The sequence below is a fragment of the Lentzea aerocolonigenes genome, assembly GCF_000974445.1.
GTDB lineage: Bacteria > Actinomycetota > Actinomycetes > Mycobacteriales > Pseudonocardiaceae > Lentzea > Lentzea aerocolonigenes.
Genome location: NZ_BBOJ01000023.1, coordinates 111,867 through 164,169 on the forward strand (window position 1 = coordinate 111,867; position 52,303 = coordinate 164,169).

Genomic DNA, 52,303 nt, shown 5'->3' on the forward strand with positions numbered 1-52,303 from the left:
GCCCGGCGGCTGGATCCGCGGGGCGGGCACGTCCAGCGACTTCGGGTCCGGTGGAGCGTGGAACGTCAGGTCCGCGCCCGGCAACACCGCCCGGACCCGGTCGGCCAGCGCACGGCGTTCCTCGGGGGTGACGGCGTCCTCGACGTTGCCCCAGCCCCACCACGACCTCGTTGCCATGCCGAGCAACATAAGCGAAACGCTGTCGTTCTGGAATGACCTGAGTACAACTACTCGCGCGCCCACGCTCCCCGCAGCGCTACCGTCGGGGCCATGAAGTCCTGGGGGACAGCACTTCTGCTGCTGGTGATGACCGCACTCGGCTGGGCCATGTACGCCGTGACGAGACCCGACGGCAACAGCGCCACCGACGAGAAGGCCCGCCAGGTCGCGGACCGCATCGCCTACCCGGTCGGCGCGGACGGCAACGCGTACGCCCGCTCCGCGCTGGTCGGCAACACCGACCCGAAGTACTTCGCGGTCATCGGCATCACGGACAGCCCGGCGAACGACCCGGAGAAGGTCCGCGTGACCCTGCTGTTCCGCGTGTACGACCCCGGCACGTCGGAGGACCCGCCGTCCTTCCGGTTCTGGGAGCGGAACCCGGTGACCGCCTGCTACCGCGCCGACTTCACCTACTACGGCGTCACGAAGGGCGGTCCCGACCGCATCCGCTGTCCCCAGGACGCCAGGCCGATCACCCCGCCACCCGTCCAGCTCAAGGGCGTCCCGACCACGTACCCCGAAGCCTTCAAGACGATCCTCGGAGAGCTGCCGCCCACCACCACGAAGGACGACGTGCTCGCCGCGTTGCGCGCGAAGCTGCCGCCGATGCCGGTCGACGAGCGAACCAAGCTGCCGTGGGCCGAGCCGCGCCTCGACGCCGTCGTCGAGAACGGCGCGATCGGCATCGTCGCCAGCGGCGGCGGTTCGTGCCTCACCGGCGTGCGGCTCGCCGACGGAACCGTCGCGGCGTGGTACCCGCCGCGCGTGCAGACCCAGCCCGGCGAGTACGGCTGCTCCGGTCAGAGCGCGCTGCAGCTGTACGGCACGCCGCCACCGAAGTAGCGCCTTCGATACAGGCGCTAGCCAGCGCCGAAGCACACGAACCCGACGGCGGCCGCGTAGGCCGCGTCGTCGGTGGCCGCCCGTTGCACGGCGGCAAGAGCCTCGGCGGGCGCCATCCCGGCGGCCAGCTTCTGGTGCAGCTCCACCATCACCGGCGCCGTGCCGTCCGTCGGCACCGGCACGACAGGTGCGATCAACGTCCGAGTCCCCAAGCCCAGCAACGCGGCCGTGAACCCCATCAGCTCATCGCCGGGACGCACCGCGGACTGCCCGGTGTCACAAGCTGACAGCACCACCCGCGTGGGAGGCTGCCGCAACCGCTCGATGTCGTAGACGGTCAGCGGGCCGTCCGCCAGTTCCAGGGCGCTGAACAGCGGGTTGTCGACGCGGAACGAGCCGTGCGCGGCGATGTGCGCGAGAGCGGCACCGTCCATTGCGGACGCCACCGCGCTCACGGTCGCCTCCGCGTCGACGAGCACGCGGCCCGGCACGTGTCTGCTGATGGCCTTGATCTCGGCGGGCGCCGCGGCCATCCGCGGTCCGGCGGCGAGCACCGCCTCGCCCGGCGCGTCGGGGACCGACGTGGCGCGCAGCCAGACGGACGCGGACGGGGCGACGGTCACCTGGCGGTCCAGCACCGCCCACGGCAAACCGTTCAGCGCGCCCGTCGGCACCACGACCAACGGACGCCCGTCGACCCGCGCGGCCAACGGCGCCAGCAAACGTTGCGCCAGAAGCGAAGCGGCGTGCGCGGCGGAAGATCGCGCCACGGCGAGGTTCGGCAGCTGCGGTGGCAGCGTCACCAGGCGGTGCAGGGCGAAGCGCAGCAACCGGATCTCGCGGACCACGCCCTCCACCGGGCCGAGCGAGTGCAGAGAAGAGCGGCCGCCGGCCAGCACGACCGCCATCAGCACGCCGTCGTACTCGACGAACTCGATCAGCGCGGCACTTCCCAGGGCAGCGAACAGCGACCCGACCGACGGCGGTTTGAACACCGCTCCCCCGCCGGACATCTGCCGGGTGAGGTCGCGGACGCGTTGCTCGGCGCGGACCAGCTTGCCGCGCAGCGCACCGGCTGGTTTCCCTGCCAGCACTGCGGATTCCACGTCCGCGGCCACCGCGCGCAACGATGCCAGGGCGTCTTCGAGGCGCGGATCGTCGGGCGGTGACACGGACTTCATCCGCAACGCGCCCGCTCGCCAGCTCTCGGTCCACGACAGCACGCGAGCGGCGTTCCCGGACGCGACGGCGAGCCGCAGCCCCTCCAGCGCGAGGGCCTGGCCTTGCACACCGGTCGACGCCCGCAGCTCGGCCGCACCCAGCGACACCCGGTACTCGTCCAGCAGCGAGATGCCGCGACGCAGCGCCGACGAGGTGCCGCGAACGTCACCGGAAAGCTTGCGCCGCAACGCCTCCGCGTACCAGCCGCGCACGCGCAGCCCGGCCGGTCCGCGCAGCCTCGCGGCGGCCGCGAGACCGAACTCCTCAACGGCACGAGCGCGGTGACCGAGGTCGGCGGCGACCAGACCGGCGTCGATGCGGGCCTCCAGCGCGGGCAGCCGCCAGTCCATCGCGTCCAGTTCCGCGGCGACCCGCGACAGCGCCAGCCGCAACGGCCGGGTGCGGTCGCCGCGCAGCACGGCGGCGTGCAGTTCGAGGTACCGCGCACCGGCCGCCCACAGCAGGCGCTGCTCGCGGCGGAACCGGCGCCGCGCCTCGGCCGCGAAGCCCTGCGCCGCGGCGGGATCGTCGTCCAGCAGCGCGATCCTGGCGCGGAAGTACAGCGCCTCGGACACGCCCAGCGGGTTCTTCAGCGCCTTCAGCTCGGTGATCGCCCGGTCGGCCGCGGCGCGCGCCTCGTCCAGCAGTGGCACCGAGACGAGCAGCTCCAGCCGGTTCACCAGCAGCACCGGGCGCATCACGTCGAGCCGGCGGTGGACCTCCTCCGCCTTGTCGAACAACGTCAGCGCGGCGGGCACGTCACCACCGCGGGTCGCCATGATGCCGGCGTTCCAGTGCACGTCGGCGACCCCGAGCTCCTGGCCGAGCTCCCCGAGCAGGGACGCGGCCAGCGAGAAGTCCGCCGAAGCCTCACGCATGTTGCCCACGTACGCGCGCACGAGGCCGCGGTTGTTCAGAGCGCGCGCCTCGACCAGTTGGTCGCCAACGCGGCGAGCACCGGCGATGGCCGCGGTGTAGTCGCGCTCCGCGTCGTCGTGGCGGGTCAGGTAGTGGAAGACGACACCGCGTTGCATCAGGGCGGCGACCGCGTCGGCACCGGTCAGCTCCGGCATCGCGTCGTCCAGAGCCTTCAGCGCGGCCCGGTGCTTGCCCGTGTAGACGAGCACCCACGCGAGACTCATCTGCGCCAGAGCGGACAACCGGGGCAACCCGGCGGCGGAGGCGATCCTGATCGACCGGCGCAGGTGCCGCGCCGCGCCGGGGAAGTCGTGCATCTCCCGCAACGCGAGGCCGATCGCGCGTTCGGCGATCGACCATTCCGCCCGATCTTCCGTCGTGCGGAGCACCGCGCGGGCCATCTCCACGGCCGCACGCGGGTTGCGCTGCCTGGCCTCCAGCGCGTCCTCCGCAGAAAAGTCCGTCACGGCATCACTTTATCGGCTGTGGTAGCTTGATCAAGCTCGGTCGGGGTGCCCGTCAACGCTGCTTTAGTGAGGCCGTGGTGTCGAAAACGCCAGAAAGCGCGGAGCTTTACCAAAGAGCTTTTCTGCAGCTCATCGCCGAGGACAAGAACATCAGCTTCCACGCCGAACGCGGGCGTGAATTCCTTTATCGACCCGGCCAGCTGCTCGTCGCCGTCGAGGATCAACAACGGGTCGTCGAAAAGCTCCGGGAAAACAACATCATCGCGCGACCCGGCGAGGGTTTGGCCGGACTGGCGCGATTGACGTTGCCGAACAACGCGGAGGACATTCCGCGGATTGTTCGCCTGTTGCGCGACCAGCGGAACTGGCCGAACCAGCGGATGCCGCTGGTCCAGCCGCACCACGTGATCGTCGGCCACGGCGGCCTCATCATGGGCAACCCCGGCGACCGGCCCTACCCCGCCGAGCCGCTCCCCGCGCCCAAGGCGGACGGGAGCCTGCGGGACATCAGGGTCGGCATCATCGACACCGGCATCTCCTCCGGCGCCGACAGCGACCACTCCGGCTGGTTCGCCGAGCGCTACGCCAAGGAGGCCGACGACGTCGACCCCGCCTACAGCAGCGGCGACTTCTTCGCGTTGCAGGGCGGCCACGGCACGTTCGTCGCGGGTGTCATCCAGAACGCCGCACCCGGCGTCACGTTCGACCCGGAGATCGCGCTCGACCACAACGGCTTCGGCGACGAGGAACGGCTCTGCCGCAAGATCACCGAGCTGGGCCAGAAGAAGATCAGCGTGCTGAACCTGTCGCTGGGCTGCTTCACCGAGGACGACGTGGCGTCCGAGCCGTTGCGGCGCACGATCGAGGCGCTGCCGGACGACATCGTCGTGGTCGCCTCGGCCGGCAACCAGGGCACGCAGCGGCCGAGCTGGCCCGCCGCGCTGTGCGGGGTCACCGCCGTCGCCGCGGCCGAGCAGAAGCGGGACGGTTCCCTCGTGCCCGCGTTCTACTCGAACTGGGGCCACTGGGTCGACGCGTGCGCGATCGGCAACCGGGCGTCGACGTACCTCAAGGGCGAGTGGCAGCTGCCGGGCGAGGCCTCCGCGACGCCGTTCGCGCTGTGGGCGTACTGGTACGGCACCTCGTTCGCCGCTCCCCTGGTCACCGGACGGATCGCCGCCACGATGGCCGCTGACGGCATCACCGCAGCTCAGGCGCGTGACAAACTGTTGAGCGGCGCGGAGTTCGCACCCGGCTACGGAGTTTTTGTCAAATAGTTGTATCTGGGAGGCAACCCCGGCCTCCGCCAGTTGTGACCGCAAGGAGTCGACGTGAGCTCAGCCTCCCCGATCGCCGCGCTCGTGAGCGCGGCGGCCGAGGGCGACCAGTCGGCGTGGAACGAGATCGTGGACCGTTACACGCCCCTGGTGGTGTCGGTGATCTACAAGCACCGGCTGCGCCCGGCGGACGCCGCCGACGTGAACCAGACGCTGTGGCTGCGGCTCGTGGAGCAGATCGGACGCCTGCGGGAGCCGGAGGCGTTGCCGGGCTGGATCATGACGACCACCCGCAACGAGTGCCTGCGCGTGCTGCGCGTGCAGCAGCGGACGCACCTGTACGACCCGCTGTCCGAGTCCGACGCGCTGGAGTCGAAGCAGGTGGACGCGGACGTGGAGGCGGACCTGTTGGCCGTGGAGCGGCGGCAGGCGTTGCGGGACGGGTTCGCGGAGCTCACCGACCAGTGCAAACGGTTGCTGACGAAGCTGATGACCGATCCGCCGCCGAGCTACCAGGTCGTGAGCGAAGAGCTCGCGATGCCGGTCGGCAGCATCGGCCCGACGCGGATCCGCTGCCTGGAGAAGTTGCGGAAAACCCCTGCGCTCTCAGCGTTCCTGGGATCGCCGGCGACGAGAGGAGGTGTGCTGGGTGCGGCACGACTGGGACAGTGACGAGGTACTGCTCGACGCCTTGCGCGACGCGTTGAGCACACCTTCCGAAGAAGTACCGCCGGAGTTCGTCGAGGCCGCGAAGGCCGCGTTCACCTGGCGGAACATCGACGAGGAGCTGCTGCTGATCACGTCGTACGACTCCGTGCTGGACGACACGCTGTTCGCCCGTGCGCGGTCGACGGCGACGGCGCGGCAGCTCGTGTTCGACGCGGACGGCGTGATGCTGCAGGTCGAGGTGTCGGCCGCGGGGATCACCGGCCAGCTGATGCCCGCGTCCGGAACGGTGACGCTGGTGACCCCGGACGGGGACCACGAAACCGCGGCCGTCGACGAACTGGGCACGTTCGTGATGGGCGCGGCACCGCGTGGACCGGTCAAGTTCCGGTTCACCGGCGGTTGCACCGATTGGTTCATCCTCTGAGCACCATTCGAGTGATGGTGCAATTCATTCGTTCGGCCCACATCTGCGGCCAGTAGGGTTGTCGACGCTCAGAATTCGCATCTCGAGAGGTGTGCGGCTGTGGTCGATCGAGTCAGCTGGGTTCCGGAAGGCGTCAACGTCGACGTTCCGAGTTCCGCCCGGATCTACGACTACCTGCTGGGCGGCGGACACAACTTCGAAGCGGACCGCGAGACGGCAGAGGCATTGATCAGGGTGCTGCCGGTGCGGGACATGGCGCGCCGCAACCGCGCCTACCTCCGGCGCGTCGTCCTGGAACTGGTGGCTCTCGGCGTCCGGCAGTTCCTCGACCTCGGGTCGGGCATTCCGACGGTCGGCAACGTGCACGAGGTGGCGCACGAGGTCGCACCCGACTCGAAGGTCGTGTACGTCGACTTCGAACCGGTCGCGATCACGCACGCCGAGCTGATGCTGGCGGACGAGCCGAACGTGACGGCGGTGCTGGCCGACCTGCGCGAGCCGGAGAAGGTCGTGGCGCAGGCCAGGGAGATCCTCGACTTCTCGCAGCCGATCGGGCTTCTCGTCGTCGGAGTCCTTCAGTTCATCCCGGATTCGGACGATCCATGGGGTGTGCTGTCCCGATACGCGGATTCGCTCTCGTCCGGTTCGTACCTGGCGCTGTCGCACTTCACCGCCGACAGCATGCCCGCGGCCATGGCGGCCGGCAGGGAGATCTTCGCGCGCACCGCCGAGCCGATCACCCCGCGCACGCGCGCCCGGGTGACGGACATGCTGGCGGGCCTGGAGATCGTGGAGCCCGGCATCGTGTTCACGCCCGAGTGGCGGCCGGAGACGCCGGAGGACGTCGGCACGGACCCGTCGAAGGCCAACATCTACGCCGCGGTCGGCCGCAAACCCTGATGGCCACCTCGCCCCTCGCACAGCGGTGGGCGGCCGTTCTGATCGAGAGCGCGTACTCGCCGATGTCGCGGCGGAAGCTGACGCAGCACCTCGAGGAACACGCCGTCCGGCTGCGTGCTGGGCAGGACGCCCACGTCGTCGGGCAGTGGTTGGTGCGCAAGCGTTTCACCGGCCCGGACTCGTTGCGGCGCACACTGGAGGTGCTGTCCGGGCAGTTCCCGGCCGAGGTGCTCGGCGCGCTGGCGTCCGGTTACGTGCGGGCGACGCGCGACCAGTTGTTCACCGAGCAGGAGAAGGTCAAGAACTCGCTGCTGAAGACCGTCGAGGACGCGCAGCGCGACCTGCACGACAGCGAGGCCCGGTTCGCCCAGGTCTTCGCGACGACGGCGGTGGGCATCGCGATCTTCGACCTGCAGGGCTGTGTCGTCGAGGCGAACGAGGCCCTGGCGGGCATCCTCGGCCACGAGGAGATGCCCAAGGAGCTGTTCGCCGACGCCGACGCGGTGGCGCTGGCCTCGGCGTGCGCGCGGATGATCGCGTCCTCTGTGGACACCGACCGGCGCGAGTGGGAGCTGACGCGCAACAACGGCGACTCCGTGTGGGCGAACGTCGTGCTGTCCGTGCTGCGCGGGTCGGACGGCCTGCCGAAGTTCCACGTCGCCCTGATCGAGGACGTGACCGAGCAGCGGATGCTCCAGGAGTGGCTGCGGCACCAGTCGCTGACCGACCTGCTGACCGGGCTGCCGAACCGCGCGTCGTTCACGGACAAGCTGGAGTCGGCGCTCGCGACCGGCGAGCCGCACACGCTGGGCTACCTGGACGTGGACAGCCTGACGATCGTCAACGACGGCCTCGGGTACGTGGCGGGCGACGCCGTGCTGGTCGAGGTCGCGCGCCGGCTGCGGGTCGTGCTGCCGGACGCGGTGGTGGCGCGGGTCGGCGGCGACGAGTTCGTGGTGCTGATCCGCGGCACACCGGACGTCGCGGCGCTGGCGGCGATGATCGACGACGAGCTGTCGGAACCGGTGTACCTGGAGGGCGCGGGCGTCGCGGTGTCGACGTCGATCGGTTTCGTGCACGCGCAGGGCCCCGGCGCGGACCCGACCGCGGTGCTGCGGCGGGCGCACTCGACGTTGCGGCGGGCGGAGAAGGGCGGCAAGAGGCAGTGGGCGATCTACGACCACGAGGCGGACCTCGCCGACCGGGAGAGGTTCGCCCGCATCGCGGCGATGCCCGGTGCCTTCGAGAACGGCGAGATCTCCGTGGAGTACTCGCCGGTGTCGTGGGTCTCGGGCTCGACGGCGTTCCTGGAGGCCTCGCTGCGGTGGGGCGCTTCCCGGCACGACGCGGTGGTGGCCTACGCGGACACGCTGGGCCTGGCGGCTCGCGTCGGGCAGATGGTGCTGACCGACGCCTGCTCCCGCGGCGAGCCGGTGCTGGTGCGGCTGTCCAGGGACCAGTCGCGGCACCCCGACCTGGCAACGCACGTGCGCACCACGTTGCGGGCCGCGGACTTCCCCGCCTCGTCGCTGTTCCTGGCGCTGGACGTGCGCTCGATGCCGGACGGCGAGGAGAACCTGGAGGTCCTGCACGACATGGGCGTCCACGTCCTGCTGCACGAGTTCGGCGGCGGGTTCGGCGGTCTGTCCACTGTGGATCGCAGTCCGGTGTGGGGCGTCCGGCTCGCACGGCCGCCGTCGGAACGGCTGGCACGGCGGGGAATGGCGCTGCTGGTGCCGCTGCTGCGGTCGGCCGGCGTGCACGTGATCGGCGGGCCGGGCGATCCGGACGAGCTCGAGGCTCTGGGCGTGGACCTGACGGTGGGCCTCCCGCCGTAGCACGGGAGACCCACCGGTGTCACATCAGGCAGCGTCCTCGACCGAGGTGAGGTCGGCCTTGGCGGTGCCGGCGAAGTTCCGCTCGACACGGGACTTCTCCGCCGCGTTCGGGTTCGGGTTGGTGCACGGGACACCGCCGGTGGAGCCCGACATCAGGCTGGAGCACGGCCCCGGCTTGATGTCCGGCAGACCCAGGATGTGCCCGATCTCGTGGGCGGCGATGCGGATCTTGTTGTAGCCCTGGTCGACCGCCTGCTTGCCCATCCAGATCTTGCCGTTGCCGAGCGTGGTCGGCTGAGCCCGCGGCCAGCCGGGGTCGGACACGATGGTGAAGTTCGCACGCGTCCCCGCGGCGGCCTTCTTGATCTGGACGTTCTTCACGCTGGCGTTCCAGACCTTCACGGCCTCCGTGATGTCCGACTCGTACAGAGCCGCACCCGTGGAGTCGTAGGTGATGGTGCGAGCTGCTTGTGCGGTGCCCACGACGCCGAGAGACAGGGCGGCGGCGCTGGCCAGCACAGCAATTGTTTTGCGCAGGAACACAGGAATCTCCTCGCAATGCAGGGTAATTGCTCCCCGACTGTATCGGCGCGGCGTTGGCGCACAAGAAGAGTCAAGTGTCAAAAGCACGGCGCGGTTCAGTGCGTTCGTAGGTGTTCCCGGGGTCGCGGGGGCGGTGCACGCCTTGCGGCTAGCGGAAACACGACCTACTAGTGATGTTCTCGCCGCGCGGCGCCACGAACAGGTGGCCGCCAGTCGGAGGAATAACTGTTGACGCCCTCCGGATCTGATGGACCGAAGGGCGTCAACGAGTGCAGCGAATCAGGCGAACGAAGGCTGGCGCAGCGCGTGCTCCACCAGCGCGATGAGGATCTGCTTCGTCGACTGCCGGTTCCGCGCGTCGCAAGGAATTATCGGCACCGAAGACGGAATCGTCAGCGCGTCCCGCACCTCCTCGGCCCGGTGGTGCATCAGGCCGTCGAAGCAGTTCACCGCGATCACGTACGGCAGGTCGCGGTCCTCGAAGAAGTCGATGGGCGCGAACGCCTCGTCGATCCGGCGCGTGTCGACCAGGACGACGGCACCGATCGCACCGCGGACCAGGTCGTCCCACATGAACCAGAACCGGTGCTGTCCCGGTGTGCCGAACAGGTACAGGATCAGGTCCTTGTCCAGCGACACGCGACCGAAGTCCATGGCCACCGTCGTGGTTACCTTGTCTGGCACCGCGGACAGGTCGTCGACTCCGACCGATGCCTGGGTCATCACGGCCTCGGTGGTCAGCGGGGTGATCTCGGAGACCGAGCCGACGAACGTCGTCTTGCCGACACCGAACCCGCCCGCGACGACGATCTTCGCCGACATCGCGTTCAGGTCGACCCCAGGTGACCCCGGACGACCCGGAGCACCGTTGCTCATGGGAACTTCTCTCTACTCAGGCTCTCATGGAAACGTGCAGCTGGGCACGGATCTCCGGCGTGAGCTGAAGACCGACCCGCTCCACCAGCCGGGTCATCGCGTAACCGATGAGGCCGATGTCGCAGTTGGGTGCGGCGAGCACGGCGAGGCAGGACCCGTCGCTGATGGACATCAGGAAAAGATAGCCCCGTTCCATCTCGACGACGGTCTGTTTCACCTCACCCGCCTCGAAACAGCGCGCCGCGCCGAGGTTCAGCGAGACCAGACCCGAGGACACGGCGGCGAGCTGTTCGGCGCGGTCGTGCGGCAGGCGGTCCGACGAAGCGAGCAGCAGGCCGTCCGCCGAGACGACGATCGCGTGCGCGACACCGGCGACCCTGCTGACGAAGTCCTCGACCAGCCAGCTGAAGTTGTCCAGTTCCTCAGTCGCGGTGGTCACTGGTGTTCCCTTTCTGCGATCACGGGGATGCCTCCGACGGCCGAGTCGAAGAGCGACTCACGGCCCATCTGGACACCCTTCTGGTACGTGGCGAACCGCTGACGCAACCGGTCCGCGGACCGGCCGGGGGTGCTCACGGTCGCCAGCTGCGGTGCCGGTGACGACGGTTTCGGCAGTGAACCCGGTACCAGGCGCGCCTTGGGGACGCGCTTGGGCAGGCCGTTCTCCGTCGTCTGCGCGGTGTCGCCGGTGCCGAGGGCGCCGGCGGCACGCCAGCCCTCGTCCGCCGTTCCCCAGTCCGACTCGGCGAAGTCGGCGACCGCGCGTGGCACCGCCGTTGGTGCCTCGGTCTTCACGGTGGGCTCCGCCGACCGCTGCCGCTTGGGCAGACCGTTCACGGTGGCGGGTTCCGCGTCTTCTTCCTCGGCACGTTCCGGCTCCGCTGACGGAACGTCCTTCGTGGATGGTGCCCTGACGGGTTCGGCGACCGCGGGGGTCTGGAACCACCGCGACAGCGCGTCGGAAGAGATCTCCGGCTCGTCGACGATCGCCGGGAAGATCTCGGTGGCGGGCTCGGCGGGGCGCTCGATCGGCGGCTCGTAGGAGTAACCGTCCTCAGCGGACTCCTCGGTCGCCTCGATCCGCGCGGTGAACAGGCCGTCCGCCGACGTCTGCTCGATGCGGTGCCTGCCGGACGGTTCGTCCGCGGTGGCCGGTGCCGGCACGACGACCGGGTGTTCCGGCGTCCACTTCGGAACACCGGCGAGGCCCTCGGCGGTCGACTCGGTGGTGGTGGGCGCCGCGACCGGCGGCAGCGGCAGTGCGGGCACCGCGCCCTTGTGCAGCAACGAGATCGGCAGCACGACCTGGGCGGTGACACCGCCCTCGATGTCGTCGTTGTTCGCGAGCGTCACGCGGATCTCGTGGCGCTTCGCCAGCTGGCCGACCACGTACAGGCCCATCTCGCGGGCGACCGAGACGTCGACCTCCGGCGGCTCGGCGAGCTTCGCGTTGGCCTCGACGACGTCGTTCTCCTGCATGCCGACGCCGCGGTCGTGGATGCGGATCGCGATCTCGCCCTTGCGGGTCTCGATCGTGCGCACGGTGACCTTGGTGGTCGGCTTGGAGAAGGCGGTCGCGTTGTCGAGCAGCTCGGCGACGAGGTGCGCGAGGTCGTTGACCACGCGGCCCTGCACCATCAGGTCCGGCGTCGGCGCGATCTGGACCCGCGCGTACTTCTCGACCTCGGACACCGCGGCGCCGAGCACCTCGGCGATCGCGACCGGGCGGGTGACGCGGCGGTTGACCGTGGTACCGGAGAGCACCAGCAGGTTCTCGCTGTTGCGGCGCATCTGCGTCGCGAGGTGGTCGAGCTCGAACAGCGACGCCAGGTGGTCGGGGTCCTGCTCGTTCTGCTCCAGCCGGTCGATCACGCTGATCTGGCGTTCCACCAACGCCTGCGAGCGCCGCGACAGGTTGATGAACATGTCGTTGACGTTCGCGCGCAGGGCCACCTGCTCGACGGCGAGGCGGACGGCTTCGCGTTGCACGAGGTCGAACGCCCGCGCGACCTGACCGACCTCCTCGGTCGTGTGGATCGGCACCGGGACGATCGCCTCTTCCGCGGCCCGCTCCGGCTCGCGGTGCGAACGAATGCGGCGAATCGCTTCCGGCAGCTGGTTGCGGGCGACGTCGAGGGCGCTGCGGCGGAGGAGGCGCAGCGGCCGCAGCATCGACTGCGCGACCATCGCCATCAGACCGAACGCGATCAGCAGCGAGATCGCGACCAGTGCGGCGTCACGCCACGCGGCCCCGCGGGCCTCACTCGCGAGACGCGTGGTCGTCGAGTCGGCCTGGCCCTCCAGGTCGGTCGCGACCTCGCGAACCAGGTTCGCGGTGTCCTCACCGATCTTGAGCACGTCGGCGTCCGTGATGGACACCGGCTTGCCGTCGGCGTCCTGCGCGAGCGCGAGCTTGATCAGCCGGTTGCGGCCGTCCACCGACGAACCGGACACGACGTCCTGGAACTTCTGCCGGTTCTGCGGCGAGGCCACGTCGTTGAACTCGTTGAAGGCCGCGTCGAGCCGGGACTGCGCGGCCCGCAGGTCGTCCGCGGCACCGGGCGCGAAGCCCTTGCGCAGCGCGGTGGAGGTCAGGATCGAGTTCTGCTGGCCGATCTGCTCCTGCGCGCTGTACAGCGCCTGCGCGGCGGCGGCCAACGGCACGATCTGCGCCTCGCTCAGGCTGGAGATCGCGGCGCGGTGCACCTGGCCGAGCGAGGCGATGATCTGGTTGTACGCACCGACCACGGCGAGGTCGGGGTACTTCGTGCTCAGCAACGTGACGCGCAGGCTCGCCAGACCTTCGAGCGACTGCAGCGACTTCGTGAACGCTTCCTGCAGCGGCCCGCTCAGGACCGTGCTCGTCGCATCCCGGTATTTGCCCAGTTCCGTGTCAGTGGCACCGGTGCGGGCGGCGTGCTCGGGGCACGCGTTCTGCCTTCCGGCGGCAACACACTGCACGGCCCAGTCGCGCTCGACCTGGAGCGCGTTCTCCACCTTCGCAGCCTGGTGGCTCACGGCAAGTTCACGCTGGACGGTGCCGAACAGCTCCACGTCGTCGAGCTGAGTGTTCAGGCGCAGGCCCGCGAGAGTCGCGGTGCTCAGAGCCGGAACTAGCAACACCACCGCGAGCTTGCTCCGCAACCGCCAGTTGCGTAGGCGGAACCGGTCGATGCCTCGCTGGTCCTCACGACCGCGCACCGTCAACACTCCCCGCCCCGTTTAATAGCAGCAAACCTGGTGGATCTTGGAGTAAAACACCCGGTTCTCATACCGCCGTTTGGACGACAAAACAGCTGGTTCGAGAATCAACAACTTTGAAGTGGGCGGCTAAACGGCCCCAAAGCGATAATTCATCTGGTGGAAACGTTGAGCGCGGGTGATCGCGATCACGACTCGATCACAGTCACCCGCGCTGTTCGTCAACTTCCGGAGGGCTGGACGAGCATCGGCTTGACGTCGAGGTCCTTGTCCAGCAGCTGGTACTGCCGCATCAGCTGCACGACGCGCTGCAGACGGGTCGCGTCGAGCGTGGTCGGGAACGCACCGAAGTGGACGAGACCTGCGGTTTCCTTGTCGACCTTGGCGTAGTCGACGAGCAGCGGCTCGACCGTGGGACGGTCGGCGGCAGCGGCCTGGCCCTTGGCGATCGCGCGCTGGAAGGCGGCCACCGTCCTGGGGTTGTTCTTGGCGAAGTCGCCACTGGTCGCGTAGCCGGCGATCGGGATGTTGTCCGTCGGGCCGGACGCCGCGTCGAGGATCTTGATCTGACCGGCGGCGCGCTGGGCGCGGGTGATGAACGGCTCGACCATGAAGGCCGCGTCAACGGTCTTGTTCTGGACCGCCGCCTGCATGTCCGGGAACGGCATCTCCTTGAACGTCACCGACTTCGGGTCGACGTTGGCCGCCTCGAGGGTCGCCTTGGCGGTCAGCTCGGCGATGTTCCGGAACGTGTTGATCGCAATGGTCTTGCCCGCCAGGTCCTTGGCGCTCTTGATCGCGGAGTCACCGGCGGCCAAGATCAGGAACATGTCGGGTTTCGCCTGGTAGCCATCGGCGATGAGCTTGATGCCGTCGACCGCCTTCGCCGCGTCCTTCGACTGGGCGGCGAAGAACGAGACCCAGTTGCCGAACGTCATGTCCAGCTCTTTGTTGATCAGGCCGGGGATCGCCTGAGCACCACCCTGGATCGTCTTGAGCTCGACCTCGAGCCCCTCTTCCTTGAAAAAGCCCTGCTTGATCGCCACGTGGACCGAGGCCACGTCGAGGATCGGCAGAACCCCCAGGGTGATCTTCGCCTTCTCGACCGGGCCGTTGTTGGTGGCGGGAGCCGGCGTTTCCTTGCCGCCGAGCAGTCCACAACTCGCCACGGTGGCGAGCATCGTGGCAAGGGCGATGCCACGGACGGCCATACGGCGGACTCTTCGAGTCATCGGGAGCACTCTCCTGTCGGAGCGGTGTCGTCGTTGCGGGGAAAAGTCGCGACGGTCAACCACTCAGAGTAGTGATACTGCTCCAAAAGACCCCAGTTGACCGACACTAGCAGGTTCCAGTCCACTACCTGCGGTGAGCATCTAAGCACAGCAGGTCTAGGGCTAGGAGAACCCAGTTGAAGCGCGCTGTGACCGTCGTCGGCGCTGGGCCGGCCGGTCTGACCTTGGCAAACCTGATCCAGCAGTCAGGTATCGACTGCGTCGTCCTCGAAAAAGCTAGTCGCACCCATGTGGAAACCCGGCCACGGGCGGGAGTCTTGGAACACCGCTCCGTAACCATGTTGGAGTCACTCGGCCTGGCGGATCGTTTGCTGATGGAAGCAGACCGTCACGGAACGTGTGAATTCCGCGTGAGCGGCCAGGCGTTCCAGGTCGAGTACAGCAACCTCTACGGAGGCCGCCAGCACTACGTCTACCCGCAGCAGGAAGTGGTCAAGGACCTCATCGCGGCATTCGTGGACGCGGGTGGTGACATCCGGTTCTCGGTCAGCGACGTGGAGTTGGGGGACATCACCTCGTCGACGCCGTCCGTGGCCTGGACCAGCGCAGACGGCGTACGTGAAAAGGTTTCATGTGACTTCGTGGCAGGATGTGACGGCTTTCACGGGGTTTGCCGTCCGTCCATTCCAGACGGAGTGCTGTCGGAATTCGCACATCACCACGGAATCGAATGGCTGACAATTCTCGCGGAAGCCCCTCCGTCGACTAAAGCCACCATTTACGCGCTGCACGAGGACGGTTTCGCCGGACACATGTTGCGGTCCCCCACAATTTCCCGCTTCTACTTGCAGGTGCCGGTCGGAACAAAAGCGTCGGATTGGTCCGACGAACAGGTGTGGGAAGCACTGCACAAACGTTTCGCACTGCACGACTCCTCGTGGACGCTGACCGAGGGGAAGATCATCGAAAAGCGCGTGCTCGACATGCGCAGCCACGTGGTGGAACCGATGTCGTACGGCCGGCTGTACCTGCTGGGTGACGCAGCCCACATCATCACCCCGGTCGGCGCCAAGGGCATGAACCTCGCGCTGAACGACGCCGCGACGTTCGGACGTGCACTGATGGACTTCTACGCCACCGGATCGGAGACCGGTCTCAAGACCTACTCGGAGGACTGCCTGCGCCGGGTCTGGCGGGCACAGGAATTTTCACAGTGGATGGTGAACATGATCCACACCGACGTGAGCTCTCCCTTCTTCGGACGGTTGGCTCAGGCACGGCTGGAGCACCTGGCCGAGTCGCCTGCCTACCGCGCGTCCTTCGCCGAGAACTACGTCGGTCCCTAATGGGTGACGCGAGCCCCTAGGGAGTTCGCCTCGCCGCGCACTAGGGCTCTCACCCGATGCCGGGGGATGTCGATCTTGACTACGGTCGGCCCGACATCCCCCGAACACATCACAGGAGTGCGAGTTTCATGATCCAGCAGGGCACTGAGCAGGCAACGCCGCAGGTCACGCAGCCGACCACCCCGCAGGCCGCGCCCCAGCCTGCTGCTCCCGCACCCCAGCAGGCCGCCCCGCAGGAGTCCCAGCCGGCCACGCTGCACGACTTCACCCTCGACCTGCTGACCGACCCGGCCGCCCGCGAGGCGTTCCAGCTCGACCCCGAGGGCGTCCTGCACTCGTGCGGCCTGAGCGACATCACCCCGGCCGACGTCCAGGAGATCCTGCCGCTGGTGCTCGACGCCGCGTCCGTCGCGCACGTCGACGCCGTCGGCCAGGTCCTCGGCACGGCCGGTGACCTGGGTGTCGTCGACCAGCTCACGGCCATCGCGGGCAACGCCGCGGGCGTCACCTCGATCGCGGACGCCGTGGCCCTTCCGTCCGTGGTCGACGACTTCTCCGGCCTCGGCGACGTGTCGAACACCCTCGACTCGACCGTGCTGGGCACCGGCGCCCTCTCCTCCGTGACGGGCCTGGTCCACGGCACCGACGTCCTCTCCACCGCGACCGGCCTGGTGCAGGGCACCGGCGCCGTCGACACCGTCACCGGCCTGGTCAGCGGCACGGGCGCCGTCTCCACGGTGAACGGTCTGGTCAACGGCACGGGCGTCGTGAACACCGCGACCGGTCTCGTGCACGGCACCGACGCCGTCAACACGGTGACGGGCCTCGTCCACGGCACGGACGCCGTCAACACCGTCACCGGCCTGGTCGACGGCACCGACGCCGTCTCCACCGCGACCGGCCTGGTGCACGGCGTCGGCGCCGTCGACTCCGTGACCGGCCTCGTGCACGGCACCGACGTGGTCAACACGGTGACCGGCGTCGCCGACGTCCACAACGTGTCCGACGTGCTGGTCAAGGACCTCGACGTCGACACCCTGGTCAAGGACGTCGCCGACACCGACACCCTCGTCAAGGACGTCGTGGACACCGACGTCCTGGTCAAGGACACCGTCGACGTGACCCACAACGCCGTCCACAACGTCGGCCAGGTCGGCGACGTCCACAGCGACCTCGGCCAGGTCGTCGGCGACGTCAAGATCGGTGACATCGACGTCCTCGACCACGTCGGCAACGGCAATGTCCTGGACGTTCTGCACCACTGAGCCACACCCCTTCACCAGCCCCGGGCCGTGCCAGGTCCGGGGCTGGTGTGCGTTCGGGCAGGTTTTCGGTGAATCCCCGCTCCCCTAACGGGTGACCAGAGCCCCCTAGGGATCTCGTTTCGTCACGATCTGGGGCCAACTCCCGATGCCGGGGGAAGCCGTTCATCCATACGGTTCAGCCCAACACCTCCGATCCACCTACAGGAGCTCGAGTTCCATGGCCACCCAGATCACGCTGCACGCCTTCACCCTCACCCTGCTGGGCGACCTGGACGCCCGCGCCGAGTTCCAGGCCGACCCAGAGGGCTGCCTGGAGGCCGCCGGTCTGGGCGACATCTCGGTGGCCGAGGTCCACGAGATCCTGCCGCTGGTGCTCGACAGCGCGTCCGTCGTGAACGTCGACGCGCTCGACAAGGTCCTCGTCGAGGCGGGCGACCTGACCGCCGCCGACAGCCTCAAGCTCGTCACGGGCCACGTCGAGGGCGTCACGGGGGTAGCTGACGCCGGCGCCGCCCCTTCCGCGATCACCGCGCTGGTCACGGACTTCGGCGGGGTCGGCGACGTGTCGCACAGCCTCGACGCCACCGTTCTGACCGCCGGTGACGTCGTCTCGGACGTCTCCGGCCACAGCGCCGCCGCCGTCACGGAGGTGGCGGGCGTCGCGGACGTGCACGGCGTCACCGACGTGCTGGTGAAGGACATCGCCACCGACGTCGTCGTCAAGGAGGTCTCGGACTCCGACGTGGTGGTGAAGCACGCCATCGACTCCGTGGACGTCGACGTGAAGGACGTCGCGGACCTGAGCCACAACGTGGTGCACGACGTCGCGCAGGTCGGCGACGTGCACCACGAGGTCGGTCAGGTCGTCGGCGACATCAACGTCGGCGACATCCACGTGCTCGACGGCGGTGTCGGCAACAACAACGACGTCGACATCCACTTCTGACCTGTTCGCGGGGGAACAGGCAGCGGGCGCCTGCGGCTCTGCCCCCGAGCCGGGGCGCCCGCTTCTCCCTCCGCGTTTCGCGAGGCTTTCGTCAGGCGCGGTCGTAGAGCGCGGCCAGTCCCCGCTGCATCGCCTCACGGACGCGCCGCAGGTCCACCGGCGACCCGCGCTCCCCGCGTTCGCCGACAGCGCCCCACACGTCCGCGGGTGCGACCCCGGCGGGCAGGTCGAGGTACCAGGCGAAGCCGCGCGGTCGTGGCGGCGCACCGGCCTCCACGAGGTAGGAGTTGACGAACGTGTCGACGACGTCCTGGTCCGGGTGCATCGGCGCGGGCGTGCGCACGACGCGGCGCGGGCCGGCGACCCACGCCAGGAGGAGCTGATAGCCGTTGTCGGGCAAGGCGAGCAGTCGCCTGCCCTCCAGCAGCACGACCCCGTCCGACACCTCGACGGGTTCCGCGTCGACGACGAGGAACAGGTTCCAGCCGGTCACTCCGTCAGGACGAGACGGTCTCGCTGAGGGACTCGCGCTCGGCCTCTGCCCACTTCTCCACGTCCATCGAGGGCTTGCCGACGTTGAGCAGCCGCGCCACCTTCGAGCGCAGCGCCACGAACCCCTCGTCGGTCCGCGTGGTCACCTGGTCGCGCTCGGCGGGCAGCGGCACCTCCAGGTCGGCCACCAGGCGAGCGGGAGAGCCGCTCAGGACCAGGATCCGGTCGCCCAGGTACACCGACTCGTCGATGTCGTGCGTGACCACGAGAACGGTCGTGTCGTGCTCACGACGCACACGTAGCAACAGGTCCTCCAGCTCGAACCGCGTCTGCGCGTCGACCGAGGCGAACGGCTCGTCCATCAACAACAACGAAGGCCGGTACGCCAGAGCGCGCGCGATCGCCACGCGCTGCTGCATGCCGCCGGAGAGCTGCCACGGCCGCTTGCGCGCCGCCCCGGACAAACCGACCCACTCCAGCGCCTCGGCGGCGCGGACGCGGCGTTCGGCGCGCGGCAGGGAGCGCAGCGGGAACTCCACGTTGCCCTGCACCGTGAGCCACGGGAACAGCGAGCGCGAGTAGTCCTGGAAGACCACGGCGAGGTGCGAGCCCTTCAGGGACACGTCACCGCGGGAGGGTTCGATCAGTCCGGAGATCGTGCGCAGCAATGTGGACTTGCCGCAGCCCGACGGGCCCACCACGCACACCAGCTCGCCGGCGCGCACGGTGAACGACAGGCCGCCGATGGCCTCGTAGTCGCCGTAGGTGTGGCCCAGGTCGGCCACCTCAAGCATGTTGCTCATCCCGACTCCTCGGTTGCCACGCCAACGCTCTGCGTTCCACCGCCAGAAGTGCGGTGTTGAGTCCGTAGCCGAGCACGCCCAGAAGGACGATCCCGGCCCACATGCGCGTGTAGTCGAACTCGCGCTGTGCCTGCATGAGTTGCGAGCCGATGCCGTTGTCCGTGCCCACGAGCTCGGAGATGACCATCAGCACCAGTGAGAGCGAGAGGGAGACCCGCAGCCCGGCGAAGATCTTCGGCGAGGCCGCGGGCAGCACGACACCGAGAACCCACTGCCAGCGCGGGATCCGGAAGACCGCGGAAGTGTCCACTTTGGTCACGTCGACCGAGCGGGCACCGTCCACGCTGTTCAGCAGCACCGGCCAGATGACGCCGAAGACGATCGTGGCGAGCTGCATCGACGTGCCCGCCTTGAACAGCAACAGGAACACCGGCACCAGCGCCGGCGGCGGGATGGAGCGCAGGAACACGAGCAACGGGCCCGCGTACTCCATCGCCCGGTCCGAGCGGCCGAGCAGCAGCCCCAGCGAGACGCCGAGCACCGAAGCGATCACCCAGCCGGACAGCAGCCGCACGACCGACGGCACGACGTGGCCGGTGAAGTTCTCCGGTTCGAGGACCCACCAGTCCCAGGCCGCCGACACGATCTTCGACGGCGGCGGGAAGAACGGGTCGTCGGCGAACCAGCCGAGCAACTGCCAAACGGCAACGAGACCGGCGAACACGGTCCACCGTTGAAGGAACTTGGTCACCAGGCCACCCAACGCCGGCGGACGCGCTCGAGACCGTTGTTGAGCAGGACGCCGATCGCGCCCGCGACCACGGTGCCGACCAGCACCTGGTCCATCCGTCCAGGCCCGCTGCGGGCCTCCATGATGAAGTAGCCGAGGCCGATCTGGCTGCCCGCCATGAGCTCCACGCTCACCATCACGATCAACGCCGTCGTGGCCGCGAGCCGGATTCCGGTGAGGACGAACGGCAGCGCGCTGGGCAGGGCCACCAGGAACAGCACACCGAGCCGTCCGGTGCCGAAAACCCTTGCCGTGTCAACGAGCAGGGGGTCCAGTTCGTCCAGCGCGTAGATGGTGTTGAAGAGGATCGGCCACAGTGCCGCGTACACGGCGAGCGTGATCTTGGTTTCCGGCCCGAAGCCGAGCATCACCAGCGCGAGCGGAATCAGTGCCACAGAAGGGATCGGGCGCAGGAACTCGACCACCGCACGCGTCGCGTGCCGCACGGCGGGGACGCTGCCGAGCACGAGTCCACTCGGCACCGCGATCGCGATGGCGATCACGATGGCGATCAGCAGTGCCAGCACGGTTGCCACGACATGACCGATGAACTCGGGTGAGGTCAGTTGCGTGACCAGCTCACCGAACACGACGGACGGTGGTGGAAGCGCGTGTGCGGGTATGAGAGGGGAGCGTCCTAAGAGCTCCCACAGCACGAGAAACCCGGCGATGCCGAGAAGTCCCCTTGTGAACGCACGCACTCGGTCACCCTAGAGAGTGGATCTCGCGTTCACAATGCGTGCTTGCACAACTCCGCGTTGTTTCCCACACATCGCGGCGTTTCAGCAGACGTCCACGCGCTCCACTTCGCCGAAGCTCTTCACCCATTCGGAGTCCGTGAGCCGCGCGCCGTCTTTTTCACACATCCTCTTGATGATGCGGGCGCTGTCGAGGACGTACGGCAGCAGCTCGGGAGCCTGGCTCCCGCTGCGCACGAGGAAGTCGTCGTGCTGGGGCCGGTACACCGCCCGCGTCGAGTTGCCGTGACCCACGACGTACACGAGCCGGTCGGAAGGACGGCCGCTCGTGTAGAGCCGCTGCACCTCGAAGACGTTGTCGCGCACCACGGCCACGCGGTCGTCGGAGGCGAACGTGACACGGGCCCCCGACCGCAACGTCGTCTCGAGGCGAGCACGCAGCAACGGCGCCTCGCCGGGAACCCGCTGCCACACGTCGACGACCGACTCGGGCGAGCGCTCGACGGCGAGCCACCTGCCGTCGGCGCTGTAGGTGATGCCGCGCACGTAGCCGTGCTGGACCAGCGACAACGCGCTGCGCTCGACGGTGCCGCCGATGCGCCAGAACTCGATCGTCGTCACGCCGGCCGCCCGGTCCCAGACCGCGGTGGCGAGCTCGCGGCCGTCCTGGCTGAGCGAGACGGTCTCGGGGTTGTGCACCGGCATCGGCAGCTCACGAGGGTGCCGCGGGTCGCTGAGGTCGAACAGCTCGGCGTGCTCGGACTCGTCCGGCGTCGGCAGCCCGGCGTCCACCGCCGCACCGACCTTGCCGACGATCCGCGACCCGTCCGGGCTGAGGTCGAGCGTCCGGAACCGGTTGGGCAACGACTTGAGGTAGGTGACGTCCTTCGCGCCGTCGACGGCCCAGAGGTGCTCCTGGCCGGCGTTGTCCCTGGTGACGGCGCGGCGGTCGGACAGCTTCACGACCCGGTGGCGGTCGGCGAACCTCTTGCCGGGCTCGGCGCGGTCCTCGTCGAGGTTCCACATCCGGTCGGTGCCGTCCTGGTCGGTCACGGCGGCCAGCTCACCGCGCGGGGCCACCACGACGTCCGCGTCGTCCCCCGGTGTGCCGGTGAAGGGGATGCCGCGCGTCATCGCGTTCGCGAGCCGCAGCACCTTCTCGGCCTCCGCCGACGGGTAGACCTTGTAGCCGACCAGCGCGTACTTGTCCGCGTACGGCCGGCGCTGCTCCATCAGCGCCTCGGACTCGGAGATCGCCTTGCCGCCGAGCTCCCTGTCGGTCAGCGCGCTGATCTTGCGTTCGTTGGAGAGCGCGTAGACGACGGTGCCGGGCACCAGCGCGATCAGCACGGCCATCACCGCGATCAACGCCGTCGAGCGGCGCGTCTCGCGCTTGGTGCTCAGTGCGACGAAGCTGCGTTCCTGTGCCGTCAGGAACGCGCCGAGCTCCTTCGCCTTGCGCAGCCGCGCGCCCCGGTAGAGCGCCTGTGGGTCGCGGTCGCTCGCCTCCCACAGCTCCATCGCCGTGACGAGCTGCTGGTGGGTGCTGAGGTTGTCGCGCTCCTCCTCGATCCACGTGGCGAGCTCGGGCCAGCGCAGCACCGCGTCGTGGGTGAGCTCGACGCCGTCCTCGGTGAGCGTGACCAGCCTGGCCTTGGCGAGCAGGTCGAGCAGGTGGCCGTCGGTGACCGGCCTGCGGCTGCCGCGGTGCACGATTCCGTTGCGCTGCAACGAGATCAGCCGCAGGAAGACCTGCCTGGCGGCTCTGCGGTCGTCCTCGCCGAGGGTGTCGAAGAAGGACTGCGCGGCCTGGGCGGCGACGTGCTCGAGACCGCCGGACTCCTCGAACCCGGCGAGCGACAGCGTCATGCCGCGCTTGCGCCGCCACGTCTCCACGAGTGCCAGCTGCACCAGCGGCAACGCGTGCTGGTTCGCGGCGTCGGCGACCAGCCGCGCGATCACGGCGGTCTCGACCGCGGCGCCGATCCTGGCGGCGGGCTCGGTGATCGCGCGGCGCAGCTGGTCCGCGCTCATCGGCTCGACGGTGATCTCGGTGCCGCGCAGGCCCTTGTCGTGGCAGCGCCGCCGGTGGTCCGCGCGGACCGCGAGCACGACACGGGGGCAGCGGGTGATCGCGGCGATGAAGTCGTCCGCGTCGAGAGCCTGCTCGACGTCGTCGACGAGGAGGACGAGGTCCGGGCGGTGCTGGCGGATCCTCAGCCGGAGGTGGTCGGGGTCCTGCCGGAACTCCTCCGCGAGCTGGTCCGCCGTCGTGTTCTCGAAGATCCCGGCGAGCGCCTCGGCCAGTGCTTCGAGCGGCTTCGCCCCGGGAGTGACCACCACGGCGTCGTCGAGGGCGGGCAGGAGACCGGCCTGCAGCAGGGACGTCCTGCCGGACCCGGACGCGCCGCAGACGAGGGTGAGCTGGTTCGCCTTGACCGACTCGACAACCTGCTCGACGAGGCACTCACGTCCGAAGAAGCTCTTCGCGTCGTGCTCGGTGAACGCTGCGGCACCTGGGTACGGTGCGTTAGGCTGCAATGGCAGAGCGTGCTCGGCCGCGAGCTCACGCCAGCGCTTGGTCCACGGTGCGGGGTCCGCCTCGCACGCCTTGACGAACGCCAGGGTCAGCGCCAGCGACGGCAGCTTCCGGCCGCCGGCCGCGTCGGACAACGCGGTCGGCGAGTAGTTCGCCCGCCGAGCCAGTTCGCGGTAACTCGGTTTGCCTGCCTGGTCACGCAGTCTGCGCAGGTCACCGGCGAACCGCAGCAACGCGGTGTCCTCCGGCCCCAGCGGTCGTTCCCCTCGTGGCATGCCGCCTCCTGGCGGGATTGTCCACCAGAGGTTTGCCCGCCGTCTAACGACCCGCTAATCCCTCACCAGCCCCACGCGCGCCTGGTGATCGCCCCACTCCACTCAGTCACGACACGGTGGAGTGAACTCCAGATCGCCGAAGTACCGCGCCCACTCCTCGCGGTTCATCCGCGGGTACGCCTGCTCGCAGATCCGGACGGCCGGGTCGCGCGGATCCGCGTTCCACAGCCTCACCGACCGGTCCGCGCCACCCGTCACGACCTCGTCACCCTTGGGGGTGAGCCCGACCGCCGCGACCGGACCGGTGTGGCCGCGCAGCAACGCCTGCTCGACCGGTTCGCCCTGACCGCTCAGCTGCCACAGCCGCACCAGGCCGTCGTCGGTGGCCACCGCGACGCTGCCGGCGCCGAGCCAGGCCGAGGTGATCTCGCCGCCGCCGGACGGGATCTCGGCGCGCCGCACGGGGTTGCGCGGATCGGTGGTGTCCCACAGGTGGGCGGCGGTGCCCGCGGTGGTCATGAGGAGGTGGTCGCCGGAGAACTGGGCGCCGCCCGCGAACTCCTTGGTCAGCGACAGGAGCTTGGCGTCGCGCGGGTCCGTCACGTCGACGAGGTGCACGGCCCTGCCGGTGGTGACGGCGGCGAGCACCTGGCCGTCCGGGCGGAAAGCCATGCCCGCCAACGGTCCCAGGCCCAGCTGCGTCGAGAGGAGGAGTCTCGGGCGTTCCTGGCGGAGGTCCGTCCAGAAGCTCAGGGCACCGTCGTTGCCGGTCGTGACCAGAGTCGTGCCCTGCCAGGCGATCGCGGTGGCACGCGCGGGCAGCACGGCCAGTTCGCGGGGTTTGCCGAGGGAGACGTCGACGACGTGAACGGTGCCGTCCGCACCGGCTGAGGCGACCATTCCGCCGCTCGAGTCCGTGGTCAGGGCCGTGACGGCGCCGTCGTGCTTCGCGGCTTCGTGGGACGTGCGCGGCGACGGCAGGTCGTCGAGCCCGGTCACCACGACCGTGCCGTCGCGGTGGCCGGTGACGACCTGTTGCAGCGTCGGGCCGACGACCACTGCCGTGACCTCGGACTGGGCTTCGCGCAGCACCTGCGACGGCACGTCCTCCTGACGCAAAGCGTTGCGCGCCTGGGAAAGCGGCACGAGCCGGTAGGCGGCCAGCGCGATCTGCTGGGCGAGCGCGGGGTTCGCGGGACGCAGGGCGTTCGCCTCGCCCACGGCCTTCAGAACGGCGGCGGTCGTGCGTTGCTCGTCGGCGGTCCTGCCCGCCTGCAGGGCGAAGACGGTCGTGCTGGCGGCGACGACCACGAGCGCAGCCAGCGCGGCGAGCAGCTGGCGTTGACGCCGGGTCCGTCTTCGCGCGCTCGCCGACACCTCCTCCTCGGCGGCCCGGCTCGCGGCGAGGAACGCCCGTTCCCGGGAGTTGAGCGGCAGCCCGGCGGGAACGTTCGCGAGCCTCCGTCCGCGCAGCAGCGCGCCCGCGTCCCGGTCGAGCGACTCCCATGTCTGCGTGGCGTGCGTGATCTCGCGCTGCGCCTTGATGTTCTCGCGATCTTCCTCGACCCACTCGTGGAACTCCGGCCAGCCGCGGATCAACGCCTCGTGCGCGAGCTCGACACCGTCCCGGTCGACCACGACGAGCCGTGCCGCGGCCAGCGCCAGCAGCACGTCCTCGTCGGCTTCGAGCTCGCCGCCGTGCACGCGGCGTTTCGTGCCCTCCTCGGTCACGAGCCGCAGCAGGATCCGTTTCGCCTGCGCCTGCTGCCGCGAGGAGAACCCGTTGTAGACCTCCTGCGCGGTGCGGGCCACGGCGTGGTCGAGGCCACCGATCTCCTCGTAGGCGGCGAGGGTCAGCGTCATGCCGCGACGGTGCTGCCAGGTCTCGGCGAGCGCGTGCGACAGCAACGGCAGCACCGCGGCCTGCCCCACCGCGTCGGCCATCAGCCGCGCCAGCAACGCCGTCTCGACCTTTGCGCCCGCCACCGCGGCGGGCTCGGTGATGGCGAGGCGCAACTCGTCCGGCGTCATCGCACCGACCATGACCTGGCTGTTCCGCAGAACCTCCACCAGCTCCGGGTACTGCGCGCAATGGCCGTAGTAGTCGGCACGCACGCCGATGACGACCTTGCCGCACCCGGTGAGCGCCGCGATGAGCCACGCGCGGAGCTCCTCGTCACGGCACAACGTGAAGAGCTCCTCGAACTGGTCCACCACCACGAGCGACCGGTGCCTGCGGCCGAGTTCTTCCGGATCGCCGAGCCGGTCGGCGAGCTCGACCGCATCCTCACCGGTGAGCCGCGCGAGCGCGACCGCGCACTCCTCCCGCGGATTCGCGCCCGGCGTGAACAGCAGAACGGGTTCCTTGCTGCGGGCGATGAGACCCGCCCGCAGCAACGACGACTTGCCGGCCCCGGACGGCCCGAACACCCCGGTGAAGCGGTTCTTCGTCGTCAGCAGCTCGGCCGTCAACCGCTCGCGCCCGAAGAACTTCGGCGCGTCGACGGGCTGGAACATGGCCAGGCCGACGTACGGACTGTCGTCGGCCGCGCGCGGTTCGGACCCGGCGACCTCACGCCAACGCCGCGCCCACTCCTCCGGATCAGCGTCACAAGCCTTGGCGTAGGCCTTCGTGACAGCGAGACTCGGCAGCTTCCGCCCACCGGCCGCCTCCGACAGCGCGGCCGCCGAGTAGTGCGCCCGCCGGCTCAGCTCCCGGTAGGTGGGGCTGCCCGCACGCTCCCGCAGCCGGCGCAGATCCGCCGCGAACCGCAGGAGACCGCTCTCGCCCTCGTCGAGAGGGCGTTCCCGTCTCGGCATCCCGCCATTGTTCAGAGAACTTTGTTCAGCGGCCAACACATGACCGTGAACAACCCGTTCGCTCTAGCGTTGAAGTGGCGTGTCCGCCGCCCCTCGTCGGCCTGTTCCGTGTCCAGACGGGCGCATCGCGGCACCGCCCCCACGCCCGCATGTCGGGCACATGGGGGCGTGGGGGCGGTGCCGCGAGGTGCCCTGCTGGGCGCGGAACAGACCTGGCGAGGGGCGGCGGACACGCCACTCCAGGGGAAGACCCGGTGCTCGCGCCCCGAACCGGCGCCGGTGTGGCCGTGGGTGGCCGCCTCCAGGTGCCACCCACGGCTCAATCTCAGCACATCGGTACGGGCTTGACGCCCGGGAAGTGCCTCGCCCAGTCCTCGTCGGACAGTTTCGGCTCGCCGAAACACAGATCCCGCACGACTTGCCCGATGTCCGTGCGCAACGGCCAGACCGCGTCATCGGTCACCGCGACGAACTCCCGGTCCTCCGGCCAGTGGTCGAAGGCCGTGACGTTCTCCGGGAAGTTGTCGAACGAGGCGAGCGACACGGGTTCGTGCCGGTCCTTGAGGCCCCACACCTGCGCGGATCGGTCCGTGCCGATCAGCACCTGGCTGCTGTCGGCGGCGAACACGGCGGAGAGGCTCGTGCGGGGCGGCACCGGGAACTCGGCCCAGTCGACCGGATGCGCGGGGTCCGAGACGTCCCACACCCGCGCGACGCCCGTCATGTTGTCGATCAACAGGAAGAGCCTGTTGTCCGGGCTGAAGTAGACGTTGCTTCCCTGCACCTGGATCGTGCTCGCGTGGATGGGCGTTCCTCCGTCGAACCTCCAGAACTCCACCGTCGGCGGGCCGAACCGCGCCACCGCGAGAATTTTGCCGTCCGGCGTGAAGCCCGTGCTCAGCACCTGTTGACGGCCCGGCACCCCGGCCTCGCTCAGCCCACCGGAACCGTCGTACGTCCAGACCGTCGCCAGGCCGGGCCGGTTGGCGACGATCGCGACGAACCTGGTGAGGGCGCTGTCCGCGGCGAGGTTCACGGGACTCTTGGAGATCAGGGCGAGCTTGCGCGGCAGGGCGGGATCGGTGACGTCCAGCAGCACCGCGCCTTCCTCGGTGAGGACGACCAGGCGACGGTCGTCGTCGCTGACCGCGAGCACTCTCCCGTCGAGGCGCAGGCGCGGCACCACGTCGCGGGCACGAAGGTCCCACAGGTTCGTGGTCGACCCCTCACCGGAACCCGTGAAGAACCTGCCACCGCTCGTCTTCTTCACCGGTGAGGCCGAGATCTCCCGCGGGAACCGGTCCCTGCGGAAGGAGGCGTCGATGCTGAGCAGGTGGTCGCGGGTCGAGTCGCCCGCCGCGACCCGGTAGGCGGCGAGGGCCAGCCGGATCGCCTGGCCGCTGTCGGTCGGCAGCAGCGCGAGCCGGCGGGCCTCGGCCGCCGCCGCCCCCGCCACCGCGAGATCTCGCTGCCTCGACACCTCACCCGCCCTGTCCATCGCGAACACGACGGTGCCGGCGAGCAGCAGCACCAGCACGGACAGCACGCTCACCACGACCCTGGTCCGGCGAGCGCGACGGCGGCCGTCGGCCTGGCTGGCGGTGAGGAAGGCGCGTTCGGGCTCGGTCAGCGAGTCCGGGTCCAACTCCGCCGCCTGCGCGAGCCGCACGCCCTTGTAGAGGAGGTCGCGATCGCCGCCCCACTCCGCCGCCGCCTCGGTGAGCTGGTGGTGGACGCGCAGCGCGTCGCGGTCCTGGGCGATCCAGTCGCGCAGGCGCGGCCAGGAGCGGATCAACGCCTCGTGCGTGAGCTCGGCGTGCTGCTCGGTGAGCGTGACCAGCCGGGCGTTCGCGAGGTGTTCCAGCACCTCGGCGTCCAGGCCGGCACGGGTCGCGCGGCGTCTGGTGTCCTCCGTGCCTTCACCCAGTGCGATCAGGCGCAGGAAGATCCGGCGTGCGGTCTGCCGCTGCTCTTCGGTGAGCCCGGAGTACACGGCCTCGGCGGTGCGGGCGATGGCGTGCTCGACGCCGCCCGCCTCCTCGTAGCCGACCAGCGTCAGGGTCATCCCCCGGCGGCGGTGCCAGGTCTCCACCAGCGCGTGCTGCACCAGCGGGAGCACGGCGGCCTGGCCGGCCACGTCGGCGACGAGGCGGGTGACCAGGGCGGTTTCGACGGTCGCGCCGACGAGCTGGGCCGGTTCGACGATCGCGCGGCGGAGTTCGTCAGCGGTCATGGGGCCCACGAGGAGCTGTGCGCCTTCGAGGGCCTCGACGAGTTCCGGGTGGCGGCCGACGTGACCGTAGAAGTCGGCACGCACGCCGATCACCACGTGCGGGGCGCCGACCAGTGCCTGGACGAACCAGTCGCGTTGCTCGGGGCCGCAGAGGGTGAAGATCTCCTCGAACTGGTCGATGACCAGCACGAGGTCGTGCTGCCGCGCGAGCAGGCCCAGCGCGGCCGGGTCGGTGAGCTCGGAGCTCAGCACCACGGCGGAGTCACCGGTCACCTGAGCGATGCGGACGGCGCACTCGTCGAGCGGCTGGACGCCTGGTGTGAAGATCAGGGCGTTGTCCAGGTGCGGCAGCAGTCCGGCCCGCAGCAGCGAGGACTTGCCGGAACCGCTCGCGCCGAAGACGCCGACGAACGGGCGTGCGCCGACGAGTTCGACCAGCTTCGCGGTGAGCTTCTCGCGGCCGAAGAACCGGTCGGCGTCTTCTTTCTGGAACGCCTGCAACCCCACGTAGGGCGCTTCACCGGTCGGGTCGGGCGGGGCCGCGATGGCGCGCCAGCGCTGTTCCCACTCCTGCTCGTCGCCGTCGCACGCCTTGACGTAGGCGAGGGTGACGGCGAGCGACGGCAGTTTCTTGCCACCCGCGGCGTCGGAGAGCGTGGCGGCCGAGTAATGCGCGCGTGAAGCGAGCGCGCGGTAAGACGGTTTGCCCGCCTTGTCCCTGAGTTTGCGGAGGTCTGCGGCGAAACTGCCGAGTTCGGTGTCTTCGCTGTCCAGCGGACGTTCGGTGCGTGGCATGTCGGTCTCCCCCTGTGACCGATTGTCTACACCGTGTTGTTCAATGCGCATGCTCGACCCCTTACAACGTCATCGCCGTAGCGTTCTCGTTGCAAGGTGAACGGGGGTTCACCGCAGGTCTCCCCTCCGGATCCTGGGGGCCGGAGGGGCGAGCGGGTTCACATCCTGATCAGAGACCGACGAGCTTGTAAAGGCCGCCGACTTCCTGGCGGTTCAGGACGCGCATCGAGCCGGGACGCTGGTTGCCGAGCGACACGTCACCGATCGCGACCCGCACCAGCGACTGCACCGGGTAGCCCACGTGCTCGAGCAGGCGGCGCACGATGTGCTTGCGGCCCTCGTGCAGCACGACCTCGACCAGCGCCTTGCCGGGAACCGCGCTGATGAGCTTGAACGAGTCGACCTTGATCGGGCCGTCCTCGAGCTCGATGCCCGCCTTGAGGCGCTTGCCGAGCCCCTTCTCGACGGGACCGGGCACCTCGGCGAGGTAGGTCTTCATGACGTTGTAGCTGGGGTGCATCAGCCGGTGCGCGAGCTCGCCGTCGTTGGTGAGCAGCAGCAGACCCTCGGTCTCGGCGTCGAGGCGGCCGACGTGGAACAACCGCTCCTTGCGGTTGCGCACCAGGTCGCCGACGCACGGACGCCCCAGGTCGTCCTCCATCGTGGACAGCATGCCGAACGGCTTGTTCAGCGCGATCGTCACGACGTCCTCGCGGATCTGCACCCGCACGCCGTCGACGTGCACGACGGCGGTCTCGGGGTCGATCCGCCGCCCCTGCTCGCGCACGACCTCGCCGTCGACCTGGACGCGCCCCTGGTCGATCAGCTCCTCCGAAGCACGGCGCGAGGCGATCCCCGCCTGCGCCAGCACCTTCTGCAGGCGCACGCCCTCGTTCTCAGACATCGTCGATCGCATCCACTTCGGGCAGCAGCGGCGCGATTGGAGGCAGGTCCTTGAGTGACGACAGCCCCAACCGCTCCAGGAACAGTTCGGTCGTGCGGTACAGGATCCCACCCGTGTCGCTGTCGGTGCCCGTCTCCTCGATGAGCCCCCGAGCGACCAGGGTCCGGATCACACCGTCCACGTTGACGCCGCGCACCGCCGCGATCCGCGCCCTCGTGACGGGCTGCCGGTAGGCGATCACCGCGAGCGTCTCCAGGGCCGCGCGGGTGAGTTTCGCGCGCTGCCCGTCGAGCAGCAGCTTCTCCACGAACGGGGCGAACCGGTCCCGCGTGTAGAACCGCCAGCCGTCCCCCGCCCTGCGCAGGTCGATGCCGCTGCCGGACTCGGTGTACCGGGTGGACAGTCTACGGAGTGCCTCCTTGATTCGCTTAACCGGCTGCTCAAGGGCACTGCTGAGCTGGTCCTCGGCGATCGGGCTGTCGACGACGAGGAGCACGGACTCGAGCGCGGCCTCGAAGGTCGCGTCGTCGGTGAGGTCTGGGAGGCCGCTGTCCTCGATGGCCTCCTCGGGGGCTGCCGCGAGGAGCTGGGCTTCCAGGGCGGCGGCGTCGAGGTCGGGGGCCGGGTCGGGGTCCGCGGCGGGCTCAGGCTCAGCGTTGTCCACAGGGCCCGCCTCTGACGTGCCGTTTTCGTCGGTGCCGCCCGATAGACTGGAAACCGGGGGGACCCCCGCGTCGGCCTCGGCCTCCGCGGCCGGACCACCACCGGCCGCGGGTTCGGCACCGACCTCGGCCGGAGCGTCCGCCGCCTCCTCGCCCCCGTCGAACGCCGGCCCCGGGTTCTCGATCTCCGCCGCGTCCGGCCCCACCAGTGGCTCGCTCATCCGCCGTAGTCCTCGTCCTCGTCGCCGGCGTGTGCCTGCGCCTGCGCTTGCTCCAACGTCCCGCCGACCCACGTCACCTGCAGCGGACCGAGCGGGTCCTCCTGCTCGAAGGCCAGCGACTTCTCCCGGTACAGCTCCAGCAGCGCCAGGAACCTGGCCACGATCTCCATCGTCTCGGTGCAGTCCGCGACGATCTCCGCGAACGACGCCGTGCCCTTTTCGATCAGCAGCGCGCGCAGGGTGTCGGCCGTTTCGCGGATCGACACGCGGTGCTGGTGGATGTGGGCCGTGGAGAGGGTTCGCTTCTGCTTCGGGCGGAAGGCGGCGGCTGCGATCAGGGCGAACTTCTCGGGCGTCACGCCGAGCATCACCTCGGGGAGCAGGCCCTCGAAGCGCGGCTCCAGCGACACCGACCTCGGGTAACGGCGGTAAGCGCCTTGTTCCAGCTCGGCGAACAGGGCTGCCACCTGCTTGTAGGCGCGGTACTGCAGCAGGCGGGCGAACAGCAGGTCGCGGGCCTCCAACAACGCCAGGTCGTCCTCGTCCTCCACGTCACCGGTGGGGAGGAGGCGGGCTGCCTTCAGGTCCAGCAGGGTTGCCGCGATGACCAGGAACTCGGTGGTCTCGTCCAGGTCCCACGAGTCGCCCATGCCGCGGATGTGCGCGATGAAGTCGTCGGTGACCTGGTGCAGGGCCACCTCGGTCACGTCGAGGGTGTGCTGGGAGATCAGCTGCAGCAGCAGGTCGAAGGGGCCTTCGAAGTTCGTGAGCCTGACCTTGAACTTGCCGTCGTCGACCGGGGTCTCAGCGGGTGTTTCCTCTGTCACTGCTCGCGCAACCTGCGTACCAGCAACGACGCGTCTCCGTGCGTTTCGAGGTCGTCCAGCACGATGGCGATCGCCTCGCGCACCACGCGGCCGCGGTCGACGCCCAGCGAGTACGAGCCGCGCAGTGCCAGCCTCGCCTGTTCCAGGGCCAGCAGTTCCTCGTCGGACACGTACACCGTGATCTTCGTGGTGTGCTTGGTCCGGCCGGAGCCGCGGCGCTGGACGGGTGGCTCGACCGACTCGGAGGCCTCCGCGGGGGCGGCGGCAGCGGTCAGCCGGAACAGCTCGGCCGCGCCCGGCAGTGAAGGGCGACGGTTCACCGGGCGATCACCTCGCGGGCCAGCGCGCGGTAGGCGTTGGCGCCGGACGAGCGGGGTGCCCAGCGGGTGATGGGCTCGCCGGCCACCGTGGTCTCCGGGAAGCGCACCGTGCGGTTGATGACCGAGTCGAACACGATGTCGCCGAACGCCTCCACGACGCGGGCCATGACCTCACGCGAGTGCAGCGTGCGCGGGTCGAACATCGTGGCGAGGATGCCGGTGATGTTGAGCTTGGGGTTCAACCGTTCCTTGACCTTCTCGATGGTGTCGATGAGCAGCGCCACCCCGCGCAGCGAGAAGAACTCGCACTCGAGCGGGATCAGCACACCGTCCGCGGCCGCGAGGGCGTTCACCGTGAGCAGGCCGAGCGAGGGCTGGCAGTCGACCAGCACGTAGTCGTAGTGGTCGATGACGGGACGAAGGGTGCGCACGAGCGTGTGCTCGCGGCCCACCTCCGACACGAGCTGGATCTCTGCCGCCGAGAGGTCGATGTTGCTCGGCAGCAGGTCCATGTCGTCGACCATGGTCTTGCGGATGACGTCGCGGACGGCGGTGTCGCCTTCCATGATGACGTTGTAGATCGTGGTTTCCAGCTGGTGCGGGTGCACGCCGAGGCCGACCGACAGGGCTCCCTGCGGGTCGAAGTCGACGAGCAGCACCCGTCTGCCGTACTCGGCCAGTGCCGCGCCCAGGTTGATGGTCGACGTCGTCTTGCCGACGCCGCCCTTCTGGTTGCACACAGCGAGGATCTTCGCCGGGCCGTGGTGCAGCAACGGCGGCGGATCCGGGATGTGGCGGCGCGGGCGGCCGGTCGGGCCGATGCCGTCGACCTGCTCCTGAGCGACGTCGTCCACCGGCGCGGCGTGCGGAGCCAGGTTCAGATCGGCACGGGGCGCGAAAACGTGCTCCGGTGTCGACATGGCTGGCGTTCCCTCACTGGTCGTAGTCGTCTCTCCGGGCGCAGCCTAGGCCGCACCCGTGCGAGCGGCAACGCGCCTCGCCGGGCTTGTCAAGACTTGATTAGACGGCGACATCCGTTCGTGTCCGCCGCTCGGACGCTGTCAGCACCACGTCCAGCAGACCCGGGAAGAGAAGATCCAGGTCATCACGGCGCAGCGACACCCAGCGCTGGTTTCCCCGGCAGCGTGTTCGGGTGATGCCCGCTTCCCGCAGAACGCGGAGGTGCTGCGAGAGGGTCGACTTCGCGACGTCAACCTCGAAGGCCCCGCACAGCCTCTCACCGCTCGACTGGATCTGGCGCACGACCGCGAGCCTCGTCGGGTCGCTCAGCGCGTGCAGCACAGCGGCTAGATCAATGGCCTGTGGGGACGGCTCGTCCAAGTTCGGCACCTGACCACCGTACCCGTGGAAGCCTCATGTTCCAGTGGCCCGAGGGTGTGCAGTTGCGTAGACCTCCCTCAAAGTCGTAACGGTTACCAGTGTGTACACCTGAGTGGTCGTAACCGATGCGTGCCCAAGAAGTTCTTGAACCACCCGAACGTCCGCACCCCCTTCGAGCAGATGGGTGGCGAACGAATGTCGCAACGTGTGAGGGGACACCGCGGCGGTGATTCCAGCCTCCTCCGCGGCGGTCTTCAGAACGGTCCACGCGCTCTGCCGCGAGAGCCGTCCACCGCGCGCGTTCAAGAACAACGCGGGCGTCCCACGTCCCTTCGCTGCCAACGCAGGCCGCGCCCGCACCAGGTACGCGTCCACCGCCGCCAACGCCGGCCGACCCACCGGCACCAGCCGCTGCTTGCCTCCCTTTCCGTCCAGCAACACGGTCCGCTCGGCGGCGTCGATGTCGTCCACGTCCAGCCCGACCACCTCGGAGATTCGCGCTCCAGTCGAGTACAGCAACTCCAGCAGGGCTTTGTCCCTGAGGTTTCCCACGGTTTCGAGGAGGGTGAGAACCTCATTGACCGGTAATGCTTTCGGCAGCCTCTTCGGTGGCGATGGCGGGTGCACGGCCCGTGCGGCGTCATGCGGCACAACGCCTTCACGGTGCGCGAAGCGGTGCAACCCGCGCACGGCGACCAACGTCCGTGCGGCAGAAGACGCCGCAAGCCCGCTTTCCCGCAGTGCGGCGAGGAACTCACTCACCTGCACCTCGGTCACCGCGCCCAGGTCCGTGACACCGATGGACTCCAGGTGTTCGGTGTACCGGCGCAGATCACGGGTGTACGAGTCGAGCGTGTTGCGGGCGGTGCCGCGTTCCACGGCGAGGTGGTCGAGATAGGTCGCCACCAGCTCAGAGATCACGCCAGCCCTTCCAACACGATCTTCCCGTCACGTGCGTTGACCCCCTTGGCCAGCGCCGGATCCGAAGCGACAGCTTCCTCGAAACCCTTGTCCGCCAACGCGATGACGTACGGCAACGTCACGTTTGTCAGCGCGTACGTCGACGTGTTCGGCACAGCGCCAGGCATGTTCGCAACGCAGTAGAACACGGAGTCGTGCACACGGTACGTAGGTGAGTCGTGTGTGGTGGGCCGCGAGTCTTCGAAACAGCCACCCTGGTCGATCGCGATGTCCACGAGCACACTTCCAGGACGCATCCGGGACACCAGTTCGTTGCTGACGAGCTTCGGCGCCTTCGCTCCCGGCACGAGCACCGCCCCGACGACCAGATCGGCCCAGCGGCAGGCCTTCTCGACCTCGTAGACGTTCGAGGCGATCGTCTGCAGGTGCCCGCGGTAGGTGAAGTCGATCTGCCGCAACCGGTTGACGTTGTTGTCCAGGACGACCACCTCGGCCTGCATGCCGACCGCCATCGTCGCCGCGTTCATCCCGGCCACCCCGGCGCCGATCACCGCGACCTTGCCCGCCGCGACACCGGGCGCACCGCCGAGCAGCACGCCGCGGCCGCCCTGGGCGCGTTCCAGGCAGTGCGCGCCCACCTGGGCCGCCATCCGTCCGGCGATCTCGCTCATCGGCGCCAGCAACGGCAACGACCCGTCCGGCAGCTGCACGGTCTCGTACGCGATGGCGGTGATGCCCGACGAAGCGATCGCCTCGGTGCACGACGGCGACGCGGCCAGGTGCAGGTACGTGAACAGCACCTGGTCCCGGCGCATGCGGTGGTACTCGGGCTCGATCGGCTCCTTGACCTTCAGCACGAGATCGGCTTCCGACCACACCTCGTCGGCGGAAACGGCGATCCGCGCGCCCGCCGCCGTGTACTCGCGGTCGGGGAACGACGAGCCTGCCCCGGCGTCGTGTTCGATCACCACGTCGTGCCCGCGGCGCACCAGCTCGACCACTCCCGCCGGGGTGATGGCCACGCGGTACTCGTGGTTCTTGATCTCCTTTGGGACACCGACCAGCATCGTCGCAGCGTATTCCCGATATCGATCTGCTGCATCGGATAACGTGGCGAGCCGTGTCAGAACCATTCGGGCCGGAGCAGCAGCGCATCGGCAACCAGCAGCGCGAGGAAGCGATCACCGCGCTCAACGACCACTTCGCGATGGCGCGGCTCGACATCACGGAGTACCAGGAGCGGGTGAACCGCGCGTCCGGCGCGCAGTCGTACGCCGAGCTCGCCGAGCTGTTCCGCGACCTGCCGCAGCCGCACCCGACGTTCCTCGCGCCGCCTTCGGTGCCGTTCGCCGCCGTGCCCCCGCCGCCACCGGGTTTCGCGCCCCAGCCCACGCAGCCGTACTACCCGCCACCCACGGGCCCGCAGCCGCAGTTCGCCGGTCCCCCGCCGCCCGTCATGGGTTATGTGGCCGCCCCGTACGGCTTCGACCCGATCACCGGCGTACCGCTGTCGGACAAGTCGAAGATCGCCGCGGGCGTGCTCCAGTTGTTCCTGGGCGGCTTCGGCGTCGGCCGCTTCTACACCGGCCACGTCGGCATCGGCATCGCGCAGCTGCTGACGTGCGGCGGCTGCGGCATCTGGGCCTTGGTCGACGGGATCATCCTGCTGGTCAGCGGCGGCACGGACGCCCAGGGCCGCAAGCTCCGCGACTAAATACCGGCGAGGTTGCGCGCCACGCCCCACACAACGGCAACGACGAGAACGGCGAAACCGACCGACTTCGGCACGGATCGCCGTTCGCCAGTCCACCTGTCACGTGTCCACCGCGCGAAGAGCCACACGGCCAGTGGCACGCCCAACGCGAGCAACACGGCGTTGTAGTGGAACGCGCCGACGACATCGCCGTGCAGCAGCGCGTGCACCATGCGCGTGGCACCGCATCCAGGGCAGTTCAGCCCCGTGATCCACTTGAACGGGCACTTCGGCAGCAGGTTGCCCGGCTTGGTCGGGTCGACGAACAGCAGCAGCACCGCGCCCGCGCCACCCAGCGCGAGAACGCTGAAGGGTGCCCCCATCCGTGAGAAGGCACCCTTCAGCGTCTGCATGAGACCAGCCTACTTCTTGCGCGCGGCGAACCGGGTCGGCTTGTCGCGGAACGGCGCATCGGCCGGACGCGGCTCGGCCCTGCCCTCCAGCACCTCACGGGCCGCGAGCAGCCCGGCGACCGCGGACGCGTTCACGATCTCGCCCGAGAACACCATCCGCACGGCCTCATCGATCCCGAAGCGGTGGATCTCCAGGTCCGCTTCTTCCTCTCCCTGCACGTCACGGTCCACATCGGACAGACCGCGCGCCAGGAACACGCGCACGACCTCGTCGGTGAAACCGGGTGAGGCGGCCGCGTCGACCAGCACGTCCCAGCGCTCGGCGTCGAGCCCGACCTCCTCGGCCAGTTCGCGGCGCGCACCGACGACCGGCTCCTCGCCGTCGTGGTCGAGCAGCCCGGCCGGCAGCTCCCAGAGGTGCCGCCCGAGCGCGTGCCGGTACTGGTGGATCAGCACGACCGAGCCGTCGTCGTCGACCGCCACGACCGCGACCGCGCCCATGTGCTCGACGATCTCGCGCTTGGCCGTCTCGCCACCGGGCATCTCGACGTCGTCGATCCGCAGCGCCACGACCTTGCCGACGTGCAGGTCCTCGCTCGAGACCGTCCGGAAGTCGTGCCTGGACGTCACTTGGACGCTCCCGCCGTCAGCGGCAGCCGGTCGGCGACCCGGTAGTCGATCGCGGCCTTCACGAACGCCGCGAACAGCGGGTGCGGCTTCGTGGGACGCGACTTGAGCTCGGGGTGCGCCTGCGTGGCCGCGTAGAACGGGTGCATGTCGGACGGCAGCTCGACGAACTCGACCAGGCGGCCGTCCGGCGACACACCGGAGAACACCAGGCCGGCCTCGGTGAGCTTGCCCCGGTAGGCGTTGTTGACCTCGTAACGGTGCCGGTGCCGCTCGGACACCTCGGTGGTCCCGTACGCGGAAGCGACCACCGAACCCGGCGTGAGCTTCGCGATGTACGCGCCGAGCCGCATCGTGCCGCCCATGTCGCGCTGACCGGAGACGACGTCCTCCTGGTCGGCCATGGTGGAGATGACCGGCGAACCGCCCTCTTCGAACTCGCTGGAGTTCGCGTCCTCGATGCCCGCGAGGTTGCGCGCGGCCTCGATGACCATGCACTGGAGACCGAGGCACAGGCCCAGCGTCGGCACACCGCGCGTGCGGGTGTACTTCAGCGCGCCGATCTTGCCCTCGATGCCGCGCACGCCGAACCCGCCCGGGATCAGCACCGCGTCCATGCCGGACAACGCCCGCGCGGCACCCTCGGGCGTCTGGCACTCGTCCGACGGCACCCACTTGATCTCGACCTTGGCGTGGTGCGCGAACCCGCCCGCCCGCAGCGCCTCGGTGACCGAGAGGTAGGCGTCCGGCAGGTCGACGTACTTGCCGACCAGCGCGATCTTCACCGTCTCGGTGGGGTTGTGCACGCGCTCGAGCAGGTCGCCCCACACCGTCCAGTCGACGTCGCGGAACGGCAGGCCGAGGCGGCGCACTACGTACGCGTCGAGGCCCTCGGAGTGCAGCACCTTCGGGATATCGTAGATCGACGGCGCGTCCACGGCCGCGACGACGGCGTCGGTGTCGACGTCGCACATCAGGCCGATCTTGCGCTTCAACGCGTCCGGGATCTCCCGGTCCGCGCGGCACACGATCGCGTCGGGCTGGATGCCGATGTTGCGCAGCGCCGCGACGGAGTGCTGCGTCGGCTTGGTCTTCAGCTCGCCGGACGGCGCCAGGTACGGCACCAGGCTGACGTGCAGGAAGAAGACGTTGTCGCGGCCGACGTCGTGGCGGACCTGGCGGCACGCCTCGAGGAACGGCAGCGACTCGATGTCACCGACCGTGCCGCCGACCTCGGTGATGACGACGTCCGGCGTGACGCCGTCGGCGTCCGGCTCGGCCATCGCCCGGATGCGGCGCTTGATCTCGTCGGTGATGTGCGGGATGACCTGGACCGTGTCGCCCAGGTACTCACCGCGCCGCTCCTTGGCGATCACCTCGGAGTACACCTGGCCGGTCGTCACGTTCGCGTCGCCGCTCAGATCCCGCGCGAGGAACCGCTCGTAGTGGCCGATGTCGAGGTCCGTCTCGGCACCGTCGTCGGTCACGAAGACCTCGCCGTGCTGGAACGGGTTCATCGTGCCGGGGTCCACGTTCAGGTACGGGTCGAGCTTCTGCATCGTTACCCGCAGGCCGCGCGAGGTGAGCAACTGGCCGAGGCTGGAGGCGGTGAGCCCCTTGCCCAGGGAGGACGCGACGCCTCCCGTGACGAAGACGTGCTTGGTCGTACGTGCCTGCTGCACCAACGGGGCTCCCGTGAAAATCGTGGGGGTAAATCCCCCTATCCACGGGCCATAACGCTAACACGCCGCCGGTCACTCAGCGCACCACGACCCGGCAGATCACATCACCCGATCGGCGCAGTGAGGGGTTTCGCCGAACCCGCCCCGGCACGCGCCGAGATCAGGAATCGTTGTCACGTGACCTTTGACGTGGCCGGCAGCGTCGCCGGAGCCGTGCACGACCGTTCCGCGGCGTGGCGATTCATCGAGGGTTTCGCCGCGGCGTGGACGGAGCCGATCGGGCCGGAGGACGGCTGGAGCCGCCGGGAGCTCGCCGAGGCCGAGGACCGGCTCGGAGTCCGTGTCCCGGAGGCGGTGAAAGAGGCGCTGTCCTTGTTCGGCAAGCGGCCGGAGGTGACGAGCACCCACGACCGCCTGCTCGCGCCGGCCGAGCTGCGGCTGGACCGTGAGGTGCTCGTCTTCCGCACCGACCAGTGGATCGAGGCCTGGGGAGTACCGCTCGCCGGTGAGGACCCGGAAGTGCTGGTCAGGCGCGACTTCGACAGCAACTACCAGTACACCTGGAAGCCGTGGATGCCGCGCTTCTCGCTGGCGTGCGTGGAACTGGTGCTGTCCACGGCGGTGTTCGGCTACGGCGGCGGGACAGCGGACAGGGAGAGGTCCGCTGCGGACGTCCCCCTGCTCGAAGAGCACTTCACTCTCCTGCCGCTGAACAATCCTCTCAGCCGCTGGTTCGTCTCCGACGACTTGATCATCCGCGAGGACGACCGCGCGTGGCTGTGGGCCTGCGCCCGCACGCCGGAAGCGTTCGAACTGCTGGTGGAGCGATTTCCCGGTCCCTGGGAGCGTTAGCCCGCGGTGCCCGGCGAGGACGCCTCGGCGTTGCCCGCCACGCCGTAACGGCCGGAGCGGCCCTCCAGCTGTTCGCGCAGCGCCATCACCACGACGACCTGACCGGCCGGGGTGTCGGAGTTGTCCACCGTGGACAGGATCGACGTCGCGGCGGTGTCCGCGCGGACCACGCCGATGGCACCGGTGCCGTTCGCGGACCCGTTCGCACCGGCCAGCACGACGCCCGCGCCCGACCGGTCGAGCTGGGTGGCGAACCGCGCGACGGTCGCGGCGCGGTCTGCGGCCGAGTCACCGATCGCGGCACCACCGGTCAGCACGATCGCGAGCTGCGCGGGCTTCACCCCCGAGGTCGCCTTCACGAACCCGGCGTTGGAGAGCCCGGCGAGCGCGGCGGCCGCCTCGTCCGGCGTGGCCTGCGGCTGGTTGTTCGACGCGTTGAGCAGCAACAACGTCCCGAACAGACCGCCGGCGCGCGTACCGGGGTCGGCGGCGGTGGGCAACTGCGAACCGGCGGGCTGCAGCCGTGCCACGAGGTCGCGGAGCTGGTCACCGCGCGAAGGGTCGGCGAACGCGTCGGTCAGCTGGATCTCGCCGGTCACGCCGGCGCCCGCGGACTTCAGCAGCCCGCTCAGAGCGTCCCGATCGGACGGACGCGCGTCGGAGGTGGTGACGATGACGACCGTGCGGTCGGTCAGCCTGTCCTTGACGGCGAGCGGGCCGACGGACGCGGCGAACTTGTCCGCCTCGGTCAGCTTGGCGTTCAACGCGTTGCGGTCGTTCTGCAGGTCGTTCACCTGCTGTGCCAACGAGTTCTTCTCATCGCTCAAGCCCGACAACAGCCGCCCGCTGATCGCGGTCGACCCCAGCACGACCCCCACCGCCAGCGCGAGGAACACCGCGGTGATCGAAACTATGTGGTATCGCAGCGTGATCACGAGAAGAACCCCTTGAACCAGTTGACGACGGATTGCCAGCCGTCGACCACGATGTCGACGTAGACGTGACCGACACCGGACACCGCGAGCGCCGCCGCCATGGCGACGATCGCCGCGGTCACCAGCAGGACGATCACGCCCAGCGAGACCCGGCTGCGGTGCAGGGTCGCGACGGCCTCCCCGTCGACGAGCTTGCTGCCGAGCTTCAGCCGGGTCAGGAACGTGGAGGGGTTGGAACCGGAGTGCCCGCGGTCGAGGAACTCGCGCAGCGTCGCGCGCAGCCCCACGGTGACGACCAGGGACGCCCCGTGGGCCTCGGCGAGCAGCAACGCGAGGTCCTCCGCGTTGCCGGAGGCGGGGAACGTCACCGCGCCGATGCCGAGGTCCTGGATCCGCTGCAGACCCGGCGCGTGGCCGTCGGCCTGCGCGGGCACGACCACCTCGGTCGCCGCGCGCAGTGACGCGGTGCCGATGCCGTCGGGGTCGCCGACGATGACGTCCGGCTTGTACCCGGCGTCGTGCAGCGTGTCGGCGCCGGTGTCAACGCCGATCAGCACCGGCCGGTACTCGCGGATGTACTTGCGGAGCCTGCGCAGTTCCTCGGCGTGCGACGGCCCACCCGCGACGACGAGCACCTGCCGGTCGCGCATCGGCACGTACACCTCGGGCACGCCGACGCCGTCGAGCACCAGCGCGCGTTCCCGGCGCAGGAACTCGATGGTGTTGGCGGAGAACGCCTCCAGCTGCGCCGACATGCCGGCCTTCGCCTCGATCATCGCGTCGGCGATGCTTTCGGCGTTCTGCTCGATCCCCTTGGCGAGCTCGCGTTCCCCGGCGTAGACGACACCTTCGTGCAGCCGGATCTTGGCGCCTTCCTTGATCTCCCGCAGCGCGACGGCGCCGACGTTGTCGATCAGCGGAATGCCCGCCTCGATCAGCAGTTCCGGGCCGAGGTTGGGAAAGCGACCGGAAATGGACGGTGAGGCGTTCACGACACCGACCACCTCGGCCGCGACGAGTGCCTCCGCGGTGCGCCGGTCGAGGTCGACGAGGTCGAAGACCGCGACGTCACCGGGACTGACTCGCCGCACCAGGTCACTCGCGCGCCGATCAACCCGCGCGACACCCGTGACACCGGGAAGTTCGTGGTTCGTGCGGCTCAGCAACCCGGAAAGCTTCATGCGCCGATAGTGACCCACGGTGCCCGCGTGACAGGTGAGGCACGCCGGGCAATTCGTGCTGGTCAGTCGTCGGGGTGAACTACTACGGCTCCAAACGCGAGAACCACTGCACTTATGAGCACCCAAATGCCGTTGCCGAAGCCCGCTTCCAGGCCCGGATCGATGGTGATGTTGCCCGCTTTGTGGAAGCTGATCGCGTTCAGCAAATAGACGAAGAGCATTCCCGTGACGCCGGCGAGTGCCGCGGCTCCGGCATAGGCGACTTTCCGCCACCTGATGCCCAGCAGGACGGTCGCGGCCGCCGCGGCGACCGGGATGCCGAAGAGCGGACCGTGTTCGTCTTTCGTGCCACCGAAGTGCGTGCTCCAGCCGGTGGTGACGAACTCGGTCTGCGGCTGGTCCGGGGTGAGCCGGATGAGCAGTTCCGACAACGGCAGGAACGTCGCCGCGACCGCCGCCGCGGCGGCGAGTCCGAGCAGGACCGCGCTGAGGAGTTTCACGCCGGCTCCCGCTGGACGGCGAGCGCACCGGCGAGTGCGGTGAGCGTTCCGGCCACGAGGAACACGAGCCCGTAGCCGATCGCGAAGTCGCCCTGCTGCTCGACGGCGTGGCCGCGTTCGGAGATCAGCAGCACCGCGGTGATGCCGACGGCTCCGAGCTGCGCCGCGGCACCGGCGAGCGCGGCCCGGTTGATCCAGATCCCGGCGACGAGCAGCACCGCCGTGAGCGCGACGGGCAGGCCGTACCAGGGCGAGAGGTCACCGGCGGGCCAGTCGCCCGGCTTGTTCACGACCTGCGTGCCCCACGCCCTCACGACGACCTCGACGTTGCCGGCGTAAACGGTCGAGTACCACGGCAGCACCATCGCCGTCGCCGTCAGCACCACCCCGGCCACGATCAGCGCGACCGCCGTCGGTCTTCCGATCACCGCGTCTCCTGCTGCGCGTCCGGTGGGATCTCGGTCCCGAACGGTGGCGTGTCGTCGTCGTGGTCGAGCTGGTGCACGACCACCGCGTCCTCGTCGTCGATCTGCTGAACCACTGGCTGGGGCCTCTGCTGGGCGAGTGCCGCGCCGATCACGGCGATGATCGCTCCCGCACCCAGCAGGTAGGTGCCGGCGAAGTAGTTCAGTTCGTACGACTGACCGTCGCCGGTCGGCCAGTAGCTCATCATCTCTTTTTCGTGCTGGATCTGCGCCACGTAGAAGAACACGACTCCGGCGAGCGCACCCGCCGCCCCCATCGCCAGCGGACGGCCGATGAACGCGCTCCTCTCCCGCAGCATCAGCACGACGGCGACCAGCGCGAGAACGGCCGTGATCATCACCGGCCCTCCCGCCGCGTAGTAGGCGTCGTCGACAGAGCTGGTCTGAGGCGCGCCTTTCACGATCCACAACGTGGTGGTGAACGACTGGTCCAGCCCGCGCCCGTACTGGTAGACAGTGCCGTAGGTGTTCTGGAAGCTCGCGAAGGCCGTCAGCAACGCCCCCAGGACGAGCAGAACCGATGCGATCTTGCGGCGGTCAATCACTCTTCGGCTCTTTCGGCTCGACGATCACGGGATAGCCGTACGGCGGCGTCTCCGTGTCGTCCGGCTCCTCGTCGATCTGGTGGATCACCACACCCCCTGTGGTCTCTTCGGGCCTCACCCGCCGCGGCAGCTCCTGGTGCAGCACCGCCGACACCACGGCCACGCCCGCCGCCACGATCAGCAGGGTGATCCCGTCACCCTGCTCCACGTTCACGGGCACGGGCGGCCCGAGCTCCTCGAGCTTCTTCACCGTCGCCTGGACGCTGGTGACCGCGGACCACGCCGCTCCCACCAGCAGTCCGGCCCCGAGCAACGACCCCACGCGCGTCGCGGGAACCCGGAACGCCAGCACCGCGGCCAGCGCCATGACCAGCGCCGCGCCGACGGCGGGCTCGCCGAACTCGATGGGACCGAGCAGCAGCGCGCCGCGGAAGTCGTCCCTCTCGATCACCCACGACGTCGCCTCGAAGCGCAACGTCCTGCTGTTGATCGTCACCTCGACGGCGTAGGCGGACAGGAACGTCGCCGCCACCGCGAGCCCGGACGCGACGAGCACCAGCACCGCCCCGAAGATCCGGCGCGTGCTCGTCGGCCCGGTCTGCTGGACGGTCACGTGACCATCATGCCGAACCTGAGCCCGGACAGCGGGTCAGGCCTTCTTCTTGCGCCGCCGCACGACCGGTGCCGCCGACTTGTCCGCCTTGGCCGCGGCCAGCAGCTCCTCGGCGTGCGCGCGACCGGTGTCGGTCGAGTCCATGCCGGCGAGCATGCGGGCCAGCTCGACCACCCGCTGCGTCTCGTCCAGCTTGCGGACCGCGGACCTGGTGAACGTGCCGTCCGCGGACTTGTCCACGACCAGGTGCCGGTCGGCGAACGCCGCCACCTGCGGCAGGTGCGTGACCACGATGACCTGGTGCGAGCGGGCGAGCCTCGCGAGCCTGCGGCCGACCTCGACCGCCGCGCGGCCACCGACACCCGCGTCGACCTCGTCGAACACCAGCGTCGGCACCGGGTCCGAGTGCGACAGCACGACCTCCAGCGCGAGCATCACGCGCGAGAGCTCACCGCCGGACGCGCCCTTGTGCACGGGCAGGGCCGGCGCGCCGGGGTGCGAGATGAGGCGGAGCTCCACGTCGTCGACGCCCGACGCCCCCGCGTGCAGGATCGACCGGCCGACGTTGAGCGCCTGCTGGTCGCCCGCTTCGGCGTGCCGCGGGCGGACCGCGAGCTCGACCGAGGCGTGCGGCATCGCGAGCCCGTCGAGCTCCTCGGTGACGGCCTTGCCCAGGTCGGCGGCGGCCTCGACGCGCGCGGCGGTGACCTGCTCCGCCAGTGCGGCGAGCTCGACGGCCAGTTCGTCGCGGCGGGTGGCCAGCGCGGTGAGGGCTTCCTCGGAGGTGTCGAGACCGTCGAGGCGGGCGCGGGCGTCGTTCGCCCACGCGATCACGCCGTCGACGTCCGCGGCGTACTTGCGGGTCAGGGCCTTCAGCTCGGCCTGGCGCTGCAGGACCTGCTCCAGGCGGCCGGGGTCGGCCTCCAGGTGGTCGAGGTAGCCGGAGATCTCCGCGCCGACGTCCGCCAGCAGCGTCGCCGCCTCGACGAGACGCGGTTCCATCTCGCGCAACTTCGGGTCTTCGGAAGCGGACAGGCGGCGGGCGGCCTCGGAGATCAGGCCGAGCGCGCCGGGGTTGTCCGGGTCGCCCTCCAGCGAACCGCTCACCGCGTACTGCGCGCCCTGGGCGGCTTCGCGGAGCTGGTCCGCGTCCGCGAGCCGGCGGGCCTCGTCGTGCAGTTCGGCGTCCTCGCCCGGCTTGGGGTCGACGGCGTCGATCTCGGACAGGCCGTGCCGCAGCAGGTCGGCCTCGCGCGCGAGCTCGCGGGAACGCTCGGTGCGCTCCTTCAGCTCGGTGGTGACCTTGAGCCACTCCTCGCGGACGCTCTGGTACGCGCGCAACGGCTCCGCCACGTCGTCGCCTGCGAAGCGGTCCAGCACGCCGCGCTGCTCGGTCGGGCGCATCAGCCGCAGCTGGTCGTTCTGACCGTGCACGGCGATCAGCTGCTCGGCCAGTTCGGACAGCACGCCGACCGGCACCGAGCGGCCGCCGACGTGGGCACGGGAGCGGCCGTCCGAGCCGACGGTGCGGATCGCGATCAGCGACCCGTCCTCGTCCGCCTCGCCGCCGACCTCCTCCGCCACCTTCGCGGCAGGGCTGCCGGCCGGAGCCTGGAAGCGGCCTTCGACCACCGCCCTGTCGGCTCCGGTGCGCACGCGGGACGCCTCCGCCCGGCCACCGCCGAGCAGGTGCAACCCGGTCACGACCATGGTCTTGCCCGCGCCCGTCTCACCGGTGACGACGGTGAATCCGGGGTCGAGTTCAAGGGTGGCCTCGTCGATCACGCCAAGGCCATTGATGCGCATCTCGGCCAGCACAGGGCGAACCTTACTTGTCGGGTCCGACATTTCCGGATGGGACCTTGCTCTGGGGGCACCATAACGAGCGAGTGCCGACGCACCGAGCGGCGCGATCAGCCTGCCGATGGTCCCCGCCACCCCTTCACCGGCAGGTCGAACTTCTCGACCAGCCGGTCCGTGAACGGAGCCTGGCGCAGCCGCACGACCTTGAGCGGCACCTCGCCCTCCACGATCTCGATCCGAGCGCCCGCGGGCAGCTCGAACGTGCGGCGCCCGTCCGCGGACAGGGCCGCCGGGTGACCCGTCGACTCGATCTCGAACGCCACGTGCGACTTCGGCGAGACGACCAGCGGTCGGGCGAACAACGCGTGCGCGTTGCTCGGCACCACCAGGATCGCCTGCACGTCCGGCCACACGACAGGGCCACCGGCGGAGAACGCGTACGCCGTGGAGCCCGTCGGCGTCGCGCACAGCACGCCGTCGCAGCCGAACGCCGACACGGGCCGTCCGTCGACCTCGATGACAACCTCGAGGATGCGTTCGCGGATCAGCTTCTCGACGCTGATCTCGTTGAGCGCCCAGGTCTTCAGGACGACCTCGCCGCCCACCTTCGCGACGAGGTCGAGCGTCATGCGCTCTTCCACGAAGTAGTCGCGTTCCAGCACGTGCCCGACGGCCTCGTGCAACGCGTCCGAGTCGGCCTCCGCGAGGAAGCCGACGCGGCCCAGGTTCACGCCCAGCACCGGCACCCGCGCGGGGCGGGCGAGCTCGGCGCCGCGCAGCAGCGTGCCGTCACCACCGAGCACGAGCACCAGTTCGGTGCCCTCCGCGGCGTGGTCGTCGGCGGGCACGACCTTGGTACAGCACGACGGGCCGAGGTCACGAGCCTCGTCGTCGAGCACTCGTGTCGTGACGCCCCCGACCGCGAGGCGGCCGGCCACCTGACGGGCGAGATCGATGTTGCTCTGGTGGCCGGTGTGGACGACCAGCAGGACTTCCCTCATTGGGGCCCTTCTTCGACGGCGGTGCGCACCATCTCCACAGCGTCGGATCCCATGGGCGCGGATCCCGCCTTGCGGAGCCAGAGGAAGTATTCGACGTTGCCGGACGGACCGGGCAGCGGGCTCGCGACGACACCTCTCGTCGTCAGCCCGAGCTCCTCAGCGGCCTTGGTGACCTCGAGAACCGCCGCGACGCGCAGTTCCGGGTCGCGCACGACGCCACCGGAGCCGAGGCGTTCCTTCCCGACCTCGAACTGCGGCTTGACCATCGGCAGCAGGTCGCCCTCCTCGTCGAGGCACGCGGCGAGTGCGGGGAGCACAAGCCTCAACGAGATAAACGAAAGATCCGCTACGACGAGTTCAACTTTCCCGCCGATGTCCTCGGGAGTGAGGGTGCGGACGTTGGTCTTGTCCTTCACCACGACCCGGTCGTCGGTCTGCAGCTTCCAGTCGAGCAGACCCCTGCCGACGTCGGCCGCGACGACCTGCCGTGCGCCGTTGCGCAGCAGCACGTCGGTGAAACCGCCAGTGGATGCTCCCGCGTCGAGGCAGCGCTTGCCCGTCGGGTCGATCTTGAAGCCTTCGAGCGCGCCGATCAGCTTGTGCGCGCCCCTGGACGCCCAGTTCGGGTCGTTGGCGAGGTCCTTGACGACGACCGCGTCGGAGGTCTCCACGGCGGTCGCGGCTTTCGTCGCGACGGTGCCGCGGACCGTGACGCGGCCGTCCGCGACGAGTTGGCTGGCGTGCTCACGGGACCTGGCGAGCCCCCTGCGCACGAGTTCGGCGTCGAGCCGCACTCTGCGAGGCACTGTGCATCACACCTTGTCGATGCTCGACAGTGCGTCGGTGAGCGTCGCGTGCACGGCGTCGAACCGCGCGACGTGCTCGTCGAGCGGAACGTTCTCGAGCCCGTCGAGCCTCGCCAGCGCGCCGTCGATGGCGTCAGCCGGGTTGGGCGGTGGTCCGGGCAGGGGGTAGCTCACGGCTCTTACGGTAGCCGATGGAGTACCGACAGGTCCGCGCCGACATACGTGGGCCGCTGGTCTTCCGGAAGCGCTTGCGCCTCTTCTTCGGTCGACACACCTGTGAGGACGAGCAGCGAGTCCATGCCCGCGTTGACCGCGCCCAGGACGTCCGTGTCGAGCCGGTCGCCGATCACCAGCGGCCGGTTCGCCTGGAGCTCCTTCGCGGCCTGCTGGAGCAGCGGGGTGGCGGGCTTGCCGGCGACGAGCGGTTCCGCGTCGGTGGCCGTTTTCAGGGCGGCGACGAGGGAACCGTTGCCCGGCAGGAGACCGCGTTCGGTGGGCAGGGTGGCGTCGACGTTGCACGCCACCCACAGCGCGCCGTTGCGGATGGCGACCGCGGCCTCGGCCAGCTCGCGCCAGCCGAGGTCCATGGACAGCCCCTGCAGGACCGCCACCGCGCCTTCGGCGGTGTCGGTCGGGATGAGCCCGCGCTTGAACACCTCGGCCTCCAGGGCCTCGGTGCCGAGCACGAGCACGGTGGAGCGCTTGGGCAGGCGTTCGGCGAGCATGGCCGCGCCCGCCTGCGAGGAGGTGCTCACCTCGTCGACGTTCGTCTCGAACCCGAGCTCGACGAGGTGGTCAGCCACCATCTGCGGTGAGCGTGAGGCGTTGTTGGTGACGTACCGGATCCCGACACCCTTGCTTCTGGCTGCCGCGATCGCTTCCGCAGCACCGGGCACGGCCTGGGACCCGCGGTAGACGGTGCCGTCGAGATCGATCAGCAACGCGTCGTACCGGTCGGCCAACGTCTCGCTCACTGCTCCGCGGTCTCCTCCTGGGTCAGCTCGAACGCGCGCTCGGCGGCGTCCGTCTCCCCTTCGTCGTCAGCCTCGGCGGCGTTGAGGAACCACTTGACCGCTTCCTCGATGCGACCGGCCGCGGCCAGGTTGTCGGCGTAAGCGTAGAAGAGCCGCGCGGAGTAGGGAGTGCGCTGCCCCGGATCCAGGTCGGGACCCTGCAACGCCACCACGGCCGCGTCCAGCTGCCCCATGTCGCGACGAGCACCGGCCGCGACGATCCGCAGCTCGATCTCGTCCTCCTGGGAGAGCTCCTTCGCCGCGGGATCCTTGGCGAGGTCGATGGCCCGCTCCGGCCGCCCGAGCGCCCGCTCGCAGTCGGCCATGATCGCGAGGTGACCCGGCCCGGGCATCATCCGGCGCGCGGCCCTGAGCTCGCTCAACGCCTCGGCCCACTCGTCCGCGAAGTAGGCGGTGAGCCCCGCCGCTTCCCGCACGACACCGACCCGCGCCGCCTTGCTGCGCGCGTACCGGGCGTGCTCCAGGGCGAGCTCGGGCTCCTCGTCGATCAGCAGCCCGGCCGCGGCCAGGTGCCGTCCGACGATCTCCGCGAGCCCCTTCGGAAGGCTGCGCAGCTCGGCCTTGATCTCCGGGTCGAGCAGCGACAGGTCGGCCTCCTCCGGCAGCTCGGGCCGGCCGCCGCGGGGGGCGGGAGCGTCGTCCCGGTCGTCCCGCTGCTGGGCGCGGTCGTCTGCCTCACGGTCGCCGGACCGGGTGCCGCGCTCGTCGGCGGTGTCGCGGTCGTCGGCGTCCCGGTCAGCGGCCTGGCCGGCTTCGGGGTCGGCGTCCTGGTCAGCCGTCTCGTCGGCGGTCGGGTCGGCTTCGCGGTCGCCCTCCCGGCCGGCGGTCTGGTCGCTGTCCTGGTCAGCCGTCTGGTCGCTGTCCCGGGTGACGCCGTCGGCGTCGTCAGCGGCAGCGCTCTGGGCGGAGGTCACGCCCTCGACGGACGCGGCACCGTCGCCGGCCTCGGCACCCTGCTCACGCCCGGCCGCGGCGCGGGTGGCCGCGGCACCGTCACCAAGGCGGTAACCGGCACGCGAGCCCTCCGACGTCACCTCGGGCGCGGACGAACCCTCGGCACCCGCGACGTCCTGACCGGTGGCCTCGACGCCCGACTCGGCACGACGTTCCTGGAACCGCGCCGCACGCTCACGGCTGCGCTCGTCCCGCCGGTCGTCGCGCTGGTAGCCACCACGCTCCGCACCGCGCTCGCCCGAGCGGTACCCACCCCGGTCGTCAGAACGGGAGTCACGACGGTCGCCGCGGTACCCACCCCGGTCACCGGAGTCGTCCCGCCGGAAGCCGCCACGGTCACCCGAACGCTCGCCACGGAACCCGCCGCGCTCACCGGAGTCGCTCTTGCGGTACCCGCCGCGGTCGCTGGAACCCCGGTAACCACCACGGTCACCAGAGTCGTCCTTGCGGTACCCGCCACGGTCGCTCGAGCCGCGGTACCCGCCGCGGTCACCCGAGTCGTCCCGGCGGAAGCCGCCGCGCTCACCGGAGTCGCTCTTGCGGTAGCCACCACGATCGCTGGAACCCTGGCCGCGGTAACCACCACGGTCGCCGGAGTCGTCCTTGCGGTAGCCGGGGCGGTCACCGGAGCGCTCACCGCGGTAACCGCCACGGTCACCGGAGTCACTCTTGCGGAAGCCGCCCCGGTCGCTGGAACCCCGGTACCCGCCGCGGTCACCCGAGTCGTCCCGGCGGAAGCCGCCGCGCTCACCGGAGTCGCTCTTGCGGTAGCCACCACGATCGCTGGACCCCTGGCCGCGGTAACCACCGCGATCACCCGAGTCGTCCTTGCGGTAGCCGGGGCGGTCACCGGAGCGCTCGCCACGGAAGCCGCCGCGCTCACCGGAGTCGTCCTTGCGGTAGCCGCCACGATCGCTGGAACCCTGGCCGCGGTAGCCGCCACGGTCGCCTGAATCGTCCTTGCGGAAACCACGGTCGCCGCGGAAACCACCGCGGTCGCCGGAGTCGTCGCGACGGAACCCACCGCGGTCGTTGGAACGGTCCCCGCGGTAGCCCCCGCGCTCGCCGGAGTCGTCCTTGCGGTAGCCGCCGCGCTCACCGGAGCGCTCGCCACGGAAGCCGCCGCGGTCGCCGGAGTCGCTCTTGCGGTAGCCGCCACGATCGCTGGAACCCTGGCCGCGGTAACCACCACGGTCACCTGAATCGTCCTTGCGGTACCCGCCGCGGTCGCTCGAGCCGCGGTAACCACCGCGATCACCCGAGTCGTCCTTGCGGTAGCCACCACGGTCGCTCGAACCCCGGTAACCACCACGGTCACCGGAGTCGTCCTTGCGGTAGCTGGGGCGGTCGCCGGAGCGGTCGCTGCGGTAGCCGCCGCGGTCGCTCGAGCCCTGGCCCCGGTAGCCGGCGCGGTCGTCTCGACGGTCGCCGCGGTTGGTGCGGTCGCCGGAGCCTTCACCACGCTGGGAGTTGTTGCTGAACTTTCGATCGCCTGCTGGACGGCCACCCTCGGAACGGCGCGGTCGGTCTCCCTGGCCACGCTGACGGTCGCCGGGACGATCCCCGAACCTGGACACCTAATCCTCCTATGGACACGCTGAAAGGGGCTTGTGAGCGAGCACTGTTGTTGTGCCCCGCAATCACAAGCCCCTTCAGGGAAGAAGTTCGGCGGCGACCTACTCTCCCACACCGTAACCAGTGCAGTACCATCGGCGCAGAAGGGCTTAACTACCGGGTTCGGAATGGGACCGGGTGTTTCCCCAACGCTATAACCACCGAAACACTATGAAATTACAACCAGCAACCCCGCAGGGCCGCGATCGGTCCTGGTTGTTCTTCCAGAACCGCACAGTGGATGCGTAGCGTCTTTGTAACAAGTCCTCGGCCTATTAGTACCAGTCAGCTCCAACCGTTACCGGTCTTCCACCTCTGGCCTATCAACCCAGTGGTCTAGCTGGGGGCCTTAACTCACGAAGAGTGGGATACCTCATCTTGGAACGAGCTTCCCGCTTAGATGCCTTCAGCGGTTATCCCTTCCGAACGTAGCCAACCAGCAATGCTCTTGGCAGAACAACTGGCACACCAGCGGTCCGTCCGTCCCGGTCCTCTCGTACTAGGGACAGCCTTCCTCAAGTATCCTACGCGCGCGGCGGATAGGGACCGAACTGTCTCACGACGTTCTAAACCCAGCTCGCGTACCGCTTTAATGGGCGAACAGCCCAACCCTTGGGACCTACTCCAGCCCCAGGATGCGACGAGCCGACATCGAGGTGCCAAACCATGCCGTCGATATGGACTCTTGGGCAAGATCAGCCTGTTATCCCCGGGGTACCTTTTATCCGTTGAGCGA

The 52,303-nt window shown here is 69.6% G+C and carries 49 protein-coding genes and 2 rRNA genes (1 of these 51 running past the window's edge); 11 read left to right on the forward strand and 40 right to left on the reverse strand.

The genetic code is table 11. The features are described 5' to 3' along the window. Positions 1-177: the start of an FAD-binding oxidoreductase gene (locus AOM45_RS38495; RefSeq protein ID WP_035910983.1), read on the reverse strand. It extends 1,377 nt beyond the left edge of the window; 177 of the gene's 1,554 nt are visible here — the first part of the coding sequence; the start codon lies at positions 175-177; its stop codon lies beyond the left edge, outside the window. 93 nt (positions 178-270) lie between these two features. On the opposite strand from AOM45_RS38495, the gene AOM45_RS38500 reads away from it, so the two are divergent. Then, a complete protein-coding gene (locus tag AOM45_RS38500; RefSeq protein ID WP_059362919.1) occupies positions 271-1,065 on the forward strand; it encodes a hypothetical protein in 795 nt (264 codons plus the stop codon). A gap of 17 nt (positions 1,066-1,082) precedes the next feature. Here AOM45_RS38500 and AOM45_RS38505 read toward each other — a convergent pair whose 3' ends face one another. Both AOM45_RS38505 and AOM45_RS53200 read right to left on the reverse strand, forming a co-directional pair. Continuing rightward, positions 1,083-3,671 (reverse strand): CHAT domain-containing protein, encoded by a 2,589-nt coding sequence (locus AOM45_RS38505; protein ID WP_051783839.1) that lies wholly within the window; start codon positions 3,669-3,671, stop codon positions 1,083-1,085. After that, positions 3,668-4,090, reverse strand: coding sequence for a hypothetical protein (locus AOM45_RS53200; protein WP_236703983.1), 423 nt, complete (start codon positions 4,088-4,090; stop codon positions 3,668-3,670). The genes AOM45_RS38505 and AOM45_RS53200 overlap by 4 nt, the downstream gene beginning before the upstream one ends. Between AOM45_RS53200 and AOM45_RS38510 the strand changes: the two genes are divergently transcribed. The 5 genes from AOM45_RS38510 (at position 4,076) to AOM45_RS38530 (ending at position 8,779) form a co-directional block, all read left to right on the forward strand. Then, a complete protein-coding gene (locus AOM45_RS38510; protein ID WP_236703984.1) occupies positions 4,076-4,948 on the forward strand; it encodes a S8 family peptidase in 873 nt (290 codons plus the stop codon). The two genes, AOM45_RS53200 and AOM45_RS38510, sit on opposite strands and share 15 nt — an antisense overlap. A gap of 54 nt (positions 4,949-5,002) precedes the next feature. Continuing rightward, on the forward strand, positions 5,003-5,620 hold the full coding sequence (locus tag AOM45_RS38515; RefSeq protein WP_030468882.1) for an RNA polymerase sigma factor: 618 nt from the start codon (positions 5,003-5,005) through the stop codon (positions 5,618-5,620). Continuing rightward, the gene (locus AOM45_RS38520; protein WP_030468881.1) at positions 5,598-6,041 is read left to right on the forward strand and encodes a hypothetical protein; all 444 of its coding nucleotides are present in this window, start codon (positions 5,598-5,600) and stop codon (positions 6,039-6,041) included. Before AOM45_RS38515 ends, AOM45_RS38520 begins: the two co-directional genes overlap by 23 nt. A 99-nt stretch (positions 6,042-6,140) precedes the next feature. Beyond that, on the forward strand, positions 6,141-6,941 hold the full coding sequence (locus tag AOM45_RS38525; RefSeq protein ID WP_030468880.1) for an SAM-dependent methyltransferase: 801 nt from the start codon (positions 6,141-6,143) through the stop codon (positions 6,939-6,941). Further along, positions 6,941-8,779: a diguanylate cyclase domain-containing protein gene (locus AOM45_RS38530; RefSeq protein ID WP_051783837.1), complete on the forward strand. Its 1,839-nt coding sequence runs from the start codon at positions 6,941-6,943 to the stop codon at positions 8,777-8,779. Before AOM45_RS38525 ends, AOM45_RS38530 begins: the two co-directional genes overlap by 1 nt. Before the next feature lie 24 nt (positions 8,780-8,803). Here AOM45_RS38530 and AOM45_RS38535 read toward each other — a convergent pair whose 3' ends face one another. From AOM45_RS38535 to AOM45_RS38555, 5 genes are all read right to left on the reverse strand, one after another. Further along, positions 8,804-9,322 carry a snapalysin family zinc-dependent metalloprotease gene (locus tag AOM45_RS38535; protein WP_030468878.1) on the reverse strand — a complete coding sequence of 173 codons (519 nt, stop codon included), beginning with the start codon at positions 9,320-9,322 and terminating at the stop codon, positions 8,804-8,806. A 279-nt stretch (positions 9,323-9,601) separates the two neighbouring features. Beyond that, positions 9,602-10,198, reverse strand: coding sequence for a GTP-binding protein (locus AOM45_RS38540; protein ID WP_030468877.1), 597 nt, complete (start codon positions 10,196-10,198; stop codon positions 9,602-9,604). Positions 10,199-10,214: 16 nt separating this feature from the next. Then, on the reverse strand, positions 10,215-10,637 hold the full coding sequence (locus AOM45_RS38545) for a roadblock/LC7 domain-containing protein (RefSeq protein WP_030468876.1): 423 nt from the start codon (positions 10,635-10,637) through the stop codon (positions 10,215-10,217). Further along, positions 10,634-13,399 carry a sensor histidine kinase gene (locus AOM45_RS38550; protein ID WP_236703985.1) on the reverse strand — a complete coding sequence of 922 codons (2,766 nt, stop codon included), beginning with the start codon at positions 13,397-13,399 and terminating at the stop codon, positions 10,634-10,636. Before AOM45_RS38550 ends, AOM45_RS38545 begins: the two co-directional genes overlap by 4 nt. Before the next feature lie 221 nt (positions 13,400-13,620). Then, complete coding sequence (locus AOM45_RS38555) at positions 13,621-14,631, reverse strand: ABC transporter substrate-binding protein (RefSeq protein WP_030468874.1); 1,011 nt, start codon at positions 14,629-14,631, stop codon at positions 13,621-13,623. A 176-nt stretch (positions 14,632-14,807) separates the two neighbouring features. Here AOM45_RS38555 and AOM45_RS38560 point away from each other — a divergent pair, with 176 nt between their 5' ends. The 3 genes from AOM45_RS38560 to AOM45_RS38570 all read left to right on the forward strand — a co-directional run bounded on the left by AOM45_RS38560 (position 14,808) and on the right by AOM45_RS38570 (position 18,188). Further along, complete coding sequence (locus tag AOM45_RS38560) at positions 14,808-15,977, forward strand: 4-hydroxybenzoate 3-monooxygenase (protein WP_030468873.1); 1,170 nt, start codon at positions 14,808-14,810, stop codon at positions 15,975-15,977. Between the two features lie 128 nt (positions 15,978-16,105). Further along, positions 16,106-17,242, forward strand: a complete 1,137-nt coding sequence (locus AOM45_RS38565) for an IniB N-terminal domain-containing protein (protein ID WP_030468872.1) — start codon at positions 16,106-16,108, stop codon at positions 17,240-17,242. 217 nt (positions 17,243-17,459) lie between these two features. After that, entirely contained in the window at positions 17,460-18,188 is a 729-nt protein-coding gene (locus tag AOM45_RS38570) for an IniB N-terminal domain-containing protein (RefSeq protein WP_030468871.1), read from the forward strand. A gap of 91 nt (positions 18,189-18,279) precedes the next feature. Here the strand turns inward: AOM45_RS38570 and AOM45_RS38575 are convergent, their stop codons facing one another. The 15 genes from AOM45_RS38575 to ald all read right to left on the reverse strand — a co-directional run bounded on the left by AOM45_RS38575 (position 18,280) and on the right by ald (position 35,896). Continuing rightward, positions 18,280-18,681 carry a DUF5956 family protein gene (locus AOM45_RS38575; RefSeq protein WP_030468870.1) on the reverse strand — a complete coding sequence of 134 codons (402 nt, stop codon included), beginning with the start codon at positions 18,679-18,681 and terminating at the stop codon, positions 18,280-18,282. Between the two features lie 4 nt (positions 18,682-18,685). Then, on the reverse strand, positions 18,686-19,483 hold the full coding sequence (locus AOM45_RS38580; protein WP_035910938.1) for an ABC transporter ATP-binding protein: 798 nt from the start codon (positions 19,481-19,483) through the stop codon (positions 18,686-18,688). After that, the gene (locus tag AOM45_RS38585; RefSeq protein WP_081902249.1) at positions 19,467-20,234 is read right to left on the reverse strand and encodes an ABC transporter permease; all 768 of its coding nucleotides are present in this window, start codon (positions 20,232-20,234) and stop codon (positions 19,467-19,469) included. The genes AOM45_RS38580 and AOM45_RS38585 overlap by 17 nt, the downstream gene beginning before the upstream one ends. Then, positions 20,231-20,974 (reverse strand): ABC transporter permease, encoded by a 744-nt coding sequence (locus tag AOM45_RS38590; RefSeq protein WP_030468867.1) that lies wholly within the window; start codon positions 20,972-20,974, stop codon positions 20,231-20,233. Before AOM45_RS38590 ends, AOM45_RS38585 begins: the two co-directional genes overlap by 4 nt. An 81-nt stretch (positions 20,975-21,055) precedes the next feature. Beyond that, a complete protein-coding gene (locus AOM45_RS38595; RefSeq protein ID WP_030468866.1) occupies positions 21,056-23,785 on the reverse strand; it encodes an nSTAND1 domain-containing NTPase in 2,730 nt (909 codons plus the stop codon). A gap of 102 nt (positions 23,786-23,887) precedes the next feature. Next, entirely contained in the window at positions 23,888-26,605 is a 2,718-nt protein-coding gene (locus tag AOM45_RS38600) for an nSTAND1 domain-containing NTPase (protein WP_051783834.1), read from the reverse strand. Between the two features lie 325 nt (positions 26,606-26,930). Further along, on the reverse strand, positions 26,931-29,633 hold the full coding sequence (locus AOM45_RS38605) for an nSTAND1 domain-containing NTPase (RefSeq protein ID WP_051783833.1): 2,703 nt from the start codon (positions 29,631-29,633) through the stop codon (positions 26,931-26,933). Between the two features lie 169 nt (positions 29,634-29,802). Next, complete coding sequence (locus tag AOM45_RS38610; protein ID WP_030468863.1) at positions 29,803-30,537, reverse strand: pseudouridine synthase; 735 nt, start codon at positions 30,535-30,537, stop codon at positions 29,803-29,805. Beyond that, positions 30,530-31,420, reverse strand: coding sequence for an SMC-Scp complex subunit ScpB (scpB, locus tag AOM45_RS38615; protein ID WP_236703986.1), 891 nt, complete (start codon positions 31,418-31,420; stop codon positions 30,530-30,532). Before scpB ends, AOM45_RS38610 begins: the two co-directional genes overlap by 8 nt. Next, on the reverse strand, positions 31,417-32,247 hold the full coding sequence (locus tag AOM45_RS38620) for a segregation and condensation protein A (protein WP_030468861.1): 831 nt from the start codon (positions 32,245-32,247) through the stop codon (positions 31,417-31,419). Before AOM45_RS38620 ends, scpB begins: the two co-directional genes overlap by 4 nt. After that, positions 32,244-32,567: a hypothetical protein gene (locus tag AOM45_RS38625; protein ID WP_030468860.1), complete on the reverse strand. Its 324-nt coding sequence runs from the start codon at positions 32,565-32,567 to the stop codon at positions 32,244-32,246. Before AOM45_RS38625 ends, AOM45_RS38620 begins: the two co-directional genes overlap by 4 nt. Next, on the reverse strand, positions 32,564-33,487 hold the full coding sequence (locus AOM45_RS38630) for a ParA family protein (RefSeq protein WP_030468859.1): 924 nt from the start codon (positions 33,485-33,487) through the stop codon (positions 32,564-32,566). Before AOM45_RS38630 ends, AOM45_RS38625 begins: the two co-directional genes overlap by 4 nt. A 100-nt stretch (positions 33,488-33,587) precedes the next feature. Next, a complete protein-coding gene (locus AOM45_RS38635; protein ID WP_081902248.1) occupies positions 33,588-33,917 on the reverse strand; it encodes an ArsR/SmtB family transcription factor in 330 nt (109 codons plus the stop codon). A 24-nt stretch (positions 33,918-33,941) separates the two neighbouring features. After that, positions 33,942-34,817 (reverse strand): site-specific tyrosine recombinase XerD, encoded by an 876-nt coding sequence (gene xerD, locus AOM45_RS38640; protein ID WP_030468857.1) that lies wholly within the window; start codon positions 34,815-34,817, stop codon positions 33,942-33,944. An 8-nt stretch (positions 34,818-34,825) separates the two neighbouring features. Beyond that, on the reverse strand, positions 34,826-35,896 hold the full coding sequence (ald, locus tag AOM45_RS38645) for an alanine dehydrogenase (protein ID WP_030468856.1): 1,071 nt from the start codon (positions 35,894-35,896) through the stop codon (positions 34,826-34,828). 53 nt (positions 35,897-35,949) lie between these two features. Here ald and AOM45_RS38650 point away from each other — a divergent pair, with 53 nt between their 5' ends. After that, entirely contained in the window at positions 35,950-36,543 is a 594-nt protein-coding gene (locus AOM45_RS38650) for an NINE protein (protein WP_059362921.1), read from the forward strand. Here the strand turns inward: AOM45_RS38650 and AOM45_RS38655 are convergent. The 3 genes from AOM45_RS38655 to pyrG are packed head-to-tail and all read right to left on the reverse strand — an operon-like array spanning position 36,540 to position 39,244. After that, a complete protein-coding gene (locus AOM45_RS38655) occupies positions 36,540-36,935 on the reverse strand; it encodes a DUF2752 domain-containing protein (protein WP_063757067.1) in 396 nt (131 codons plus the stop codon). The genes AOM45_RS38650 and AOM45_RS38655 overlap by 4 nt on opposite strands. Positions 36,936-36,944: 9 nt before the next feature. Next, a complete protein-coding gene (locus AOM45_RS38660) occupies positions 36,945-37,565 on the reverse strand; it encodes an NUDIX domain-containing protein (RefSeq protein ID WP_030468853.1) in 621 nt (206 codons plus the stop codon). Then, positions 37,562-39,244: a CTP synthase gene (gene pyrG, locus AOM45_RS38665; RefSeq protein ID WP_030468852.1), complete on the reverse strand. Its 1,683-nt coding sequence runs from the start codon at positions 39,242-39,244 to the stop codon at positions 37,562-37,564. The genes AOM45_RS38660 and pyrG overlap by 4 nt, the downstream gene beginning before the upstream one ends. Positions 39,245-39,421: 177 nt before the next feature. On the opposite strand from pyrG, the gene AOM45_RS38670 reads away from it, so the two are divergent. Continuing rightward, positions 39,422-40,096: a hypothetical protein gene (locus AOM45_RS38670; protein WP_035910933.1), complete on the forward strand. Its 675-nt coding sequence runs from the start codon at positions 39,422-39,424 to the stop codon at positions 40,094-40,096. Here the strand turns inward: AOM45_RS38670 and AOM45_RS38675 are convergent. From AOM45_RS38675 to AOM45_RS38735, 14 genes are all read right to left on the reverse strand, one after another. Next, positions 40,093-41,031 (reverse strand): copper transporter, encoded by a 939-nt coding sequence (locus AOM45_RS38675; RefSeq protein WP_030468850.1) that lies wholly within the window; start codon positions 41,029-41,031, stop codon positions 40,093-40,095. The genes AOM45_RS38670 and AOM45_RS38675 overlap by 4 nt on opposite strands. Further along, positions 41,028-42,212, reverse strand: a complete 1,185-nt coding sequence (steA, locus tag AOM45_RS38680; protein ID WP_030468849.1) for a putative cytokinetic ring protein SteA — start codon at positions 42,210-42,212, stop codon at positions 41,028-41,030. The genes AOM45_RS38675 and steA overlap by 4 nt, the downstream gene beginning before the upstream one ends. A gap of 62 nt (positions 42,213-42,274) precedes the next feature. Next, positions 42,275-42,712, reverse strand: a complete 438-nt coding sequence (locus tag AOM45_RS38685; protein ID WP_030468848.1) for a hypothetical protein — start codon at positions 42,710-42,712, stop codon at positions 42,275-42,277. Beyond that, positions 42,709-43,140, reverse strand: a complete 432-nt coding sequence (locus AOM45_RS38690) for a hypothetical protein (protein ID WP_030468847.1) — start codon at positions 43,138-43,140, stop codon at positions 42,709-42,711. Before AOM45_RS38690 ends, AOM45_RS38685 begins: the two co-directional genes overlap by 4 nt. Further along, positions 43,137-43,742, reverse strand: a complete 606-nt coding sequence (locus AOM45_RS38695) for a hypothetical protein (protein ID WP_030468846.1) — start codon at positions 43,740-43,742, stop codon at positions 43,137-43,139. Before AOM45_RS38695 ends, AOM45_RS38690 begins: the two co-directional genes overlap by 4 nt. Then, positions 43,735-44,355: a hypothetical protein gene (locus tag AOM45_RS38700; RefSeq protein ID WP_030468845.1), complete on the reverse strand. Its 621-nt coding sequence runs from the start codon at positions 44,353-44,355 to the stop codon at positions 43,735-43,737. The genes AOM45_RS38695 and AOM45_RS38700 overlap by 8 nt, the downstream gene beginning before the upstream one ends. 36 nt (positions 44,356-44,391) lie before the next feature. Further along, on the reverse strand, positions 44,392-46,173 hold the full coding sequence (gene recN, locus AOM45_RS38705; protein ID WP_035910931.1) for a DNA repair protein RecN: 1,782 nt from the start codon (positions 46,171-46,173) through the stop codon (positions 44,392-44,394). 95 nt (positions 46,174-46,268) lie between these two features. Next, positions 46,269-47,159: an NAD kinase gene (locus tag AOM45_RS38710; protein ID WP_030468843.1), complete on the reverse strand. Its 891-nt coding sequence runs from the start codon at positions 47,157-47,159 to the stop codon at positions 46,269-46,271. Continuing rightward, complete coding sequence (locus tag AOM45_RS38715; RefSeq protein ID WP_030468842.1) at positions 47,156-47,965, reverse strand: TlyA family RNA methyltransferase; 810 nt, start codon at positions 47,963-47,965, stop codon at positions 47,156-47,158. Before AOM45_RS38715 ends, AOM45_RS38710 begins: the two co-directional genes overlap by 4 nt. Positions 47,966-47,971: 6 nt before the next feature. Then, entirely contained in the window at positions 47,972-48,139 is a 168-nt protein-coding gene (locus tag AOM45_RS51985; RefSeq protein ID WP_167980346.1) for a hypothetical protein, read from the reverse strand. Positions 48,140-48,144: 5 nt separating this feature from the next. Continuing rightward, positions 48,145-48,939, reverse strand: coding sequence for an HAD-IIA family hydrolase (locus AOM45_RS38720; RefSeq protein WP_030468841.1), 795 nt, complete (start codon positions 48,937-48,939; stop codon positions 48,145-48,147). Next, a complete protein-coding gene (locus AOM45_RS53205) occupies positions 48,936-51,530 on the reverse strand; it encodes a hypothetical protein (RefSeq protein WP_156093937.1) in 2,595 nt (864 codons plus the stop codon). Before AOM45_RS53205 ends, AOM45_RS38720 begins: the two co-directional genes overlap by 4 nt. Positions 51,531-51,616: 86 nt before the next feature. Next, positions 51,617-51,733 (reverse strand): 5S ribosomal RNA (gene rrf, locus AOM45_RS38730). 89 nt (positions 51,734-51,822) lie between these two features. Then, positions 51,823-52,303, reverse strand: a 23S ribosomal RNA gene (locus tag AOM45_RS38735); the annotation flags it as partial.

What these genes read in the sequence shown, in the direction of transcription:
- AOM45_RS38655 (WP_063757067.1), bottom strand. Translation starts at nt 36,935, where the DNA reads ATGCAGACGCTGAAGGGTGCCTTCTCACGGATGGGGGCACCCTTCAGC.
- AOM45_RS38595 (WP_030468866.1), bottom strand. Translation starts at nt 23,785, where the DNA reads ATGCCACGAGGGGAACGACCGCTGGGGCCGGAGGACACCGCGTTGCTG.
- AOM45_RS38555 (WP_030468874.1), bottom strand. Translation starts at nt 14,631, where the DNA reads ATGACTCGAAGAGTCCGCCGTATGGCCGTCCGTGGCATCGCCCTTGCC.
- AOM45_RS38600 (WP_051783834.1), bottom strand. Translation starts at nt 26,605, where the DNA reads ATGCCGAGACGGGAACGCCCTCTCGACGAGGGCGAGAGCGGTCTCCTG.
- ald (WP_030468856.1), bottom strand. Translation starts at nt 35,896, where the DNA reads ATGCTGGTCGGTGTCCCAAAGGAGATCAAGAACCACGAGTACCGCGTG.
- AOM45_RS38610 (WP_030468863.1), bottom strand. Translation starts at nt 30,537, where the DNA reads ATGTCTGAGAACGAGGGCGTGCGCCTGCAGAAGGTGCTGGCGCAGGCG.
- AOM45_RS38540 (WP_030468877.1), bottom strand. Translation starts at nt 10,198, where the DNA reads ATGAGCAACGGTGCTCCGGGTCGTCCGGGGTCACCTGGGGTCGACCTG.
- AOM45_RS38605 (WP_051783833.1), bottom strand. Translation starts at nt 29,633, where the DNA reads ATGCCACGCACCGAACGTCCGCTGGACAGCGAAGACACCGAACTCGGC.
- scpB (WP_236703986.1), bottom strand. Translation starts at nt 31,420, where the DNA reads ATGAGCGAGCCACTGGTGGGGCCGGACGCGGCGGAGATCGAGAACCCG.
- AOM45_RS38500 (WP_059362919.1), top strand. Translation starts at nt 271, where the DNA reads ATGAAGTCCTGGGGGACAGCACTTCTGCTGCTGGTGATGACCGCACTC.
- steA (WP_030468849.1), bottom strand. Translation starts at nt 42,212, where the DNA reads ATGAAGCTTTCCGGGTTGCTGAGCCGCACGAACCACGAACTTCCCGGT.
- AOM45_RS38710 (WP_030468843.1), bottom strand. Translation starts at nt 47,159, where the DNA reads ATGAGGGAAGTCCTGCTGGTCGTCCACACCGGCCACCAGAGCAACATC.
- AOM45_RS38630 (WP_030468859.1), bottom strand. Translation starts at nt 33,487, where the DNA reads ATGTCGACACCGGAGCACGTTTTCGCGCCCCGTGCCGATCTGAACCTG.
- AOM45_RS38580 (WP_035910938.1), bottom strand. Translation starts at nt 19,483, where the DNA reads ATGAGCAACATGCTTGAGGTGGCCGACCTGGGCCACACCTACGGCGAC.
- AOM45_RS38570 (WP_030468871.1), top strand. Translation starts at nt 17,460, where the DNA reads ATGGCCACCCAGATCACGCTGCACGCCTTCACCCTCACCCTGCTGGGC.
- AOM45_RS38530 (WP_051783837.1), top strand. Translation starts at nt 6,941, where the DNA reads ATGGCCACCTCGCCCCTCGCACAGCGGTGGGCGGCCGTTCTGATCGAG.
- AOM45_RS38565 (WP_030468872.1), top strand. Translation starts at nt 16,106, where the DNA reads ATGATCCAGCAGGGCACTGAGCAGGCAACGCCGCAGGTCACGCAGCCG.